At 64.2% G+C, this 54,472-nt stretch carries 57 protein-coding genes, 1 pseudogene and 1 riboswitch (1 of these 59 cut by a window edge); of the genes and pseudogenes, 26 read left to right on the top strand and 32 right to left on the bottom strand.

Features of this window, described 5'->3' with window-relative positions; translation table 11 throughout:
• Positions 1-19: the end of a LysR family transcriptional regulator gene (locus AC3WL2_RS10995; RefSeq protein WP_102682532.1), read on the top strand. It extends 869 nt beyond the left edge of the window; 19 of the gene's 888 nt are visible here — the last part of the coding sequence; the start codon falls outside the window, past its left edge; its stop codon occupies positions 17-19.
• Between the two features lie 37 nt (positions 20-56).
• Here the strand turns inward: AC3WL2_RS10995 and AC3WL2_RS10990 are convergent, their stop codons facing one another.
• The gene (locus AC3WL2_RS10990) at positions 57-512 is read right to left on the bottom strand and encodes a flavodoxin (RefSeq protein WP_102682533.1); all 456 of its coding nucleotides are present in this window, start codon (positions 510-512) and stop codon (positions 57-59) included.
• A 184-nt stretch (positions 513-696) separates the two neighbouring features.
• On the opposite strand from AC3WL2_RS10990, the gene AC3WL2_RS10985 reads away from it, so the two are divergent.
• The 5 genes from AC3WL2_RS10985 to AC3WL2_RS10965 all read left to right on the top strand — a co-directional run bounded on the left by AC3WL2_RS10985 (position 697) and on the right by AC3WL2_RS10965 (position 3,451).
• Positions 697-1,320: a hypothetical protein gene (locus tag AC3WL2_RS10985; protein ID WP_102682534.1), complete on the top strand. Its 624-nt coding sequence runs from the start codon at positions 697-699 to the stop codon at positions 1,318-1,320.
• Between the two features lie 147 nt (positions 1,321-1,467).
• The gene (locus tag AC3WL2_RS10980) at positions 1,468-2,040 is read left to right on the top strand and encodes a putative antibiotic biosynthesis monooxygenase (RefSeq protein WP_102682535.1); all 573 of its coding nucleotides are present in this window, start codon (positions 1,468-1,470) and stop codon (positions 2,038-2,040) included.
• Positions 2,041-2,116: 76 nt separating this feature from the next.
• Positions 2,117-2,809 carry a dihydromonapterin reductase gene (gene folM / locus AC3WL2_RS10975; RefSeq protein ID WP_102682536.1) on the top strand — a complete coding sequence of 231 codons (693 nt, stop codon included), beginning with the start codon at positions 2,117-2,119 and terminating at the stop codon, positions 2,807-2,809.
• Between the two features lie 11 nt (positions 2,810-2,820).
• Positions 2,821-3,117, top strand: a complete 297-nt coding sequence (locus AC3WL2_RS10970; RefSeq protein ID WP_102682537.1) for a DUF1244 domain-containing protein — start codon at positions 2,821-2,823, stop codon at positions 3,115-3,117.
• Positions 3,110-3,451 (top strand): HopJ type III effector protein, encoded by a 342-nt coding sequence (locus AC3WL2_RS10965; RefSeq protein ID WP_102682538.1) that lies wholly within the window; start codon positions 3,110-3,112, stop codon positions 3,449-3,451. The genes AC3WL2_RS10970 and AC3WL2_RS10965 overlap by 8 nt, the downstream gene beginning before the upstream one ends.
• 38 nt (positions 3,452-3,489) lie before the next feature.
• On the opposite strand, the gene AC3WL2_RS10960 is transcribed toward AC3WL2_RS10965, so the two are convergent.
• The 4 genes from AC3WL2_RS10960 to AC3WL2_RS10945 all read right to left on the bottom strand — a co-directional run bounded on the left by AC3WL2_RS10960 (position 3,490) and on the right by AC3WL2_RS10945 (position 7,643).
• The gene (locus tag AC3WL2_RS10960; RefSeq protein ID WP_102682539.1) at positions 3,490-4,398 is read right to left on the bottom strand and encodes an alpha/beta hydrolase family protein; all 909 of its coding nucleotides are present in this window, start codon (positions 4,396-4,398) and stop codon (positions 3,490-3,492) included.
• Positions 4,399-4,588: 190 nt separating this feature from the next.
• The gene (locus AC3WL2_RS10955) at positions 4,589-5,275 is read right to left on the bottom strand and encodes a GNAT family N-acetyltransferase (RefSeq protein ID WP_102682540.1); all 687 of its coding nucleotides are present in this window, start codon (positions 5,273-5,275) and stop codon (positions 4,589-4,591) included.
• A gap of 167 nt (positions 5,276-5,442) precedes the next feature.
• Entirely contained in the window at positions 5,443-6,642 is a 1,200-nt protein-coding gene (gene fabV / locus AC3WL2_RS10950; RefSeq protein ID WP_102682541.1) for an enoyl-ACP reductase FabV, read from the bottom strand.
• 149 nt (positions 6,643-6,791) lie between these two features.
• The gene (locus AC3WL2_RS10945; RefSeq protein WP_102682542.1) at positions 6,792-7,643 is read right to left on the bottom strand and encodes a LysR substrate-binding domain-containing protein; all 852 of its coding nucleotides are present in this window, start codon (positions 7,641-7,643) and stop codon (positions 6,792-6,794) included.
• Between the two features lie 134 nt (positions 7,644-7,777).
• Here AC3WL2_RS10945 and AC3WL2_RS10940 point away from each other — a divergent pair, with 134 nt between their 5' ends.
• From AC3WL2_RS10940 to AC3WL2_RS10925, 4 genes are read left to right on the top strand one after another with little or no spacing between them, the layout of a single operon-like run.
• Complete coding sequence (locus tag AC3WL2_RS10940; protein WP_102682543.1) at positions 7,778-8,827, top strand: agmatine deiminase family protein; 1,050 nt, start codon at positions 7,778-7,780, stop codon at positions 8,825-8,827.
• A complete protein-coding gene (aguB, locus tag AC3WL2_RS10935) occupies positions 8,824-9,720 on the top strand; it encodes an N-carbamoylputrescine amidase (protein WP_102682544.1) in 897 nt (298 codons plus the stop codon). Before AC3WL2_RS10940 ends, aguB begins: the two co-directional genes overlap by 4 nt.
• Positions 9,721-9,723: 3 nt before the next feature.
• Positions 9,724-10,818, top strand: coding sequence for an extracellular solute-binding protein (locus tag AC3WL2_RS10930; protein ID WP_102682545.1), 1,095 nt, complete (start codon positions 9,724-9,726; stop codon positions 10,816-10,818).
• A 4-nt stretch (positions 10,819-10,822) separates the two neighbouring features.
• On the top strand, positions 10,823-11,947 hold the full coding sequence (locus AC3WL2_RS10925) for an agmatine deiminase family protein (protein ID WP_102682546.1): 1,125 nt from the start codon (positions 10,823-10,825) through the stop codon (positions 11,945-11,947).
• Positions 11,948-11,995: 48 nt separating this feature from the next.
• Here the strand turns inward: AC3WL2_RS10925 and AC3WL2_RS10920 are convergent, their stop codons facing one another.
• From AC3WL2_RS10920 to AC3WL2_RS10875, 10 genes are all read right to left on the bottom strand, one after another.
• Complete coding sequence (locus AC3WL2_RS10920; RefSeq protein WP_102682547.1) at positions 11,996-12,715, bottom strand: YiaD family glycine zipper/OmpA-like lipoprotein; 720 nt, start codon at positions 12,713-12,715, stop codon at positions 11,996-11,998.
• 95 nt (positions 12,716-12,810) lie between these two features.
• Entirely contained in the window at positions 12,811-13,455 is a 645-nt protein-coding gene (locus AC3WL2_RS10915) for an MBL fold metallo-hydrolase (protein WP_102682548.1), read from the bottom strand.
• Positions 13,456-13,467: 12 nt separating this feature from the next.
• Positions 13,468-13,815, bottom strand: coding sequence for a type II toxin-antitoxin system ChpB family toxin (locus AC3WL2_RS10910; protein ID WP_023631283.1), 348 nt, complete (start codon positions 13,813-13,815; stop codon positions 13,468-13,470).
• The gene (locus AC3WL2_RS10905; RefSeq protein ID WP_102682549.1) at positions 13,812-14,090 is read right to left on the bottom strand and encodes an AbrB/MazE/SpoVT family DNA-binding domain-containing protein; all 279 of its coding nucleotides are present in this window, start codon (positions 14,088-14,090) and stop codon (positions 13,812-13,814) included. The genes AC3WL2_RS10910 and AC3WL2_RS10905 overlap by 4 nt, the downstream gene beginning before the upstream one ends.
• A 156-nt stretch (positions 14,091-14,246) precedes the next feature.
• A complete protein-coding gene (locus AC3WL2_RS10900) occupies positions 14,247-14,939 on the bottom strand; it encodes a sensor histidine kinase (RefSeq protein WP_102682550.1) in 693 nt (230 codons plus the stop codon).
• Positions 14,936-16,543, bottom strand: a complete 1,608-nt coding sequence (locus AC3WL2_RS10895; RefSeq protein WP_102682551.1) for a tetratricopeptide repeat-containing response regulator — start codon at positions 16,541-16,543, stop codon at positions 14,936-14,938. The genes AC3WL2_RS10900 and AC3WL2_RS10895 overlap by 4 nt, the downstream gene beginning before the upstream one ends.
• Positions 16,544-16,852: 309 nt before the next feature.
• Entirely contained in the window at positions 16,853-19,570 is a 2,718-nt protein-coding gene (locus AC3WL2_RS10890; RefSeq protein ID WP_102682552.1) for a winged helix-turn-helix domain-containing protein, read from the bottom strand.
• A gap of 220 nt (positions 19,571-19,790) precedes the next feature.
• Positions 19,791-21,155: a DUF1329 domain-containing protein gene (locus tag AC3WL2_RS10885; RefSeq protein ID WP_102682553.1), complete on the bottom strand. Its 1,365-nt coding sequence runs from the start codon at positions 21,153-21,155 to the stop codon at positions 19,791-19,793.
• A 25-nt stretch (positions 21,156-21,180) separates the two neighbouring features.
• The gene (locus AC3WL2_RS10880; RefSeq protein ID WP_102682554.1) at positions 21,181-23,118 is read right to left on the bottom strand and encodes a DUF1302 domain-containing protein; all 1,938 of its coding nucleotides are present in this window, start codon (positions 23,116-23,118) and stop codon (positions 21,181-21,183) included.
• Between the two features lie 331 nt (positions 23,119-23,449).
• On the bottom strand, positions 23,450-25,132 hold the full coding sequence (locus AC3WL2_RS10875) for a fatty acid--CoA ligase (protein WP_102682555.1): 1,683 nt from the start codon (positions 25,130-25,132) through the stop codon (positions 23,450-23,452).
• A gap of 191 nt (positions 25,133-25,323) precedes the next feature.
• Here AC3WL2_RS10875 and AC3WL2_RS10870 point away from each other — a divergent pair, with 191 nt between their 5' ends.
• From AC3WL2_RS10870 to AC3WL2_RS10860, 3 genes are all read left to right on the top strand, one after another.
• On the top strand, positions 25,324-26,289 hold the full coding sequence (locus tag AC3WL2_RS10870; protein ID WP_102682556.1) for a 2-hydroxyacid dehydrogenase: 966 nt from the start codon (positions 25,324-25,326) through the stop codon (positions 26,287-26,289).
• A 44-nt stretch (positions 26,290-26,333) separates the two neighbouring features.
• Positions 26,334-27,332, top strand: a complete 999-nt coding sequence (locus AC3WL2_RS10865) for a methyltransferase (RefSeq protein WP_102682557.1) — start codon at positions 26,334-26,336, stop codon at positions 27,330-27,332.
• A gap of 38 nt (positions 27,333-27,370) precedes the next feature.
• A riboswitch (yybP-ykoY riboswitch) is annotated at positions 27,371-27,492 on the top strand.
• 90 nt (positions 27,493-27,582) lie between these two features.
• Entirely contained in the window at positions 27,583-28,167 is a 585-nt protein-coding gene (locus tag AC3WL2_RS10860) for a TMEM165/GDT1 family protein (protein WP_173862423.1), read from the top strand.
• Positions 28,168-28,254: 87 nt separating this feature from the next.
• Here AC3WL2_RS10860 and AC3WL2_RS10855 read toward each other — a convergent pair whose 3' ends face one another.
• Positions 28,255-29,070 carry a M48 family metallopeptidase gene (locus tag AC3WL2_RS10855; protein WP_102682559.1) on the bottom strand — a complete coding sequence of 272 codons (816 nt, stop codon included), beginning with the start codon at positions 29,068-29,070 and terminating at the stop codon, positions 28,255-28,257.
• 152 nt (positions 29,071-29,222) lie between these two features.
• On the opposite strand from AC3WL2_RS10855, the pseudogene AC3WL2_RS10850 reads away from it, so the two are divergent.
• Positions 29,223-30,509, top strand: a pseudogene (locus AC3WL2_RS10850) (methyl-accepting chemotaxis protein); the annotation flags it as partial.
• A 12-nt stretch (positions 30,510-30,521) separates the two neighbouring features.
• Positions 30,522-31,364 carry a methyl-accepting chemotaxis protein gene (locus AC3WL2_RS10845; RefSeq protein ID WP_371919247.1) on the top strand — a complete coding sequence of 281 codons (843 nt, stop codon included), beginning with the start codon at positions 30,522-30,524 and terminating at the stop codon, positions 31,362-31,364.
• A gap of 92 nt (positions 31,365-31,456) precedes the next feature.
• On the opposite strand, the gene AC3WL2_RS10840 is transcribed toward AC3WL2_RS10845, so the two are convergent.
• From AC3WL2_RS10840 to AC3WL2_RS10830, 3 genes are read right to left on the bottom strand one after another with little or no spacing between them, the layout of a single operon-like run.
• Positions 31,457-32,077: an SOS response-associated peptidase gene (locus AC3WL2_RS10840; RefSeq protein WP_102682561.1), complete on the bottom strand. Its 621-nt coding sequence runs from the start codon at positions 32,075-32,077 to the stop codon at positions 31,457-31,459.
• A gap of 15 nt (positions 32,078-32,092) precedes the next feature.
• The gene (locus AC3WL2_RS10835; RefSeq protein WP_023630964.1) at positions 32,093-32,353 is read right to left on the bottom strand and encodes a putative signal transducing protein; all 261 of its coding nucleotides are present in this window, start codon (positions 32,351-32,353) and stop codon (positions 32,093-32,095) included.
• Positions 32,353-32,535, bottom strand: coding sequence for a CPXCG motif-containing cysteine-rich protein (locus AC3WL2_RS10830; protein ID WP_102682562.1), 183 nt, complete (start codon positions 32,533-32,535; stop codon positions 32,353-32,355). Before AC3WL2_RS10830 ends, AC3WL2_RS10835 begins: the two co-directional genes overlap by 1 nt.
• A 125-nt stretch (positions 32,536-32,660) precedes the next feature.
• On the opposite strand from AC3WL2_RS10830, the gene AC3WL2_RS10825 reads away from it, so the two are divergent.
• Entirely contained in the window at positions 32,661-33,827 is a 1,167-nt protein-coding gene (locus AC3WL2_RS10825) for a 1-acyl-sn-glycerol-3-phosphate acyltransferase (protein WP_102682563.1), read from the top strand.
• A 111-nt stretch (positions 33,828-33,938) separates the two neighbouring features.
• Here the strand turns inward: AC3WL2_RS10825 and AC3WL2_RS10820 are convergent, their stop codons facing one another.
• The gene (locus AC3WL2_RS10820; RefSeq protein ID WP_102682564.1) at positions 33,939-34,199 is read right to left on the bottom strand and encodes a hypothetical protein; all 261 of its coding nucleotides are present in this window, start codon (positions 34,197-34,199) and stop codon (positions 33,939-33,941) included.
• Between the two features lie 314 nt (positions 34,200-34,513).
• Between AC3WL2_RS10820 and AC3WL2_RS10815 the strand changes: the two genes are divergently transcribed.
• A complete protein-coding gene (locus AC3WL2_RS10815) occupies positions 34,514-34,720 on the top strand; it encodes a hypothetical protein (protein ID WP_046857121.1) in 207 nt (68 codons plus the stop codon).
• A gap of 240 nt (positions 34,721-34,960) precedes the next feature.
• On the opposite strand, the gene AC3WL2_RS10810 is transcribed toward AC3WL2_RS10815, so the two are convergent.
• Positions 34,961-35,545, bottom strand: coding sequence for a YajG family lipoprotein (locus AC3WL2_RS10810; RefSeq protein WP_023630961.1), 585 nt, complete (start codon positions 35,543-35,545; stop codon positions 34,961-34,963).
• Between the two features lie 143 nt (positions 35,546-35,688).
• Between AC3WL2_RS10810 and AC3WL2_RS10805 the strand changes: the two genes are divergently transcribed.
• Together AC3WL2_RS10805 and mqo are read left to right on the top strand one after the other, a co-directional pair.
• Complete coding sequence (locus tag AC3WL2_RS10805; protein WP_102685298.1) at positions 35,689-35,922, top strand: hypothetical protein; 234 nt, start codon at positions 35,689-35,691, stop codon at positions 35,920-35,922.
• A gap of 605 nt (positions 35,923-36,527) precedes the next feature.
• Entirely contained in the window at positions 36,528-38,033 is a 1,506-nt protein-coding gene (gene mqo, locus AC3WL2_RS10800; protein ID WP_102685299.1) for a malate dehydrogenase (quinone), read from the top strand.
• Between the two features lie 76 nt (positions 38,034-38,109).
• On the opposite strand, the gene AC3WL2_RS10795 is transcribed toward mqo, so the two are convergent.
• From AC3WL2_RS10795 to AC3WL2_RS10780, 4 genes are all read right to left on the bottom strand, one after another.
• Entirely contained in the window at positions 38,110-38,400 is a 291-nt protein-coding gene (locus tag AC3WL2_RS10795; RefSeq protein WP_102685300.1) for a PA4642 family protein, read from the bottom strand.
• Positions 38,401-38,470: 70 nt separating this feature from the next.
• Positions 38,471-38,941, bottom strand: coding sequence for a hypothetical protein (locus AC3WL2_RS10790; protein ID WP_102685301.1), 471 nt, complete (start codon positions 38,939-38,941; stop codon positions 38,471-38,473).
• Positions 38,942-39,041: 100 nt separating this feature from the next.
• Positions 39,042-39,515, bottom strand: coding sequence for a WbuC family cupin fold metalloprotein (locus AC3WL2_RS10785; RefSeq protein ID WP_102685302.1), 474 nt, complete (start codon positions 39,513-39,515; stop codon positions 39,042-39,044).
• Positions 39,516-39,517: 2 nt separating this feature from the next.
• Positions 39,518-40,075 (bottom strand): hypoxanthine-guanine phosphoribosyltransferase, encoded by a 558-nt coding sequence (locus tag AC3WL2_RS10780; protein ID WP_023630749.1) that lies wholly within the window; start codon positions 40,073-40,075, stop codon positions 39,518-39,520.
• A gap of 165 nt (positions 40,076-40,240) precedes the next feature.
• Between AC3WL2_RS10780 and upp the strand changes: the two genes are divergently transcribed.
• Together upp and AC3WL2_RS10770 are read left to right on the top strand one after the other, a co-directional pair.
• Complete coding sequence (upp, locus tag AC3WL2_RS10775) at positions 40,241-40,879, top strand: uracil phosphoribosyltransferase (RefSeq protein ID WP_023630748.1); 639 nt, start codon at positions 40,241-40,243, stop codon at positions 40,877-40,879.
• A 2-nt stretch (positions 40,880-40,881) separates the two neighbouring features.
• Complete coding sequence (locus tag AC3WL2_RS10770) at positions 40,882-42,156, top strand: uracil-xanthine permease family protein (RefSeq protein WP_038707351.1); 1,275 nt, start codon at positions 40,882-40,884, stop codon at positions 42,154-42,156.
• A gap of 112 nt (positions 42,157-42,268) precedes the next feature.
• Here the strand turns inward: AC3WL2_RS10770 and hemH are convergent, their stop codons facing one another.
• Entirely contained in the window at positions 42,269-43,282 is a 1,014-nt protein-coding gene (gene hemH / locus AC3WL2_RS10765) for a ferrochelatase (protein WP_102685303.1), read from the bottom strand.
• Positions 43,283-43,295: 13 nt separating this feature from the next.
• Entirely contained in the window at positions 43,296-44,201 is a 906-nt protein-coding gene (locus tag AC3WL2_RS10760) for a TIGR01777 family oxidoreductase (protein WP_102685304.1), read from the bottom strand.
• A gap of 185 nt (positions 44,202-44,386) precedes the next feature.
• On the opposite strand from AC3WL2_RS10760, the gene AC3WL2_RS10755 reads away from it, so the two are divergent.
• The 5 genes from AC3WL2_RS10755 to AC3WL2_RS10735 all read left to right on the top strand — a co-directional run bounded on the left by AC3WL2_RS10755 (position 44,387) and on the right by AC3WL2_RS10735 (position 49,444).
• Positions 44,387-45,373 carry an NAD(P)/FAD-dependent oxidoreductase gene (locus AC3WL2_RS10755; protein ID WP_102685305.1) on the top strand — a complete coding sequence of 329 codons (987 nt, stop codon included), beginning with the start codon at positions 44,387-44,389 and terminating at the stop codon, positions 45,371-45,373.
• Between the two features lie 105 nt (positions 45,374-45,478).
• Complete coding sequence (locus tag AC3WL2_RS10750; RefSeq protein ID WP_102685306.1) at positions 45,479-46,444, top strand: YbgA family protein; 966 nt, start codon at positions 45,479-45,481, stop codon at positions 46,442-46,444.
• Positions 46,434-47,303, top strand: a complete 870-nt coding sequence (locus tag AC3WL2_RS10745; RefSeq protein WP_102685307.1) for a MerR family transcriptional regulator — start codon at positions 46,434-46,436, stop codon at positions 47,301-47,303. The genes AC3WL2_RS10750 and AC3WL2_RS10745 overlap by 11 nt, the downstream gene beginning before the upstream one ends.
• 20 nt (positions 47,304-47,323) lie before the next feature.
• Complete coding sequence (phrB, locus tag AC3WL2_RS10740; protein WP_102685308.1) at positions 47,324-48,760, top strand: deoxyribodipyrimidine photo-lyase; 1,437 nt, start codon at positions 47,324-47,326, stop codon at positions 48,758-48,760.
• Between the two features lie 3 nt (positions 48,761-48,763).
• Positions 48,764-49,444, top strand: coding sequence for an SDR family NAD(P)-dependent oxidoreductase (locus AC3WL2_RS10735; RefSeq protein WP_102685309.1), 681 nt, complete (start codon positions 48,764-48,766; stop codon positions 49,442-49,444).
• Between the two features lie 41 nt (positions 49,445-49,485).
• Here the strand turns inward: AC3WL2_RS10735 and murI are convergent, their stop codons facing one another.
• Genes murI through hemA form a run of 5 tightly spaced genes read right to left on the bottom strand, consistent with a single transcriptional unit; the run spans position 49,486 to position 54,213 of the window.
• Positions 49,486-50,283 carry a glutamate racemase gene (gene murI, locus AC3WL2_RS10730; protein ID WP_102685310.1) on the bottom strand — a complete coding sequence of 266 codons (798 nt, stop codon included), beginning with the start codon at positions 50,281-50,283 and terminating at the stop codon, positions 49,486-49,488.
• Complete coding sequence (locus tag AC3WL2_RS10725; protein ID WP_102685311.1) at positions 50,276-51,031, bottom strand: molybdopterin-synthase adenylyltransferase MoeB; 756 nt, start codon at positions 51,029-51,031, stop codon at positions 50,276-50,278. Before AC3WL2_RS10725 ends, murI begins: the two co-directional genes overlap by 8 nt.
• Positions 51,025-51,855 (bottom strand): peptide chain release factor N(5)-glutamine methyltransferase, encoded by an 831-nt coding sequence (gene prmC / locus AC3WL2_RS10720; protein ID WP_102685312.1) that lies wholly within the window; start codon positions 51,853-51,855, stop codon positions 51,025-51,027. Before prmC ends, AC3WL2_RS10725 begins: the two co-directional genes overlap by 7 nt.
• A 1-nt stretch (position 51,856) precedes the next feature.
• Entirely contained in the window at positions 51,857-52,939 is a 1,083-nt protein-coding gene (gene prfA / locus AC3WL2_RS10715) for a peptide chain release factor 1 (protein WP_102685313.1), read from the bottom strand.
• Positions 52,936-54,213 carry a glutamyl-tRNA reductase gene (gene hemA / locus AC3WL2_RS10710; RefSeq protein WP_102685314.1) on the bottom strand — a complete coding sequence of 426 codons (1,278 nt, stop codon included), beginning with the start codon at positions 54,211-54,213 and terminating at the stop codon, positions 52,936-52,938. The genes prfA and hemA overlap by 4 nt, the downstream gene beginning before the upstream one ends.
• Positions 54,214-54,472 lie beyond the last annotated feature (259 nt).

The following is a 54,472-nucleotide window of genomic DNA, read 5'->3' as shown; positions in this document are numbered from 1 at the left end:
GGATTCAGCCATGCATTGAGGCGACCGGCCCTATCGCGGGACCGGCCCAGGCAAAATCAGCCTTTCAGCACAGCCGCAAATTCCGCCAGCCACGGCTCGGCATCGGTCTCCGGTGTCACGGTCTCACTGGCATCGAGTCGCAGCATCGGCAGCACTTCGTTCACCCCCAGCTCGGCGAACAGCTCGCGCATCTGCTCGCCACCGCCGCAGTAGGTGTCGCCGTAGCTCGAATCGCCCAGGCCGATCACCGCTCCCGGCAGGCCGCGCCAGGCCGCCGGCAGCACGTCGCGGATCGCGCTGTACAACGGCATCAAGCTGTCGGGCAGCTCGCCCATGCCGGTGGTCGAGGTCACCGCCAGCAATGCGTCGGGGCCAAAGCCCTCGATGTCCTGCAGGGTGGCGCGTGCCGCGTGCCAGGCTTCAAGACCGGCTGCCTTGAGCAGCGACTCGGCGTGGCGGGCGACTTCGTCGGCGGTGCCGTACACCGAACCGGAAATAATGGCGACTTTCATCGGGTGAGGATTCCGAAACTGAGTGAAAACGTAGGATACTAGCACTCGACAGTGGCAAAAGGCCGCCTCCGGCTAAAGTCACAGGCTTCAGGATTTTCCGACGAATGACCGGAACGAAGCGGATTGAGCACTGTCCACCGCCGTGAAGAAATCGCCGTTACCGATCGCCCCTTCGAGTCAGACCATGCAAGCAGACGCCCTACTCTCCCAGGACGAACTGGATTTCATCCAGGACATGCAGCATTCGCCCCAACTGAACCTGGCCGACCCCATGTCGAGCCTGCTGGTCAATGGCGACCGTCGTCTCAAGGACCTGCTCACCCGCCTGGTGGCCAACGAGCAGGTGACGCTGCAGGCCAGCTTCAACAACCAGCAGTTGAGCTTCCCCCTGCAACTGGTCGAGGATGAATTCCACGCCCTGCACCTGCAACTCGGCTCGCCGGACATCTACGAGGATGGCCCCAGGCTGCGGCCCTGGCGCCTGTCGCTGCAGCCTCCGATCGCGTTGCTGGATGATCATGGCCAGGCCAGTGACCTGTGGGTACGCGACATTTCCTTCAAGGGTGTGCTGCTGGAAGTGCGCGATGGTGCTCAAGCCCCTGCGCAATTCAACCTGCGCTTCGCCGCCGAGGACATCCCGCCGATCGGCCTGCACGGCGCGCTGCGCCGGCGCATCGGCCCGCGCCTCGCCGCCTACGACCTGACCCACACGCCGGCCGAAGAGATCGAGCGCCTGCGCGAGTACATCCTCCAGGCCCACCGCAAGGCTCACCCCGAACTGCACGCCCAGGCTCCCTGCACCGCCTGAAGACCGTCCAGCCCCTGAAACTGACTGGTCATGATTGATCGGCGATAATCCGTGCCCGATTCTTGCAAGCCCGCCTGCGCCGCCCATCACCCCGGGCCGCAAGCCAGGGGCCGGCTACCCGCCAGCCCCGTCGCCAGGAGATACACGATGTCTACTCCACCCGTCACCTTGATGGTGTCGCGCCGCGCCGCCTGCGGCCGCTACCAGGACCTGCTGGCCTGGCTGCACGAAGGCGAGCAATTGGCCACCGACTTTCCCGGCTACCTGGGCTCGGGCATCCTCGCCCCGCCGAGCGAGGGCGACGAATTCCAGATCATCTTCCGCTTCGCCTGCGAACAGACCATGCACGCCTGGGAGCATTCCGCATCGCGCAGGGCCTGGCTGGAGCGCGGCAACGGCCTGTTCGAACGCCCCAAAGAGAGGCGCGTGAGCGGTATCGACGACTGGTTCGGCACCAATACCGTGCAAAAACCACCGCGCTGGAAGCAGGCAACGGCCATCTGGCTGGCATTCTTTCCGGTTTCGCTACTGTTCAACCTGCTGTTCGGCCACTGGCTGGCGCCACTCGACCTGTTGCCTAGAGTGCTGCTCAGTACCCTGGCCCTGACGCCATTGATGGTGTACCTGTTCATCCCCCTGTCCACCCGGCTGCTGGCCGGCTGGCTCAACACCACGCCACGCGCCGCCACCGAACGTTCCCAGGGGCTGCGCAGCCGCTGAGGCACGGGCTCGCAAGGCCGCGCAGTTCGGGTATGCTGGGGCATCACGCACGGACAGACGAACAGACCGCCCGAACATGAACAGCCCAATCCTCATCACCGGCGCCAGCCAGCGCGTCGGCCTGGCCCTGGCCCTGGAGCTGGCCCAGGCCGGCCATACGGTGGTCAGCGCCAGCCGTACCTTGCAGGGGCAGGCTGCCCACCCGAACATCCAGCAGTTCCAGGCCGACCTGACCCGCGGCGAAGACCGCCAGGCCCTGATCGACCACCTGCACGGCCACTACGACGGCCTGCGCGCGATCATCCACAACGCCTCGCTGTGGCTCGACGATGGCCTGGACAACCTCGATACCATGTTCCGCCTGCACGTCGAGGCGCCCTACCACCTCAACCTCGCCCTCGGCGAGCTGCTGAACAAGGTGGACAAGGCCGACATCATCCACATCTGCGACGAAACTTCCTCGCGCGGCAGCAAGAGCCACATCGGCTATGCCGCGACCAAGGCCGCGCTGCAGAACATGGTGCTGTCGTTCGCCGAAAAGTACGCGCCGAAGGTACGGGTCAACGGTATCCTGCCCGGCCTGCTGATCCTCAAGGAAGGCGGCGACGAACAGTACCGCCAGCAGACCCTGAAGAAAGCCCTGCTCGAATTCGAGCCCGGCGCCCGCCCACTGATCGACGCCGTGCTGTTCCTGCTGCAAAGCCAGTACAGCACCGGCAGCCAGGTGGTCATCAATGGTGGCCGCCATCTGAAGAACCGCATGACCTGAAGAGACCGCCCATGACCCCGCAACAACAGCTCGAACTCGAAGCCGCCGCGTTCCGGCGCCTGGTCGACCACCTGCAGAAACGTACCGACGTGCAGAACATCGACCTGATGAACCTCTCCGGCTTCTGCCGCAACTGCCTGTCCAAGTGGCTCAAGGCCGCCGCCGATGATCGCCAGATCGAGCTGAGCCTGGACGATGCCCGTGAGCAGGTGTACGGCATGCCCTATGCCGAATGGAAAGCCCAATACCAGAACGAAGCCAGCGCCGAGCAGAAAGCGGCGTTCGAACAAGGAAAACCGCGTGACTGACCTGAATAGCCTGCGCAGCAGCCTCGCCAGCGGCGAACACGTTTTTGCCGACACCCTGGCCTTCATCGCCGCGAACTACAGCTACCAGCCCCAGGCCTTCGACAATGGCGACGTGCACAACGCCGCCGGGCAGAACGAAGGCTCGTGCAAGACCCTGGGCCTGGCGCTGCTCGAAGGGTTGAGCGACCAGGAGGCGCTGCTGGCCTTCGGTGAGCATTACCGTAGCGTGGTCGCCACGCCCGAGGGCAGCGACCATGGCAATATCCGGGCGCTGATCAAGCATGGGCTGGCCGGGGTGAAGTTCACCACCCAGCCACTTGCGCGCCTGGGCTGATAGCAGATGGGGCCGCTGTGCGGCCCCAACCGGACACATCAACTGATGAGCCGGCCTGGTGTTCCAGCCTCAAGGCGCCCCTTCTGCAACCACTCCAGCGCAATCGGCCACAGGCTTTCACGAAACCGATCGTGAAAGAACGCGAAGTGCCCGATCTCCCCGACCGAGATATCCACAGGCGCCACCCGCAGATGCCGCCGCTCGCCCGTTCGCAGGTACCCCAACAATCGTTCAGTGGCCGCCACCGTGCCGAACGGATCGTCAGTCAGGCTGATGGCCAGGGTCGCCGCCTGTACCTGGGCAAATGGCATCGCCGACAGCAGACGCCCACTGGGCCGCTGCTCGTAACGCGGCGTACGGGCAACCCAATCGCGCACCACGCCGGCCGGGGTGTCTTCCAGCCAGCCCAGGCGCTTGCCGGGGAAATAGCCGAACATCCGGGTCAACAGCGGCATCACCACGTGCCATTTGCCGAACAGCTGCCAACGCTGCTCCGGCGCATAGTCGCGCCAATAGGCGAACTGCGCGCCCACCAGCAGCGCATGGCGCACCTGCCCCGCCGACGGCGCCAGCCCGAGCGCCCAGCCGCCGAAGCTGTGGCCGACCACATGCATCGGCTGGCCCGGATGCTCGGCGGCGGCCAGTTGCAACATTGCTTCAAAGTCCAACCGGCCCCAGTCGCTCCAGGACGCCTGGAAACCGCGCAGCGTGGCCGGGCGTGACTCGCCGATGCCGCGATAATCGTAGGTGAGCACGTCAAAGCCCTGGGCGAACAGGTAGTCGGCGAAACGCGAGTAGTAGCGGCAACGCACCGAGGTGGCGGCGTTGATGATCACCAGTGGACGCAGGGGGTCGGGTTCGGCGTGGCGCCAGCGAAATCCGCCGAGGCCATAGCCGTCGGCGGCGACATGACGAAAGGCACAGGCGGGTTGGGTAAGGCTGCTCATGGCGCACTCCCTGCGGCGTCTCGCCATGCTGGCGGACGGGCTGTTGTCGTGCGCCAACGCTAGCAAAAAAATGCCCGAACAGCTCAAGCTCCTTGTAGGAGCGGCTTCAGCCGCGATCACCAGCGAAGCTGGTGCCATACACCACGTTGGCTTCATCGCGGCTGAAGCCGCTCCTACAGGTCCTGTGCCCTCAGGTAGTGGGCAGCGCCCGCGCCACGCCCGGCTTGCGCAGCACCGCCAGGCGCGAACCGTGGTAGCGGGTTTCGCGGAACAGCTTCCAGCGACCGAACAGGCCATACACATGCATCACCCGGCCCTGCTCGTGGTAGCCCATGCGCAGGTGCAGTTTCATTGCTGGCACGTTGTGGGTCTCCACCACGTCCACCACCTTGTGGCAGCCCTTCTCGCGCATGGTGTTCCACAGCTCGACCTGGGCCGTCACCGACAGCTCGCTGCCAAAGTACGGCCGGGTCATCTCGCCGCCGAACTCGAAGAACTCGCCGGGTTTCACCGGGAAGGTGCAACCGTAGTAATGCTTGTCGTGGTAATCCACCACGCTGGCCCAGATGAATGCTACGGCATCGCCCTGCTCATCCAGGTACATGTGCCCGGTATGGCCCTCGGCAGCCAGCTCGCGCATGGTCTCGACACGGTCGCCGAAATGCCGGGCGAAGGCATCGGCATTGGCCGTGGTGATCTGCACCAGAGTGACCGGCGCATGCGCCTTGAGGCTGTGCGGCGGCACAGGGCTGATCAGGTCGCGCTCCATCCACAGCAGTTCCCAATGGAAAAACACGTAGCGCTCGAAAAAAGTCTTGAAGGTGCGCTTGAGGCCCTTCCGGCGGATGCGTTCTTGTAGTTTTTGCAGTACGCCCATTGCTCCCTCCTCGGCGCCGGCGAAATTGCCAGGCCAATAGCTGGGGTATAGATCAGGCGGAGGGTGGCCATGGCAAAGGGCCAGCGAGGGATTTGTTTCAGAATATTAACAAGTCGTCGGCGGGAACCGCGCAACCGCCATCAACGGCTGCGCGGTCAAGGACTTGCTTACAGCTCGATGCAGTCGAACCGTACGTCGGTGGCTACGTCTTCGTCGTAGTTGACGTCAGCGCGCTCGAAACCGAACAGGTTGAGGAACTGTTTCTTGTAACCGGCGTAGTCGGTCAGCTCGAACAGGTTCTCGGTGGTCACCTTCGGCCACATGGCACGGCAGGCGTCCTGCACATCATCACGCAGCTCCCAGTCGTCCAGACGCAGTCGGCCTTCGTCGTCCAGTGCAGCCGGCGCACCGTCCGCACGGTACATGCGGTCACGGAACATGCGGTCCAGCTGGTGCTGGGTACCTTCGTGGATACCCTTCTCCTGCATGATCTTAAAGACCATCGACAAGTACAGCGGCATCACCGGGATGGCCGAGCTGGCCTGGGTAACCACGGACTTGAGCACGGCCACGTTGGCACTGCCACCAACTTTGCCGGCCAGGCGCTGGGCGGTTTCGTCCAGGTCCTGCTTGGCCTTGCCCAGCGCGCCGTCCCAGTAGATCGGCCAGGTGATGTCGGAGCCGATGTAGCTGAAGGCCACGGTGCGGGCCTGCGGTGCCAGCACGCCAGCGGCATTCAGGGCGTCGATCCACAGTTCCCAGTCCTGGCCACCCATCACGGTGACGGTATCGGCGATTTCCTGCTCGGTGGCCGGCTCGATGCTGGCCTCGATGATGGTGTCCTTGTTGGTGTCGATGGCGGTCGACTTGTACGGCTGGCCGATCGGCTTCAGGGCCGAGCGGATCACTTCACCGGTCTGCGGCAGCTTGCGCACCGGCGAGGCCAGGGAGTAGATGACCAGGTCGACCTGGCCGCCCATTTCGTTCTTGATCAGGTCGATGACCTTGGCACGGGCTTCGTCGGAGAAGGCATCACCGTTGATCGACTTGCTGTACAGGCCTTCGGCCTTGGCGAACTTGTCGAAGGCGGCGGCGTTGTACCAACCAGCGGTGCCGGCCTTGGTCTCGGTGCCCGGCTTTTCGAAGAACACGCCGAGGGTGTCGGCCTTGAAGCCGAACGCCGCAGTGATGCGCGCGGCCAGGCCGTAGCCGCTGGAGGCACCGATCACCAGGACTTTCTTCGGACCATCCTCGCGCACGCCCAGCTTGCGGGTGGCTTCGATCTGGTCACGGACGTTGAGCTCGCAGCCCTTGGGGTGAGTCGTGGTGCAGATGAAACCGCGAACCTTGGGATGAATGATGGCCAATGTCTGTACCTCGTCAGGTTTAGGCTGGGGCAGCGCCCGGATCGGGGTGCTGCCGTTTGATCTAGAGGGTGAGACTACCCTCGCAAGTCATCCGACACATATTACGGGGTGATCGGAGCAATGAAAAATCGCAGCGGCTCTGACAAACGCTATGCCTGCACCAGCGCCGCCTTCAACCACCCCAGGAACTGCCTCGCCAACGGATCCTCCTGGCTTTCCCAATGCACCAGGCAGCTCCACACCGGCCCGCGCACGCGCTGTACCGACAAGGGCCGCAGTCGCCCCTCGTCCACCAGCCGCCGCGCCAGCAACTGGCTGACCAGGGCAATCCCCAGCCCCTCACCCGCCGCATCCAGCAACAAGCCAGGGTCGGAGAAGTTCAGCCCCTTGCCTTGCTGCCCCACGTCCTCACCGCCCTCCAATTGCCAATGGCTCCAGTCCATCTCCCGCTCGCCATGCAGGGTGGTCCGCCCCTGCTCGGGCAGGTCCGGGTGGCATGCCGGGTACAGCTGATCCGGGTGCAGCACGGTGAAGCTGCATTCGGCCTGGGCGCCGATATCGTCGCGGATCGCCAGGTCGATAGTCTCACTGGCCATGTCCGGCACCTCGAAGCTGGTGAACAGCCACAGGTCCACTTCCGGGCAGCGCTGGTGGAAGTCCGCAAGGCGCGGCAACAGCCAGTGGCGGGCGAACGCCGGGGTGGTGTTGACCACCAGTTGGTTGGGCTTGCGGTACTGCTCCAGGCGGCGAATGCCCACCGCCAGTTGCTGCAACAAGGCCTGAGTGGTGCTGAGCAGATCGTGCCCGGCGTCGGTCAGGCTGACGCTACGGCCACTGCGGTGGAACAACGGCTGTTCCAGGTAGCCCTCCAAGCTGCGGATCTGCTGGCTGATTGCCGACTGGGTGAGGTTCAGGGCCTCGGCGGCCTTGTGGAAGCTGCCTAGACGGGCGGCGGCTTCGAAGCCGCGCAGGGCGTTTAGCGGGGGCCAATGCTTGAGCATGCTGATAAGCCTGACTGATCAGAAATACGCTAAATCTATCGTTTGTCGCCCCGGATTCCCAGCCATAACATGGACGACAACACCCGCGACGGCGGGCTTCGTTGATAACAATCCCTAATAGATCGGAGTTCACTATGACCCTGTCCCTCGACAGCGGCTGGCGCATGCCCGCCGAATGGGCCCGCCACGCCGCCACCTGGATGATCTGGCCGCACAATCAACCGCTGTGGGAGTCGGGCTGGGGCGTGACCCTGGCCGACGTGCAGCGCGACTACGCCCGGGTGGCCGCCGCCATCGCCCGCTTCGAGCCGGTGAAAATGGTGGTCGATCCGTCGGCCATGAACATCGCCCGCGAACTGTGCGGCGCCGGTATCGAACTGATCGAGCTGGCCGTGGACGACAGCTGGTGCCGCGACAGCGGCCCGACCTTCCTGATCCACCCGCAACAGGGCATGGCGGGCTTGAGCTGGCGCTTCAACGCCTGGGGCGGCAAATCCGAGCACGGCAAGGACCGCAGCCTGGCCCGGCGCATCCTTGACCACCTCGGCCTGGAAGGCCTGAGCACCCCGCTGTGCAACGAAGGCGGCGCCATCCATGTCGACGGCGAAGGCACCCTGATCACCACCGAATCGGTGCTGCTCAACCCCAATCGCAACCCGGGCCTGAGCAAGACGGATTTCGAGGATTGCTTCGCCCGCCTGTTGGGCATCCGCAAGACCATCTGGCTGCCGGGCGACCCGCAGTATGTGACCGGCGACATGACTGACGGCCATGTCGATGGCGTGTGCGCCTTCGCCCGCCCCGGCGTGCTGCTGGTCGACGCCACCCACGACCAGGGCTCGGTGTATGCCGAAGTGGCCCGCGAGAACCGTCGTGCGCTGGAACTGGCCACGGACGCCCAGGGCCGTTCGTTTGAACTGCTCGACTTGTTCGAGGCCACGGCGGCCGTGGACAGCGAAGCCGAAGTGTTCTGCGCCTCCTACACCAACTTCTACCTGGCCAACGGCGCGGTGATCATGCCGGCCTATGGCATCGACGCCGACCAGGCGGCCGCGCAGCAACTGGCCCAGGCCTTCCCCGGTCGCGAAGTGGTACCGGTGCGCATCGACCATATCGCCCACGGCGGTGGCGGCATCCATTGCATCACCCAGCAGCAGCCTGACTGGCAGGGAGCGCGCTCATGAGCACGCTGCGCATCGCCACCACGCAAATGGCCTGCAGCTGGGACCTGCCGGCCAACCTCGACCACGCCGAACAACTGGTGCGCCAGGCCGCTGCCCAGGGTGCCCAGGTGATCCTGTTGCAGGAGCTGTTCGCCACCCCGTACTTCTGCATCGAGCAGTGCCACAGCCACCAGGCCCTGGCCCAGGACTACCACGACAGCCCGCTGCTCAAGCGCTTCGCCGCGCTGGCCAAGGAACTGGGCGTGGTCCTGCCACTTAGCTGGTACGAACGAGCCGGCAACGCCTTCTTCAACTCGCTGACCGTGGCCGATGCCGACGGCCGCCTGCTGGGCGTGTATCGCAAGACCCACATCCCCAACGCCATCGGCTACCAGGAAAAGGAATACTTCAGCCCCGGCGACACCGGTTTCAAGGTCTGGGACACCGCCTTCGGTCGCCTGGGCATCGGCATCTGCTGGGACCAGTGGTTCCCCGAGACCGCCCGTTGCCTGGCGCTGATGGGCGCCGAAGTGCTGCTGTTCCCCACCGCCATCGGCTCGGAGCCTGGCGCCGCCGAACTGGATTCACGCGACCATTGGCAGATGGCCATGCGTGGCCATGCCGCCGCCAACCTGCTGCCAGTGGTGGCCGCCAACCGCGTCGGTCATGAAGTGGCGCGCAGCGACGACAGCCTGAGCATGCGCTTCTACGGCTCGTCGTTCATCTGCGACCACAAGGGCGCGATGCTGCAAGAGGCCGACCGTGACAGCAGCGGCGTTTGGCTGCACGACCTGGACCTGGCGCGCATGCGCGAAGACCGCCTGAGCTGGGGCATCTACCGCGACCGCCGCCCCGCCATGTATGCGCCGCTGCTGACCCTTGACGGCCGTACCCCACAGACCGCGAGGGCCTGAACCATGCCAAGCCGTCCATCGAAACTGCTCGCCATCGCCGCGCTGGTGGCCTGCGCCGGTATTGCCCAGGCCGAGCAGGACGCCCTGCGCCTGTACAACTGGGCCGACTACTTTGCCGAGGACACCCTCAAGCGTTTTACCGCCGAAACCGGCATCCCGGTGATCTACGACGTCATGGACGGCAGCGAGGTGCTCGAGGCCAAGCTGATGTCCGGGCGCAGCGGCTACGACCTGGTCTTCCCTGGCGACACCGTGGCCGAACGGCTGATGCGCGCCGGCAGCCTGCAGCCACTGGATCGCAAGCAACTGACTGCGCTCGACGATATCGAGCCCGGCCTGCGCCAGTTGCACGACCGCTACCCCAAGGCCAGCCAGGCCACCGTGCCCTACACCTGGGGCACCATCGGCCTGACCATGGACGCGAAGAAGATCCGCGAGCGCCTGCCCGACGCCCCGCTCGACAGCCTCGCCCTGCTGTTCAAGCCGGAGCTGGCGGCCAAGTTCGCCGACTGCGGCATCTCGATGATCGACTCGCCCGACGAAGTGCTGGCCGTGGTGCTTCACTACCTGGGCCGCGAGCCGCGCAGCGCCAAACGTGAAGACCTGGCCGCCGCCAGCGAGCTGCTCAAGGGCATCCGCCCGTACGTGCGCAAGCTGCAGTCGCAACCGGTCACCGAGCTGGTCAATGGCAACACCTGCCTGTCGCTGGGCTACAGCGGCGACGTGATCCAGGCCCAGCGCACCGCCGAAGCCGCGGGCAAGGCCATCGACTTCCAGTACCGCGTGCCTCGCGAAGGCACCACGGTGTGGATGGACACCATGGCCATCCCCGCCGATGCCAAGCACCCGGAGTACGCCTATCGTTTCATCAACTTCGTCATGCGCCCGGAGAACATGGCCGCGATCAGCAACTTCACCGGCTACCCCACCGCCAGTGCCAAGGCCCGGTCGCAGGTGGACGCGCGCCTGCGTGACAACCCGGACATCTACCTCAGCGATGCCACCTTCACCCGCTTGATCCCGGGCAAGGACATCCCCCAGGCCGACATGCGTGCGCGCATGCGTGTCTGGACCCGTTTCAAGACCGCACAGGACTGACCCCATGCCCACCCGCCGCACTTTCCTCCAACACATGAGCGTCGTCGCCGGCCTCGGTGCTGCCGCCAGCTTCGGCCTGCCCTTCGGCAGCGGCAGCGCCCGCGCCAGCGAAGCAGGCCGCTGGTTCATGCCCGACGAGGGTGAGCCGCACCAGCGCGCCTACATCGCCTTCGGCGCCCAGGACGCCATCTGGGAAGACTTCACCGAAGACGTCCAGGCCGCCCTCGGGCGCATCGCCCGCGCCATCGCTGCCTACCAGCCGGTGACAGTGTTCTGTCGCGCCAGCGAACGCGACATTGCCGAGGAGGAATGCGGCAGCCACAACATTACCTATGTCGAGACCGAGCTGGACGACATCTGGATGCGCGATATCGGCGCCAACTTCGTGGTTGATGACGATGGCGCCCTGGGCGCCGTGGACTTCAATTTCAATGGCTGGGGCGGCAAGCAGCAACACCGCCATGACGCCAAGCTCGCGGCCCGCGTCGCCAAGCTGACTGGCGCCCGATACCAGCAGAGCGAGCTGGTGGGCGAAGGCGGCGGTATCGAAGTGGACGGCCATGGCACCGGGATCATGACCGAGAGCAGCTGGATCAACGGTAATCGCAACCCCGGCTGGAGCAAAGCCCAGGTCGAGGCGGAGCTGAAGGAGCGGTTGGGGCTGCGCAAGATCATCTGGCTGCCGGGCATCAAGGGCAAGGACATCACTGACGCCCACGTGGACTTCTATGCCCGCTTTGCCGCGCCCGGCGTGGTGGTGGCAAACCTGGACAACGATCCGGACTCCTACGACCACGAGGTGACACTCAAGCACCTCGAGATCCTGCGCAACGCCACCGATGCCGACGGGCGCAAGCTACAGGTGCATACGCTGTCGCCGCCCTTGAAACCAAGGCGCAGCAAGTTCAACGAGGACAATCCTGATTTCGCGGCGGGGTATATCAATTACTTCGTGATCAACGGTGCGGTGATCGCCCCGCAGTTCGGGGACCGCAGTGCCGATGAGCAGGCGCGGGCCTTGCTGGTGGAGCTGTACCCAGGGCGCAAGGTGGTGCAATTGGACATCGACGCCATTGCGGCGGGAGGGGGCGGGATTCACTGCGTGACCAACCAGTGCCCGGCGCTTTAGCGCGATTGCCGGGGCTGGCGCGCCGCCCCGGCATCGTCAAGCTGGCGCTTATGGATACTGCTGCACGGTGCCTTGCTGGTCATACTGCTGGCCCGGGATCGGCTTCAGGTTGACCTCGACCCGACGGTTCTGCGCACGGCCATTGGCGTCGGCGTTGCTGGCGATCGGCTGGTCCGGGCCCATGCCACGCACGCTGACCCGCGACGGGTCCACCCCCTGCGAGGTCAGGTAGGTGCTGACCGACTGGGCGCGGCGCTGCGACAGGTCCATGTTGTGCTGGCGGCTGCCGGTGCTGTCGGTGAAGCCCACCACTTCGATGGTGTTCTGGTTGAACTGCTTGAACGAGTTGGCCAGGTTGTTCAGCGGCGAGTAGAAGCTTGGGGCAATGTTCGCCGAATCGGTGGCGAAGGTAATGTTGCCCGGCATGATCAGTTTGATCTGATCACCCTGGCGCTGTACTTCGACGCCGGTATTGGCCATCTGCGCCCGCAGCTCGGCTTCCTGCTTGTCGGCGTAGTAGCCGTAACCGGCAGCGGCGGCACCGACCGCGGCGGCGCCGATCAACGCCCCCTTGCCACGGTTGTTGTGGTCGATGGCGGCACCGGCGATGGCGCCGGCCAGCGCGCCCAGGCCACCATACTTGGCGGTCTTGCTCATCCCTGTGGAGCCCTGCGCCTGGCCCTGGCTGTCATACGGGTTGGGGCTGGCACAACCAGACATCAGCGCGGCGGCGGTAGCGACGATAATCAGACGACGCATGGTGAACATGGACAAGCTCCTACTGAAATTCAAAAGTGCAGCGGATCGACTACGGATCTATGCCAGCCTTGGATTGCAGCGCAGCGGAAAAATTCCATGAAACCTCAGGCGCGCACGAAGGGGTTCTCGCGCATCTCGTCGCCGAGGCGGGTGTCCGGGCCATGGCCGGTCACCACGATGGCGTCCTCATCCAGGCGGTACAGCCGTTCCTTGATGGAACGAACGATAGCCCGCTGATCGCCTCCCCACAAATCGGTGCGCCCGACACCACGGCGGAACAAGGTATCGCCGGCGATCAGCAACTTGTGCTCGGCGAACCAGAAACTCATCGAACCCGGCGTGTGCCCGGGGGTGTGCAACGCCACGCCGCAGCCGCATGCCAGCGCCTCGTCGTCGCTAAGCCAGCGGTCCGGCGACGGTACCGGCGTATAGGGCACGCCGAACATCTGACACTGCATTTCCAGGTTTTCCCACAGCGGCTGGTCGGCCTTGTGCAGGTGCAGCGTGGCGCCGGTCAGCTCCTTGAGCCTGCCCGAGGCGAGGAAATGGTCGAAGTGCGCATGGGTGTGGATGATGCTCACCAGGGTCAGGCCATGATGCTGCAGGCGGGCGAGGATCTTCTGCTCGTCCCCGCCTGGGTCGACGACGATGGCGTGCTTGCTGACCAGGTCACCGATCAAGGTGCAGTTGCACTGCAAGGGGCCAACGGGGAAGGTTTCGCGGATGAGGGTTACCACAGGATTTGCCATGAAAACGACCCATTACTCGAACAGTGTTTGAACGCGCGCCAACGCATCCAGGATTACCGCCTCAGGCACAGACTCGATGCGCTTGGCTTGCCTTGCCTCCAGATCAACGACCCGGATCTGATTGCAGAGCAATACGCCTTGCGTCTGGGTACCGGCGCCGCTAAGCGTAACCGCGAATCCCGCATGTCGGGCAAAATCCCCGCCCTGCGATATCGGCGCGATCACTGCAAGCCCGGAAATGTTGAACGTGCTCGGGGTAAGGACCAGTGCTGGTCGTGCCGCACCCTGCTGCTCTCGACCAACGGTAGGGTCCAGGTTGACCCTGACGATGTCTCCCCTCGCGAACTTGGCGCGCCTCACACTTCACGCCCGGTCGGACGCATCATGTTCCAGGCAGCCATGTCCTCCGGCTCCGGAGCATTCAGATCGCACTGCGCCATCAACTCTTCAAGCGTGTACTTGGGCTTCGATCTGACAGGCTTGAGCACCATGCTCTCGCCAGCCGTATCCAGACTCAGGGTTGATCCCACTTCAAGACGCATCTGCTTGAGGACGGTGGAGGGAATTCGAATAGCGGCGCTGTTTCCCCACTGCTGAATCTTGATCTGCATAAGTATCTCCCACGGTAGATACATAGTAGAAACCCTCCCGGCGATAGCAAGTGAAATGTAGAAACCAAGTATCTACATTGCCACTCGTCCAGCGCAGAAAAAAGACCACCTGCAGCGAGAAGGAAATGCCTCACTTTATCTTGGGAAACGAGCCCATGCAGGCAACAATTTCTACCGTCTTCAGGGCAGATACAACCGGAACAACCCGCCCCCCAGCGTCCCGCCATTGGCGATCTCGATCCGCCCGCGCACGCCATTGCGCTCGTGCAACGCGGCAATCCGCGCCGCGAAATACAGCCCCAATCCGGTACTGCCACTCTGCGAATCGATGCCCTGCACGTAGTCATGCTGGCGTTCGAGCATGCGCTGTGGATAACCGGCGCCGTCGTCGTTGACGCTGATCACCAGCTGCTCGCGCTCTTCCTCGATGCTGATCAACAAGGCGTGGCCAGCATAGCGGATGGCGTTGGTGAGGACATTGGCCACCACCGAGGCGACCAGTTCACGGTCGAAGAAACCCAACGGGCTTTCGGTCTCGATACGCCAGGTAGCGAGGATGTCGCGGTGCTTGATCACGTCTTCCTGGGCCGCCAGCTGGGCCTCGATGAAGTCGTCCAGCTCATGATAGTCCGGGCAGATGGGCAACTGGTTGACGCCCAGCTTGTACAGCCCCAGCAACTGCACGAGCATGCCGTTCAAGTGGCTGAGTTCGTGCTCCACCACGCCCTGCTCGGTACCGCCGCGCAGCTCTTCGGGCAGGCGCGCCAGCCATTGACTGTGGGCGTGGGTCAGCGCCGAGAGGGAGTTTTTCAGGTCGTGCACGGTGGAGGCGATCACCGTGGAAAAATCCAGCCCCTGGTTGTCCTGGTTCATGCGCCAAAGACCCGGATGTGCAGTTTGCGGTAACGGTCATAGCGGCTGTCGCTGGCGGGAATCCCGGCCACGCTGGTGAGGCAGTCGCGGCACTCCTGCATCAACCCCGGCGGTGGCGTCTCGCCGCCGATGCGCAGCAGCGCCTGGGCGGTGTTCAGGGCGATACTGATGTTCTTCGGCTGCAGCGACAGCGCCTTGCGGAACATGCCCAGCGCCTCGTTGAGCTGGCCACCCTGGTAGCTGCGCACGCCCTGGCGGTTGAGGTCCACGGCTTCGGTCACCGCCCCCAGCACCAGCGGGTCGTCGGTGAGTTTGGCGACGCTCTGCATGACCTTGGGATCGTCCCCGTAGGTTTCCACGCAGCCCTTGAGGATAGAGGTGCCCGCCGCGTCCTGACCAAGTTGCTGCAACTGCCTGGCCACCGTCAGCGCCGCCTCGACGGAGAAGAACTGATCCATTTTTTCCAGGCGCAGCATGGCCTGCTCGGTGAGTTTGGCGGCGGTATCCGGGTCACCGGCCTGCTGCAAGCTGGCAGCCTTCATCAAGCGGGCGCGCACCTGCAGGCCCTGGTCCTCGACGTTCTCCTTGGCCACCTCGCTGAGCACGGTGTTGATTTCCACCCGAGTACGCGCATCGAGACCGTTGCCGGTGTTCTTGCTCATCAGTGCCTGGACCAGGCCGAGATTGCTTTCGGCGTCCTTGTAGCGCGAGCTCTGCCCTTGGTTGACCGCATGCCGATAGGCCTTGGACGCGCTTTCGAAGTCGGCGTTGTCCAGCGCCAGCTTGCCCAGCGCGGCCTGGCGGCGCACCGCGAGCGGCGACAGGCGCACAGCCTCTTCGAGCATGTGCTGGGCGCGCTTGGTTTCGCCTTGGGCCACCAGCACGTCGGCCATGCCATCGTACAGGTTGGGCATGATCGGGAAGGCCTTGAGGGCCTGCTCGTAGACGCCCTGGGCCTGGGCGTTCTGGCCACGCTTGTGCAACAGGCTGCCGAGCGCCGCGTAGGCCCAGGGCTGTGGGCGGCTGGCCAGGATGTTCTTGAGGAACTTCTCCAGTTCGTCGAAACGATTGAGGTCGCGCAGGGCATCGGCGCGATAGCGCAGGCACAACGGGGCGAACCGCGGGTCTTTCTTGCACAACTCGGCGCAGGCGGCGAGCACCTCGGCCGGGCGGCCGCGATCCAGGGCCTGGAGGATGGGCTTGAGCAAGGTCTTGCGCTGGGTCAGCTTCTCGAGACGCTGAGCCAGGCCCACGCGGTTGAAGGGCTTGGTCAGGTAGGCGTCGGGTTCGTGCTCGATGGCGCTGAGCACGATGGACTGGCTACTTTCAGCGGTGACCATGATGAACACGCATTCATGGCTGATGAGCTTGTCGAGAATCAGGTCCTCGAGCACCTGCTGGCCATTCTTCTTGCCATCACCCAGGTGGAAATCCTGAAGGATAAAGTCGTAGCGTTTCTGCCCGCACATGCGCAGTGCCTGTTCGCCACTGTCGGCGGTGTCCACGTCGCGTACACCCAGCTCGCGAAGCATCGAGCGGGTCGAGGTGCGGAAGTCGGTAAAGTCGTCGACGATCAGAAAGCTTTTTTGCCCGTACTGCAGCATCAACACGACCTGTATTGGAAGAAGTGGGAAGTGGCGCATGGCGATGCGTATCGCCGAAAAGTGTATCGGCAGCGGATCGGAAAAGTTGAGCCCGGAACAGCGATAGCCTTGTGCCACTATCTTAACGGCCGCCACTGCCGCAAACCACTAGTGTCCTGTCTCGGAAATACGTTCTCTTTTGGCGAGTGGCTTGGGTGTTCGGCCAAGGCGCCGCGACGAGTCATAGCAGGGCTATGGCGAGGAGTGGCAACCCGGGCCGAGCGCCCAAGACGCCGCCAAAAGTGAACAGCTTATTTCCGAGACAGGACGCTAGACCAGCAACCCGAGGGACTTGGCCCTGGCCACCGCCTGGGTACGCCGCTCCACGCCCAGCTTGCTGTTGATATGACTGGCGTGGGTCTTGACCGTATGCAGGGAAATGAACAGCCGCTCGCTGATCTGCTGGTTCGAGCAGCCCTGGGCGATAAGCTCCAGGACGGCGAACTCGCGGCCGCTCAGGGCCTCGGTGGTACAGGTCCCGGCGACGAGGGTTTCCGGCAGGTGCGTCAGCAGATCACGCTGCACGGGGCAGGCGGCACGGCCGGCCAACTGCTCACGCAGCCATTGCGGCTGCTCCTCGATCAAGCGCTGGAATGCCTGCAAGGCACCTCCTTGCGCAGCCTCCAGTGCCTGTACAAGCAGCTTGGCCGCCTCGGGCTCGCGCCCCTGGGCGAACAGCAGCGCGATCAACTGGCATTGCGCGCTGACCACCAGCGTCATGCCTGCGCTGGCCTGCCCGCGCTCTATCAGCCTGCGCAGCCTCGCTTCAGCCTCGTCAACACGGGCCAGCACCCGCTCCAGCAACGCTTGCTGCAACTCGATGTGCAGCGGCAACAAGGGGTGGAACTCCGGCGCCGCGGCAGGCTGCTCGCCTCCGTAGGTCTGCCCCAGGCGCAACAGCCAGGACTCGGCCAAGTCCGTACGGCCCTGGGCAAGCCAGAGCTCGCACTTCACCAGTGTAATCATGGCCAGGTAGAAGATCGGCGGCACATCCCAGATATGCATCAACCGCTCGGCCTCGGCCAGCTCGGAAAATGCCTCGGCGAACCGCCCTTCGCGCCCATCGAGCGAAGCAATCACGCAATGTCCGATCAGGACACTGATGTCGCGACAACTCCGTGCCTCGCTGAGCCCGGCGCGCAAACGCGCACGGCCTGGCGCGCAGTGCAGGCGGGCAGCCAACAGGTACCCCTCGTACAAGGTGAGGCGGGCGCGCACTGCGTACAGGCGCTGGCCCGACAGGCCCTGCAACCGTTGCAACCCCTCGCGCACTTCATCCAGTGCCCGCAGTACTTCGCCTCTAGCGTGCAGCACCCGCGCCCGGTCGTAATGGGCCAAAGCCTCGAACAGCGGATTGCCGACCCGTTGCGCCAGCTCGAGCGCCTCTCGGTTCCAGCCCCGCGCCCGCCAGAAATCGCCATCGGCAATGGCCAGGTTCGACAAGGTCGACAGGCAGACCAGCCGCTGCCCATAACGTTTGCTCGGCAGGCTCTGCAGCGCCTCGCCACAATAGGCGAGGGTTCGCTCGCGATCACCACGGCCGCGAGCGATGACCCCGCTCAAGGCCAGCCACTGGGCCAGCATCGACTTCTGCGCCGTGGCCGAAGGCGCGGGCAGGAAACGGCTCAGGTAGGCCGCGAGTTCCTCGGCGGCGTCCAACTGGCAGGCAAGCCCCAGGGCCCAGCTGTACAGGACTATCAGCCTGGGCGTGCTGATCAGCAGGCTGTCGGGCAAATCCATTTTCCAGCGCAGCAGCATGCCGACATTCTGTTCGGCGAGCAGTTGCTCCTCAGACAGGCTTTGTACCAGGTCCGCCGCGACATCCAGGTGACCGGCCCGCAGGGCCTGCTCCACCGCCTCGTCCAGCAGGCCCTGTCCTTCGAACCAGCGGCAGGCGCGCAAGTGCAACCCCGCCTGGGGGCCACTGGCCTGCCGGCTGCGCAACAGGTCGGAAAACAGATGGTGGTAGCGGAACCACAGCCCATGCTCATCCAGCGGTACCAGGAACACCTGGTGGGCCTGCAGGTAGCGCAGGATCTCGGCACTGTCGTGCCGCTCGCGCAGGGCATCGCACAGCTCAGCACAGAAACGCTCCTGGCAGGCGGTGTCGTAGAGAAACGCCTGCACGGGCGCCGGCAGGATTTCAATCACTTCCTCGAGCAGGTAATCGCGAATCAAACCCTCGCCGCCATGCAGTGCCTGGGGCAAGGCGTTGTCATCGCCGGATTCGCTGGCCGCCAGCTGCCAGAAGCGCAGCCCGGCCACCCAGCCGTCGCTGCGCTGGATCAGGTTGTCCAGGGCCTGGCCGCGCAGACCGGTGGGTTGACGACCCATCACCGCCAGCGCCTCATCGGCGGTCAGGCGCAAGTCCTGCTCGTTGAGTTCGACCAGCTGGCGCGACAGGCGCAAGCGTGCCAGGTGCCAGTCGGGCCGTTGACGGCTGGTAACCAGCAGGAGCAACCCGGCAGGCAGGTGATTGAGGAAGAACTGCAAGCATCGATCGAGCACCGGGCCCTGGGCCAGATGGTAGTCATCCAGCACCAGCAACAGGGGGGTGTCCGGCTGCAGGTAGAGCGCGAGCTCATCGAGCAGCCCATCGAGCCATTCCTCGAAGGCGAACGGCTGGTGACGCTGGCGCATCTTCAACAGACCCATGGCCTGCCCGCCGAGCGCCGGGCAGAACTGCTGCAGCCCTTCGAGCAGGCGCTCGAGAAAGCGGCCCGGGTCGGCATCGCGCTGGCTCAACCCTAGCCAGAGGCTGCGCCAATGGCTGGGCAGTTCCTGACAGAACTCGATGGCGAGGGAACTCTTGCCGAACCCCGCAGGCGCGTTCACCAACAGCAGGCGCCCCGACAGGCCCGTTTGCAGGCGCTGGCACAGGCGTGCCCGAGGCACGTGCGCCTCCGGCAGCGGTGGCCGGAAGAAACGCCCGTCCAACAGGCCCAAGGCCTGGCTGGCGACTCCATGCGTACGGGACAAGTCTGTCATGGCCGGCTCGTTCTGATTGGAATATGGCGGCGGTATGGTTTGTTGCGAGACTAGCGGCAAACGCTGCTTATTTGAAGATGATGCGCGCGCTTTGCGCGATAAAGACTACGACAAAAAGAAACAACACTGATAGACAGCAGTAAATCTCCCTCGCGGAAACAGAAACGCCCCGGCAAGCCGGGGCGTTCTGGGAGATCAAACGGAGGTTGCACTTAATGGCTCAACGGACACCTGACTGACGCAGGGCAGCCGGCTGGAACTCGGCCTTGCTGGCGCTGAAGCCGAAGTTGTAGGCACTTTTCTCTTCGTTCTTCATACCCAGCGCCAGGTAGCGACCCGATTGCAGGTCGTAGATGGCTTCCAGGGTGTACCACGGCACCTGCACGTTGTAGTACGGCTGGGCGTGGGCTTCGGAAACACGCCACAACTGGTTGCGGCCGTCATACTGGTCGATCACTGCGGCCTGCCAGGTGTCCTCGTCGATATAGAAGTCACGCTTGGCATAGATATGGCGCTGACCTGGCTTGAGCGTGGCAACCACGTGCCAGACGCGACGCAGCTCATAGCGCGACAGGTCCTGGTTGATATGCCCGGCCTTGATGATGTCGGCATACTTGAGCTTCGGATCGTCCAGCTTGTAGGCGTTGGAGGCGATATACATCTCCTTCTTGCCTTCGAGCTTCCAGTCGTAACGGTCTGGCGCGCCGTTGTACATGTCCAGGTTGTCGGAGGTGCGCAGGCCGTCGGCTGCGGTACCCGGACCGTCGTACGACACTTGCGGCGCCTGGCGCACACGGCGCTGGCCGGCGTTGTAGATCCACGCCTTGCGCGGCTCCTTGACCTGGTCGAGGGTTTCGTGGACCAGCAGCACGGTCCCGGCCAGACGTGCCGGAGCGGTCACTTCCTGCTTGAAGTAGAACAGGATGTTGCCGGGGTTGGCCGGATCGTAGTCCTTCATCTTGTCGCGGAAGACGAACTGGTCCTGGAAGTACACCAAGCTGTAGGAGCCGTTCTGCTGCGGGGTGGCCTGGGTGACCAGGCGAGTCACGCTGCCGCCACGGTAGCGGGTGATGTGGTTCCAGATCACCTCCAGGCCATCCTTGGGAATCGGGAACGGCACGGCTGTCTTGAAGTTCTCCAGGCCGTTGCCACCGGCGACCAGGGTGGTCTTGGTGGCGTTTTCCTTGATCGCGGCGAAGACATCGTCCGGCACCGTGGAGCCGCGGTGGGTCTTGTACACCGGAATCTTGTAGCTATCCGGGTAGCGCTTGAACATCGCCACCTGGCCAGGCGAAAGCTTGGCCTTGTACTGGTCGACGTTCTGCGCGGTGATGGTGAACAGCGGTTTTTCGCTGGCGTAAGGGTCGGAGAGGAAGCCCTTGGCGTCGGCACTGCCGGCACTCTTGGACAGCGGCTCCCACGGGCCGATGGAACCATCGGCGTTACCGGACTTCTCGGCCCCCATCGGGGTCAGCGACGCGCCCAGCTTGGCGGCCTCGTCAGCGGAAACCGCAGCCATGACGCTGGTTGCCAGCAGGGACATGCCCAGTACACCGGCTTGCAGCAGACGTGTGGTCATTTTCATTCTTTGTCGTCCTGGATCAATGTTCTTAGAAGTTCACGCCGAAGCTGAGAGCGACGAAGTCGCGGTCATCCACGGTGGTGTACTTGCCATCGAAGAAGTTGGTGTACGACAGGCTCGCCGTGTAGGTGTTCTGGTACTCGGCGTCCAGGCCCAGGCTGACGGCCTTGCGCCCTTCCTCGAAGTTGCCGCCAGGGCCCGGGGAGTAGCCGTCGACGTCGTGGGACCAGGCAACGCTCGGGCGCAGGTTCACGCCGGCGAAGACGTTGTTGTAGTCCCAGATGGCACGAACGCGATAACCCCAGGAATCGGAGGTGGTGAAGCCGTCGTTCTCGCAGTAGCGCGACAGGTTGTTCTGCTCGACACCCGCCAGCGTGGTGGCGTTGAGGCTCTGGCAGCGACCGTTGGGCAGCGGGCCTGGACCATAGACTGGGTCGCGGCCATAGCGGGCCTTGGAGGTGCTTTCCAGACCACCGACGTGAGTCCAGCCGACCTCGCCGACCATGGTCAGACGCTCGGCGCCCATGACTTGGTCGAAGAAGTGGGTGAACGTGGTTTGCAGCTGGGTGATTTCCTTGCGGCGATAACCTGGCTGGTCGGCGTTCGGCGTGCCCTTGAGGACGGATGCGTTGGGGTCCAGCGGCGTCAGCCCTGAATAGAGAATGTCGGTGGTGTTCAACTGTACCGGTGCATTCGGCCGGTAGCTGATCTCACCGCTCCAGGCCGTGCCGGTGGGCAAGGTGGTGGAGAAGCTCAGGCCGTAGAGGCGGATGTCTTCCGGGTACTCGACGTAGTAGCTGGAGTTACCCGCCACGTACAACGGCATCAGGGCCTGGAGCAGGGCCGGGTTGGTGGCGGCGGCCCCCGGAACGCCTGCCCTGACCAGTGCCCCAGCCAGGTTGGCCGGGTTGTAGAAGCCGGCGGCGGCGCCGCGACCGCTGAAGATGGGTGCCCGGCTGTGGTAGTTCATGAAGTAGCCACCGAACTCGGTGTTCAGAGGCTCGTACATGTAGCGCAGGGCCACACCGAACTGGCCGCTGTCACGGGCATCACGGTCGGGGCCGCGGCGCACGATCACGCCTTCGTCCGGCGAGCCCCAGGACACGCCCTGCCCGGTCAATGCGTTCATGGCAGGCCCGGCAAACGGGCCGATCTGCGCGGCCAGGCTCCTTGACACGTTGGCCTGCTTGGCCAGCACCGCCAGGTTGTTGTTGCAACCGTCGGCGATCACGTCAGGCTGGGAGAAGAAGGTACCGCAGTTGTCGACGACGGTCTGGTCCCACTCGATCTGGTAGAAGCCTTCGGCGGTGAGGTTGTCGGTCACGCTCTGCGACACGTAGAACATGTTGACGGGGATCAGGCCTTCCTTGATCTCCGCGCCAGGACGGCGGAACGCCGACACGTCGATGGGGTTGATGGCGTTGATACCGCCACCGATGAAGGTACTCTCACCCCAGCTCACCACCTGCTTGCCCAAGCGTACGTTGCCCGGCAGATCGCCGATGCTGTAGTTGTGGTAGACGAAGGCGTCGAGCAGTTCCGCACCCGAGGACTTGGCGCCCTCCTTGCGGTTCGAATCGCTGATGTCCTTGAACTGGCGGTTTTCATCCTTGAGCTCGAAGTCGTACCAGTACTTGCCACGCACGAACACGCCCGTGTCGCCGTACTTGAGCTCCAGGTCGTGGATGCCCTTGAAGATCTTCGAGAAGGTCTCGCCTTTCTTGAAGTTCAGGTGGCCATCGTCGGAGGTCTGCGACAGCCCCCTGCCGCCGTTGTTGGCCCCGATGAGGTTCTTGTTGGGATTGGCCGTCGACCAGCTGGCGCCAACGGAGAGCGACGAGTCGAACTGGCCTTCGATTTCACCGATGTTGAAGCTGACCGCGAAAGCAGGACTTGCGAGCGTGGAAGCGAGGCTGACGGCCAGGGGCAGTTTCGCCCGGCGCCAGAACGGGTTTGCAGATGTCATCGACGCTACTCCATGTACTTTTTTGTTATGGCAGTGAGTCCTTTCAGAAACGGCTCGAGCGCCTGGTGAAGCAGGCTCCTGCCCGTGACGCCGCGCGTTGCCGTGCGGCGCCCTCCCCCATTCCTGAAAATCCCCTGACCCGACTATAGCCAGCGGTCACAGGTGCTTGATCCCTCTAAAGTGTGATTTGCGCGTCTTGCTTGCAGCCCATCCCGATCGGCCGGCCTGCGCGCTGGCAGTGCTCAAGCATGGCTCAATTCTATCGTTTGACAAGGCGTCATCCTGTCTAGCTTGCGGGGTCGCGCTTGAGAAAGCGAGACCCGAGCCCGGGTTACAGGGTGGAAAGGAAAGCGCTGTTACTGGCCTGCCACTGGCTGATGTCGACGCGGATGCGCTTCTTGTCGAGCTTGCCGACGCTAGTCTTGGGAATTTCAGTAACAAGGGCGATCTGGCTGGGAATCGCCCACTTGTTGATGTGTCCCTGCTCCACGAAAGGCTTGAGATGTTCCTTGAGCGCACGCGCCTCGATGCTCTGCCCCTCGCGCACCACCAGCAGCGCAAACGGGCGCTCCCCCCACTGCGGGTCAGGCACGCCCACAACAGCCACTTCTCGTACTGCAGGGTGGCGACTGATCAGGTCTTCCAGGTCGAGCGAAGAAATCCACTCGCCACCGGTCTTGATCACGTCCTTGATGCGGTCGCGAATATCGATGAAACCCATGCCATCGAGCGTGGCGACATCGCCGGTGTGCAGCCAGCCACCCTGCCAGAGTTCCTCGCCCTTCTCCGGCTCGCGGAAATAGCCCATGGTCAACCAGGGCGCGCGCAGCACCAGTTCGCCCTGGGTTTCGCCATCGGCAGGCAGGAAATTGCCATTGCCATCGACGATGGCGGCCTCGACCAATGGCACCGGCACCCCGGCCTTGATCCGGTAGCTGGTACGCTCATCCTCGCTTCCGGCCTGCAGCTCGTCGTTCAGGTGCGCGGCACTGATCAGCGGGCAGGTTTCGGACATGCCGTAGGCGGCGGTGAGCTGGATACCCCGGGCCAGTGCAGCCTGATACAGCGCGCGGTTGAGCGCGCTGCCGCCGATGATGATCTTCCAGCCACCGAAATCCTGGCCGGCTGCCGACGGGCAGTTGAGCAGCATCTGCAGGATGGTCGGCACGCAGTGGGAGAAGGTCACCTTCTCCTCACGCCACAGCCTGATCAGCATGTCCGGCTCATAGCGCCCCGGGTAGACCTGCTTGATGCCCATCATGGTCGCCGCGTAGGGGATGCCCCAGGCGTGCACATGGAACATCGGCGTGATCGGCATGTAGACATCGTTGCTGCTCAGCAGCCTCACGCTGTCCAGGCTGCCGAGTACCGCAGTTTCGGCCAGCGTGTGCAGCACCAGCTGCCGATGGGTGAAATACACCCCCTTGGGGTTACCCGTGGTGCCGGTGGTATAGAAGGTGGTGGCCACCGAGTTTTCATCGAAATCGGGGAAGTCATAGTGCGGGCTGGCCGCGGCCAGCAACTGCTCGTACTCGCCTTGCAAGCCCGGCAGGTCGGCAGACTTGTCCGGCCCATCGGTCAGCAACACGGTACCTTGCACCGTGGTCAGTTGCCCGGCGATGGCCTGGTAGAGGCCGAGGAAATCACTGTTGACCAGCACGAACCGGTCTTCGGCGTGGTTCATGGTGTAGAGGATCTGCTCCGGCGACAGGCGCACGTTGATGGTGTGCACCACGGCGCCGATCATCGGGATGGCGAACATGCATTCCAGATAGCGGTGGCTGTCCCAGTCCATCACCGCCACGGTGTCGCCGGCCCTCACCCCAGCCTCGGTCAGCACGTTGGCGAGGCGGGCGATGCGCTCGTTCAGTTGCGGGTAGGTGAGACGGAGCTGGTCGCGGTAGACGATCTCGCGGGTCTTTTCGTAGCGGCTGCCGGACATCAGCAGGCGCTTGATCAGCAGTGGGTACTGGTAGGCGCCCTCGGCGGGCTTGATGATGCGCGTCTGCAACATGGGTATCCCTTTTTCTTCAAAGCGGGCAGGACAGTTCAGGCAACAACTGTAGTTCGGTGACGCATCGGTCAAATCAGCCGAAGGAATGATTTATGTCCTGCAGGTATGAGCGCAGGCGCGACCGTTGACGAGCGGCGCCGCCGGGCCGGACACTGCGCCAAGCCCATCCTGCCCTGCCACCGGAGCCCCTGATGTCCAGCCCACGTCGCGCCGTGTTTCTCGATCACCAGTCACTGGACCTGGGTGACCTCGACCTTGCGCCCTTGCGTGCCCAGTTCGACATGTTGCAACTGCATGCCACGACCCACCCGGAGCAGGTCGCCGAACGCCTGCAAGGTGCCGTGGCCGTCATCAGCAACAAAGTGATGCTCGATGCCGCCACGCTGGCCACCAACCCGCAACTCAAACTGATCCTGGTGGCCGCCACCGGCACCAACAATGTCGACCTGGCTGCCGCCCGTGCCCAGGGCGTCACCGTGAGCAACTGCCAGGGCTACGGCACGCCGTCGGTGGCCCAGCACACCCTGGCCCTGCTGCTGGCCCTGGCCACGCGCCTGTGCGACTACGACCAGGCGGTGAAGGCCGGGCAATGGGCCAAGGCCAGCCAGTTCTGCCTGCTGGACTTCCCCATCGTCGAGCTGGAGGGCAAGACCCTTGGCCTGCTTGGCCACGGCGAACTGGGCGGCGCGGTGGCGCGCCTGGCCGAGGCCTTCGGCATGCGCGTGCTGAGCGGGCAGATCCCCGGCCGCCCGCCCCGGGCCGACCGCCTGCCACTGCATGAGCTGCTGCCGCAGGTCGATGCCCTGACCCTGCACTGCCCGCTCAACGAGCAGACCCGGCACATGATCGGTGCCCGCGAGCTGGCGCTGCTCAAGCCCGGCGCACTGGTGGTCAACACCGCCCGCGGCGGGTTGATCGACGAGCAGGCCCTGGCCGACGCGCTGCGCGGCGGCCACCTGGGTGGCGCAGCTACCGATGTGCTGAGCGTCGAACCGCCGGTCAACGGCAACCCACTGCTGGCGGCGGACATCCCCCGCCTGATCATCACCCCGCACAGCGCCTGGGGCGCGGTAGAGTCGCGCCAGCGCATCGTCGGCCAGCTGGCCGAGAACGCCCAGGCCTACTTCGCCGGTCAGCCGCGACGCGTGGTCGGCTGACCCGCCTCTGGTACACTGCGCCACTTTTTCAGGAGGCGTCGTCCATGGACCCGCGCAGTGAAGTGTTGCTCCGCCAGGCAGAGCTGTTCCAAGGCCCACTGCTGGTCGCTGGCGCCCAGGCCGATGGCCTGCTCGGCCAGTTGCCCGGGGCCCACGGCTGGACCTGGCATGCCGGCGACCAGGCCGTGCTCGAGAGCCGCTTCTCCGGGCGCAGCCATTACGGTGTCGAGGTGCCCAAGGTAGCCTTCGACGCCGCCGTGCTGTTCCTGCCCAAGTCTCGCGAGCTGGCGGCCTACCTGCTCAACGCCCTGGCCTCGCGCCTTGCCGGTCGCACGCTGTACCTGGTGGGGGAGAAACGCGGCGGCGTCGAAGGCGCGGCCAAGCAATTGCAGGCCTTCGGCCGGCCGCGCAAGCTCGACAGCGCCCGCCACTGCCAGCTATGGCAGGTGACCGTGGACAACGCGCCCGAGGCCAAGCCGCTGGAAAGCCTGGCTGAACGCTTCGACCTGCCGCTTGAAGATGGCCCGCTGCAGGTGATCAGCCTCCCCGGCGTGTTCAGCCACGGGCGTCTGGACAAGGGCACCGCGCTGCTCCTGGAGCACCTCGACGGCCTGCCGATCGGCCATGTCCTGGACTTCGGCTGTGGGGCCGGGGTGCTCGGCGCCACGATCAAGCGTCGCTATCCGCAGAGCCAGGTCACCTTGCTCGATGTCGACGCCTTCGCGGTCGCGGCCAGTCGCCTGACCCTCGCCGCCAATGGCCTGGAAGGCGAGGTGATCAGCGGTGACGGGATCGATGCCGCTCCCCGCGGCCTGGACGTTATCCTGAGCAATCCGCCGTTCCATACCGGTGTACACACCGACTATCACGCCTCGGAGAACCTGCTGAAAAAATCCAGGGAACATCTGCGAAAAAGCGGGGAAATCCGTTTGGTAGCCAACAGCTTCCTGCGTTACCAGCCGCTCATCGAAGGCGCCCTGGGCAACTGTGAGATCCGTGCCGAAGCACAAGGTTTTCGCATCTACCGCGCAACACATGGATAAAAACAGGGCTTGCCGAAAGCGATTCGCCTAGGCAGAATCCGCTCCGTCCTAGGGGAGTAGTCTCCCGCGAGCACCCTGCTCGCCCGGTACGCGTCAACACACTTGGCCCACAGGCCATGGCGCGTGCGACCCACGATCTGCGCAGACAGGTCCAGGGTTTGACAAGACCTATGACACGCACACCTTACCCGGGGCGGGGAGGTCGTACGTGTCATAGCCGTGTCGACCCGCCCCCGTAGGAATCCTGATGCTGGAATCATTGCTCGTCCCTACCGCGATCGTCGCGCTTGCCGAAATCGGCGACAAGACGCAATTGCTCGCGCTCATCCTTGCCGCCCGCTTCCGCAAGCCCTGGCCGATCATTGCCGGGATCGTCGCCGCGACGCTGGCCAACCATGCCGCCGCTGGCGCGGTCGGTGCCTGGGTCAGCAGCTTCTTCACCGAGTCGGTACTGCACTGGATCCTCGCCGCGAGCTTCACCGCCACCGCGCTGTGGACCCTGGTACCGGACAAGATGGACGATGAAGAAACCAGCAATGCACGACGGTTCGGGCCATTCGTGACCACGCTGATCGCGTTCTTCCTGGCGGAAATCGGCGACAAGACCCAAGTGGCCACGGTGATGCTGGCCGCCCAGTATCCGCACCTGATCATGGTGATCATCGGCACCACCCTGGGCATGCTGATCGCCAACGTGCCGGTGGTGCTGGCGGGCAACTTCGCGGCGGAGAAACTGCCGCTGACGCTGATCCGTCGCCTGGCGGCGACCGCGTTCGTGGTGCTGGCCATCGTCGCGGTGTATTCGGCGATGAAGACCAGTGGCTGGATAGGGTGAAGCAGCGGCAAGTGGCAAGCTACAAGCGGCAAGAAAGAGCAGGTGCATCCTTACTTGCCGCTTGAAGCTTGTAGCTTGCAGCTGCTTTTACTTCTTGGCCGCCTGATACAGCGGCATCACCTTCGGAATCGCCGCCTGCAACGAGGCGATACGGCTGCTCGAAGCCGGGTGGGTGCTCATGAACTCTGGCGGCGCGCCTTCGGACGCCTTGCTCATCTTGTTCCACAGGGTAATCGCGGCGTTCGGGTCATAGCCGGCACGGGCCGACAGTTCCAGGCCGATCAGGTCGGCTTCGTTCTCGTTGGCACGGCTGTTGGGCAGGGTCATGGCGTAGTTCACCACGGTGTCGGCCATGGCCATGCTGTCCTGGCCCAGACCGAAGATCGCGCCGGCCCCCTGGCGGGCCATCTCCACGCCGTAGGCCTTGGACATCGCTTCACGGCTGTGCTCGCGCAGGGCATGAGCGATTTCATGGCCCACCACCGCGGCGATCTCGGCATCGGTCAGCTGCAGCTGATCGATCAGCCCGGTATAGACGATGATCTTGCCGCCCGGGCCGCAGTTGGCATTGAGCTCGTCGCTCTTGATCACGTTGACTTCCCAGTTCCACTGCGCGGCATCCGGCCGGAACTGCGGTGCCTGGGCGATCAGGCGCTTGGCGATGACCTGCACGCGCTTGGCATCATTGCTGCCCTTGTCCAGCACGCCCTTGCTCGACGCCTCGCCGAGGGTCTGCTGGTAGGACTGGGCGTACATCTTGTTGACCTCATCGGTCGAAAGCATGCTGAACATGTATTGCTGGCGTTGCACGCCCACGGCACCACCACTGGTGGTATTGACCGCCTGACAGCCGCCAAGCAGGACGCCGACCGTCAGCATGCTGACAACGAATGACTTACGCATGAAAACACTCCCTTTTTACGTGCCGCGTATCCTAGGCCCAGACGCCCGCCCCTGCCAGAGCCGCGGGTAAGATTTCTGACAAGGTCCTCATGCTTTGGTATTAGCCCGCCGATAACACTCGGTAACAACCTCCTTGCGCGCGGAGCTTTGCCATGAAGTTCAAGTCGATCCAGTTTTCCGTGGCCGCCCTGGCCGGTGCCATCGTGCTGAGCATTGTCGCGGCCCTGGTGCTGTACGCAGTCTACTCCGGGCAACGCACCCAGGCGCTGGTGCAACAGCGCACCCAGCAACAGTTCGAGAACGTCATCGAGCAGCGCCTCACCGCCCTGGCACGCACCCAGGTCAGCGAAATCCAGCGCGGCCTCGAAGCCCCGCTGTCGATCGCCCGCAGCCTGGCCACCGGCAACGCCATGCTCGGCATGCAGGCAAGCGACGGACAACCGCTGATGCGGGTCGACCGCGAGCACCTGATCAACCAGCTCAAGCGCACCGTGGAGGTCAACCCAAGCGTGCTCGGCGCTTACCTTGGCTGGGAGCCCAACGCCCTCGACCATGCCGATGCCCGCTACGTCGGCAGTAGCCTGGTGGGTATCGACAGCGCCAACGGCCGCTTCCTGCCCTGGTGGTTCCGCAATGGTGATGGCAGCCTTGGCCAGGACAAGCTGGCCGATGTCGACGACCGCACAGTGCTCGCCACCGGCGTGCGCGCCAGCGAGTACTACCTGTGCCCCAAGGAGTCGAAGAAGGCCTGCGTGATCGACCCCGCGCCTTATAAAGTGGGCGACAAGATGGTCATGCTGGCGTCGTTCGTCGAACCGATCATGGTCGATGGCCAGTTCCAGGGCATGGCCGGCGCCGACCTGTCGGTGAACTTCATCCAGGACCTGCTCAATGCCGCCGATCGCCAGCTGTACGACGGCGCCGGGGAGCTGGCGCTGGTTTCCAGCAACGGCCGCCTGGTGGCCTATACCCGTGACCCGGCGAAATTCGGCGAGAAGGCCAGCGATGTGCTGGACAGCGACGAAGCCGGCACCCTCAAGAGCCTGAACGGCGAAACCCTGCACTACGAAGTGGACGCCGGCAAGGATCGCATCGAGCTGTACCTGCCGTTCAAGGTCGCCAACACCGATGCGCGCTGGACACTGCTGCTGGAACTGCCGCTGAGCGCCGTGATGGCCGAAGTCAACCAACTGCAGCAGGACCTGGCCGAACAGCGTCGTACCGATATCACCGGCATGACCCTCGTCGGCCTCGGCATCGCCGCCCTTGGCCTGCTGGTGATCTGGCTGCTGGCCCTGGGCATCGCCCGCCCGCTCAGGCAGATGGTGGCGATGCTCGACGACATCGCCCAGGGCGAAGGCGACCTGACCCGCCGCCTGCACAGCGACCGGGCCGACGAACTGGGCGCCATCGCCAAGGGCTTCAATACGTTCCTGGCCAAACTGCAGGCCATGATCAGTCAAGTCGTGGGCTCGGTGCAGAAGGTCAGCGACTCCTCCGAGCACACCGCCGACATCGCCATCCGTACCAACCAGGGCGTGCACAAGCAGATGGCCGAGATCGACCAGGTAGCCACCGCCGTGCATGAAATGACCGCGACCGCCCAGGATGTGGCGCGCAACGCCACGCAGGCGGCCCAGGCTGCCAGCGCGGCCGACCGCGCGGCCAACCAGGGCCTGGAAATCGTGCGCGACACCTCCAGCGCCATCAGCGCCCTGGCCAGCGAGATCGGTCGCGCAGTCACCGTAGTCCAGGACCTGGCCCGCGACAGCGAAAACATCAATGCCATTCTCGTGGCCATCCGCGCCATTGCCGAGCAGACCAACCTGCTGGCGCTCAACGCCGCCATCGAGGCCGCTCGCGCCGGCGAGCAGGGCCGTGGCTTCGCCGTGGTCGCCGACGAAGTGCGCAACCTGGCGCAGAAGACCCAGCAGGCGACCGAAGAAATTCAGCAGATGATCCAGCAGTTGCAGCAGGGCACCCGCGAGGTGGTCAAGGTGATGGAGGACAGCCAGGGCAAGACCGACGACAGCGTGCTGCAGGCCAGCCGCGCCGCCGAGGCGCTGGAAAGCATCACCCAGGCGGTGTCGGTAATCAACGACATGAACACCCAGATCGCCAGTGCCGCCGAGGAGCAGAGTGCCGTGGCCGAGGACATCAACCGCAATGTGATCAACATCGGCCAGGTGGCTGGCGAAGTGGCGGGCGGTGCCGACGAGTCGAGCCAGGCCAGCGCCGAGCTGACCAAGCTGGCGGAGCAGCAGCGCCGCCTGATCAATCAATTCAGGGTCTGAGCTTCAAGCCGCAAGTGTATAGCGACAAGTCAAAGCCGAGCACGAACCGCTTTGACTTGCCGCTTGCAACTCACAGCTTGCAGCTTACGCCGTCAGGCGGGGGTCAGGCATTCCGGCGCATCGAGCTTCGGATCGTTGACGAAATACGCCAGCGCCCGCTCACGCAGCGCCGTCGGCGGCTTGGCCAGCAACTCGTGCAGCTTCGCCATCGGCGTGTCGGGATCCAGCCACAGCGCCTGCTCGGCCTCGTCCAGAATCAGCGGCCGACGCTGGTTCATCGCCGCTTGCGTCACCACCGCACAACTCAACCACTCTTGTTCCTGCACCGGGTAGACCTCCCACACCGCGGCGAAGAACAATGACGCGCCCTCTCCCGGCGTTACCCAGTACGGGCGCTTGCGCGCCGTGCCGCGCCATTCGTAGAAGCCGTTGGCGGGCATCAGGCAACGCCGCTGGCGCAGGGGCTCGCGGAACATCGGCTGCTCGGCGAGGGTTTCGGCACGGGCCTGGGCTGGTGTACGGGAAAGGTCGGTGAGCCAGGCCGGGGTCAGCCCCCAGCGAGCGCTGGCCAGCTGCAACTGGCCGTCGACCTGGCGTTGAATCAGGACCGAGGCGCCGGGCGCGATGTTCCATTGGGCCTTCTGGCCCGGGGGAAAGCCCGGCAGGCCGGCGAAGCTCTGGGACCAGCGAAACAGGGCGTAGCGTCCACACATGGGCGAAATCAAAACCTAGCAGATCAGGGTTCCGGGATAACTCTCCGGTTCGTCGCCGGCAAGCGGCTGGGCGGCATTGTACTCATCGATCAGCTGCCGTGCGTACCCGGCCTGCTCGTCGGGCACCGCCAGGCCGAGCAAGCCGTGCATCGGCAACTCGCCCACGGCGCCCATCAGGTCGCGCCCGACCAGGTGCACCTCGATGCCTTCGCTGGCCAGCATGCCCACCAGCACCTGGGCCTCCAGCAGGCTTTCCGGTTCATAGATTCGTCGCATCAGTCGTTCTCGCCAAAGACATCCAGCATCCACTCCTCACCATGGACCTGCAGCACGAAGCGAATGGGCTTGCAGCACACCTGGCAGTCCTCGATGTATTGCTGGTCACCGCCGGACAAGTCCACCGTGGTTTCGACTTCCTCGCCACAATAAGGGCAATCGTAGATCGCAGTTTCCAGCATCGCGGCCTCCGGAGTGACTTGTGCGTATAATTGCCGGTCTGTTTACAGGGCCTGTGTGCGTCCGAGCCGTTTTTCGGAGCCCGCCCCTACCTAATTACCCTAGCCGTTTCCAACAAGAGAGCATGATGGGCGAATTCGATGCCATCCGACCGTACGACGACGCTGAGGTCCCTGCCGTGCTGGCACGCCTGCTCAGCGACCCGGCATTCCTCGATATCCTCACCCACTTCCGCTTTCCGCGCGCGGCGGGTGCCTTCGGCTGGCTGCTCAAACCACTGATCGCCCGGCGCCTGCGCAAGGAATTTGCCGGCGTGACCTGCGTGTCCACGCTGCAGGACAAGGTCGAGTACTACGTCGACCGCACCATCGACCGCGCTACCGACGGCGTCACCTACAGCGGCGTCGAACAGCTCAAGTCCGGTACCGCCTACCTGTTCCTGGCCAACCACCGCGACATCGTGATGGACCCGGCCTTCGTCAACTACGCGGTGTACCACGCCGGCCTGCCGACACCGCGCATCGCCATCGGCGACAACCTGCTGCAAAAGCCGTTCGTCAGCGACATGATGCGCCTGAACAAGAGTTTCATCGTGCACCGTTCGATCAGCGGCCGCCGCGAGAAACTGGCCGCCTATCAACTGCTCTCGGCCTACATCAACCACTCGATCCGCAACGATGGCGCGTCGATCTGGATCGCCCAGGCCGAAGGCCGCGCCAAGGACGGTGACGACCGCACCGATTCGGCGATCCTGAAAATGTTCCACATGAGCCGCAAGGACGAACCGTTCGGCGCGGTGATCCAGAGCCTGAACCTGATCCCCGTGTCGATCAGCTACGAGTACGACCCCTGCGACCAGGCCAAGGCCCGCGAGCTGTACATCCGCGCCACCACCGGCACCTACAAGAAGGCACCCGGCGAGGACGACAACAGCATCGCCCAGGGCATCACCGGCTACAAAGGGCGGGTTCACATCAACTTCGCCCCCCCGGTCACCGAGTACCACGAGGACACCAAGCAGCTGGCGCAGGCCATCGACCGGCAGATCCTCGGCGGCTACCGGCTGTTCCCGGTGCATTACCTGGCCTATGCGATGTGGGCAGAGAAGGATGCGGCACTCGAAGTGCCGAGCGCGGAGAAGCTGTTCCCGGCCGATGAACTGGCCAAGGCCAAGGAAGAGTGGCAGCGCCGCCTGGACGCCTGCCCGGTCGAGCAGCAGCCGTACCTGGTGCAGCAGTACGCGACACCCGTGCGCAATCAGTACCAGGTGAGGCTGCAGCCCACTTCAGCCTGATAACGCACCTGTAGGAGCGGCTTTAGCCGCGAACACCCGCTTTGCGGGTGCCAGGCACCGCGTTGCCTGGATCGCGGCTTTAGCCGCTCCTACAGGGTAGGCATCGGCGATTCAGATCCAGGTGCTGAACCAGGACAGCAGCAACGCCATCGCCAGGCAGCAGAAACCGAGGATGTAGTAATAGCGCGGCACACGTTGCTCGAGTACGTCCACCGCACCTTCATTCATCGCCAGGCTTTCCCTCGCAAGCGCCTCGCGGCGTCGGGCGCCGTGCAGCAGCAGCCCGCCGGGGCAGGTGATCAGCAACGCCAGCAGATTGATCAGCTTGGCCGGATGAGCGGCCAGGAAGCCCCAGAGCACTTGCAACGACATTACGCGACCTCGGTATCACGTGTGGCAAAGCCCGGCATTCTACCCAAGCCGACTTCAACCACCGCCACTTTGCGACCAGCTGTCATCCAGGCTCTGTACGAAATGTATCTGCACTCGCCCATACTGCGTTGAAACGGGGCTCGGAATGCTCATGTACTCTAGTACAGTCGGGCGCGACCCCGGCCGTTCCTCTCCCCGTTTCGCCTTGTCTGGCCTTCGCGCAGACACATTTCGTACAGACCCTAATTTCATTTGTCACACGCTCGTCATCAACACAGGCCACCCTGTCGGCCTTCAACTGACCGGAGCTTGTCATGCTGCACGCCGAAAACCAGGACCGCCTCTACCTCGTGGCCCAGAGCGACGAACAACAGGCGCTGATCGACGGCTTCGCGATCAACGTCCAGGACCGTCAGTGGCTGGTGTATTGCGCCCTGGGCGGGCATGCCCACGACGACCTGCCGGAGATCGACCCGCACACTGGCATCAGCCTGCTGGACTTTCACGTCCAGGCCGCCTGACCGGCCCTAGTGTGGTGTTTTGCAAATACGACCAATAACTCGCGAGTGATTTTTGCGCTCAGGCAAGGCGTCGCGACGAGTCGTAGCCCAGCTACGGCGAGGAGCGACAACGCCGCATGAGCGCAAAAAGCACCGCGAGTTATGGTCGTTATTTGTGAAACACCACACTAGATACAGCCATGAAAAAGCCCGCTGCCTGTTTCGCAGGCAGCGGGCTTTTTCATGGCTATATCGACGTACTTACTCGCCCAGCACCTGACCGACGGTCGGGTCCTTGAACAGGCGGGTCAGGGCATCGCTGAGCACGTCACTCACCAGCTTGGTGTTGGTTTCCTGGTTCGGCGCCATGCCGAAGCGCTGGTCCAGCGACGCACCGTAACGGCCGCTGTAGCGACGGTTGGCATTCGACACGTCAGCGCGGAAGGTGGCACCGATGGTCGCCTCGGTCACGTACATCTTGTCCTTGGGCGACTGGTACTTGAGCTCGGCCAGGGTCACGGTCAACTGCGGGGCATTGCCGGCATTCGGCGTCGGGGTGAAGCCCAGCAGGCGCACCGCCGCCTCGGCCTGGGCCTGCAGCTTGGGCACCACGTCATTGCCATTGACGGTGATGGTGCTGGTCTCGGGGTACATGCCACCACGGGTGCCGAGCGACTGCGAGGCGCGCCCGTCGACAACCCTGACCACCACCGGCTGGCCGTGGCCGACCGGAGCCAATTGCTGGGTGAGCTTGGGTTGCGGGCTGAGTTGCTGCGGGCTGTGGGCACAACCGGCCAGGCTCAGGCTGGCCACCGCGAACAAACCGACCAACAGACGTTGCAACATGCGCATTTCTCCAGAAAAAGCGGCAAAGGCCCACAGTATACCTAGCGCGCCACACGCCAGCCATCGCCCGGCCCGCTTGTCACAATCGTTTCATGCCCCTGCGTTTATCCTTGCGCCAGCCCTCACTCACAGGACGCCACGTCATGGCCTCGCTCTGGACCCTGCTCTTCCACCGCCCGCGCCACGCCACCTACGCCCGCCTCGACAGCGATGGCACCTGCCTGGCCTTCAAGCACTGCGCCACACCGCCGGGCAACGGCACCTGGGTGCCGGTCAGCGAAGCGCGACTGGCCTGGCTGGGCCACCCGCTACCGGCCAGCGCCCGGGTTTGCGACGGTGCAACGCGCCGTTGGCAGCAACGCACCCTCGCAGCCTGACAAACGCTGCAATAAAAACCCAACAAGTACGCCCTTTCCGCCCGCGACATCGTTATAATCTCCCCCCGATTATAAGGACGTCTCCTGATCGGGCCCCGCATTCGCCGCTTCAACCCGGCACCCTCGACGCTTCGCCCACAGAGAGCCTTCCACTCAGGTCTTGCATTGGCTGTCGTGCCTGCTGTTTCCGGCCGTCCGCTGCGCATGAACCTGCGGGTTGCCATCGCGCAGTCCACTTTTGAGGTTCACGACTCCAAAAGAGCGTGAAAAAACGGTTTTTCACAACTTCACGAGAGTGTGGCGAGCAAATGAACAGTCTGGCATGTGCAAGAGCGGCAGATGTGTACCGAACAGCCCTGAACAGACGGCAAAAGCGCTCATCCCTGATGAACGCCTGAGACCGGTCCATAACGCACGACGGACCACTTGACCATAAGTCGAATTGCCGCACCCGTGGCAATGGGCGTTCAATAGCCGAACACCCAAGACTGATTGGCGGTGTCCGCGGAAGTTGCAAGAACTGCGAAGAGTCGGACATGGCGATCCTGGTCAACCCAGGGATCCTATGCTGTCAATTAGGTGCTGTAGATTGTGGAGACGCGTTAATGGCGCAGAACGAATCGGTTGATGTGGTACTGGTAGGCGCGGGCATCATGAGTGCCACCCTGGCCGTACTGCTCAAGGAGCTCGACCCGACCCTGAAGCTCGAGGTCGTCGAGGCGATGGACTCCGGAGCCGCGGAGAGTTCCAACCCCTGGAACAACGCCGGTACCGGCCATGCCGGCCTGTGCGAGCTCAATTACACCCCGCAGGCCGCCGATGGCAGCATCGACATCAAGAAGGCCGTGCACATCAACACCCAGTTCGAGGTTTCGCGCCAGTTCTGGGCCTACCTGAGCCGCAAAGGCAACTTCGGCTCGCCGCGCGCCTTCATCAACCCGGTGCCGCACCTGAGCTACGTCGAAGGAGACAAGGGCGTCTCGTTCCTCAAGAAGCGTTTCGAGTTGCTCAAGCAGCACCACGCCTTCGCCGAGATGGAATACACCGAAGACAAGGCCGTGATGAAGGACTGGATGCCGCTGATGATGCCAGGCCGCCCGGCCGACCAGCACATCGCCGCCACCCGCGTGATGAAGGGCACCGACGTCAACTTCGGCGCCCTCACCAACAAGCTCCTCAAGCTGCTTGGCGACTCGCCGGATGCCCAGGTCAAGTACAGCAAGAAGGTCGTCGGCCTGCGCCGCAACGGCAGCGGCTGGACCGTGAGCATCAAGGACGTCAACAGCGGCGGCAGCCGTGAAGTGGACGCCCGCTTCGTCTTCCTCGGTGCCGGTGGCGCCGCCCTGCCCCTGCTGCAGGTGTCCGGCATCCCCGAAAGCAAGGGCTTCGGCGGCTTCCCGGTCAGCGGCCAGTGGCTGCGTTGCGACAACCCGGAAATCGTCAAGCAGCACCAGGCCAAGGTCTACAGCCAGGCGGCGGTCGGCGCCCCGCCGATGTCGGTGCCGCACCTGGACACCCGCGTGGTCGACGGCAAGAAATCGCTGCTGTTCGGGCCATACGCCGGCTTCACCACCAAGTTCCTCAAGCACGGCTCGTTCATGGACCTGCCGTTGTCGGTGCGCATGGGCAACATCGGCCCGATGCTAGCCGTGGCCCGTGACAACATGGACCTGACCAAGTACCTGGTCAGCGAAGTGATGCAATCCATGGAGCAGCGCCTGGAATCGCTGCGCCGCTTCTATCCGGAGGCGAAAGCCGAGGACTGGCGCCTGGAGGTGGCCGGCCAGCGCGTGCAGATCATCAAGAAGGATCCGAAGAAAGGCGGCATCCTGCAGTTCGGCACCGAGCTGGTCTCGGCCGAGGACGGCAGCCTGGCCGCGCTGCTTGGCGCATCGCCGGGCGCCTCGGTGACGGTGTCGATCATGCTCGAGCTGATCGAGCGCTGCTTCCCCGAGCAGGCCAAGGGCGCCTGGGCGGCCAAGCTCAAGGAAATCTTCCCCGCCCGTGAGAAGACCCTAGCCACCGACGCGGCCCTGTACCACAAGATCAGCGCTGAAAACGATGTGGCGCTGGAGCTGGTGGAAAACAGCCCGGCCAAGCATTACGCCTGATCCGGCTGAAACAAAAAAACGCCCTTCGGGGCGTTTTTTTGTGCCTGGGCCGAGCCCGCAAAGCGGGCCAGCCAGATCAGCCGCGGGCGTTGTCGATGATCTCGATGTACTCCGGCGCATTGCGCTGGTCGGCGATGGCCTCGACGAAAGTCTTGCCATGTTCGTCCTTGCCATCCAGGTCGTAGCCGGCCGCCACGAAGAAACCGACGTAACGTTCGAAGTCGTCGACGCGCAAGCCGCGGTATCCCTTGATCAGCTTGTGATGCGAAGGCGAAGTCAGGCCATCGGCCGGCTCGAACTGCAGGAACGTCTTGATGTACTCGTCGCTGATCTCGTCACCAATCACTTGTTTCTTGTCTTTACGCATCGCCGACTCCAACTGGACCATCACGGACATTTTCGAAGGCCGGCAGTTTACCCCCCGGCGACGGCGAGCCTCAACGCGTACGTACGGTGCCGGTGTGCAGATCGGCCCAGATATGGCCGTTGGCATAGGTGAGGAACTGAACGTAGAGCGTCTCGTTACGCAGCAGGTCCATGACCACACGGTAGTTGGCCAGCGGGTAGTTGAGCGTCAGGGTGCGGGTCTTGTCGTCGTACACCGGTTTCTTCAGGCTCTTGCCGCCCTCGCCGTCGAAATTGAGCAGGACCTGGCCGATGGTCGAGCCCTTGCTCAGCGGCTTGCCCTTCAGGCGCACCTGCAAGGAAGAGGTGATCGGGATCGGCTGCTGGTCGGACTGGCGCTGGGTACCGACCACCACGCTGTAGTCGGTGACCTGCAGCAGTTGCTGGCTGGCCGGTGCTTCCTGGCGCAGGGAGAGGTCGTCGGGCGGGAGGAACTGGCTGTGCAGCGGCGCGGCGGCAAGCGGCAGGCTCACCGCCAGCAGGAGGGGGACGATCGCACGCATGTGGGGCTCCTTGGCATGAGCAGGCACTCTACGCACAGGCCCTGGCGCGGGGCAAGCCCGGTCCCGAGGTGAGGGAGCGGGCTCAAGATGGGGGGCAAGCTCAATCGAACTGCGCGCGCATCCAGGCGTGGTAATCGCCGACGCCCGCGTCGCCGTCGCGAGGCGCCCACTCAGCCAGCTCACCCTCGCCTACCGGACGATACGGGCCCGCCTTGCATTCGAACATGATGCTGTCATCTTCCAGCACCACCAGGCCATGGAAAACGCCCGGGACCAGGTCGACGCCCAGGCACTCCCCTCCCGCCTCGAGCACACGCTTGCCAATCACAGCGCCCTGGTCATCGAAAATCAGCAAGCCCAGACGCCCCTTCAGCACAATCAGCGTCTCGGCCTTGTCGTCGCTCAAATGACGATGGGGCTGGATATAGGTACGCGGCTGCAGGCCAACGGCCATGCGGTGGCAAGGCTCCTCCATCGCATGAAAGTTGTGGTTCTGCCGACCACGTGGGTTGGAGATGGCTTGATGCGCCAACCCGACGAACAACGACTGATCGAGGAACGCAGGCTGGCGCATGCTCACATCCCCTTGACGGCGAAGAGGCCGTTGGCGTTGCGCCAGTAGCCCTTGTAATCCATGCCGTAGCCGAAGACGTAGCGATCGACGCACGACAAGCCGGTGTAGGTGGCCTTCAGGTCCGGGCTGGCCTTGCGGTCGTGGTCCTTGTCGATCAGCACTGCGGTGTGCACGGCGCGGGCGCCGGCGTGCTTGCAGAACTCGATGATGGCGCTGAGGGTGTGCCCTTCGTCGAGGATATCGTCGACGATCAGCACGTCACGATCGATGAACGACACTTCCGGCTTGGCCTTCCAGAACAGCTCGCCACCGCTGGTGGTGTTGCGGTAACGGGTGGCGTGCAGGTACGAGGCCTCCAACGGGAACTGCAGGTGGGTCAGCAGCTTGCCAGAGAAGATCAGGCCACCGTTCATCACGCAGAAGACCACCGGGTTCTTGTCGTGCAGGTCCTTGCAGATCTGTTTGCCGACCTCGGCGATGGCGGCCTCGACCTCGGCTTCGTTGTACAGGCAATCAGCCTCGCGCATCACTTGACGGATATGCTCGAGATCGGCGGACATGGCGCTCTCCAGGGGGTGCGTTTTGGAAAAGCGGGCAAAGGTACGCATCCGCTCGTCCCAGATCAAGCCTTTATGGACTAACGTGCACAATGACTGCACGACATCAAGGACTGAATAGATTAATCTAGCGCGGTTTTTTTGCCCGCCTCCCGGAGCCCTCCCCCTATGCCTACTCGTGAGATCCGCCATCCGCTGATCCGCCACAAGCTCGGCCTGATGCGCCGTGCCGATATCAGCACCAAGAATTTTCGCGAACTCGCCCAGGAAGTCGGTGCACTGCTGACCTATGAAGCCACCCAGGACCTGCCGCTCGAAACCTACGAGATCGACGGCTGGTGCGGCAAGGTGCAAGTCGAGAAAATCGCCGGCAAGAAGATCACCGTAGTGCCGATCCTGCGCGCCGGCATCGGCATGCTCGACGGCGTGCTCAGCCTGATCCCCGGCGCCAAGGTCAGCGCCGTGGGCGTGGCCCGCAACGAAGAAACCCTCGAAGCCCATACCTACCTCGAGAAGCTCGCGCCGGATATCAACCAGCGCCTGGCCCTGATCATCGACCCGATGCTGGCCACCGGCAACTCGATGGTCGCCACCATCGACCTGCTGAAAAAAGCCGGCTGCAAGGAAATCCGCGCCATGGTCCTGGTCGCGGCGCCCGAAGGCATCGAAGTGGTGGAAAAAGCCCACCCGGACGTGCAGATCTATACTGCCTCGATCGACCAGCGCCTCAACGAGCACGGCTACATCGTGCCGGGCCTGGGTGATGCCGGCGACAAGATCTTCGGCACCAAGCAGAAGGACGCCTGACCATGCAGGACGGCTTCAACGACCCGCTCTGGCGCCAGGTCGTTTCGGGCGCGCAGATGCTCTTCGTGGCATTCGGCGCGCTGGTGCTGATGCCGCTGATCACCGGCCTCGACCCCAATGTGGCGCTGTTCACCGCCGGCATCGGCACCCTGCTGTTCCAGCTGGTCACGGGCCGTCAGGTTCCGGTGTTCCTGGCCTCGAGCTTCGCTTTCATCACCCCGATCATCCTCGCCAAGGGCCAGTTCGGCCTGGCCGAGACCATGGGCGGCGTCATGGCGGCAGGCTTCGTGTACACCTTCATGGGCCTGATGGTGAAGATCAAGGGCACCGGTTTCATCGACCGCATGCTGCCGCCGGTGGTCATCGGCCCGGTGATCATTTCCATCGGCCTGGCCATGGCGCCGATTGCCGCCAACATGGCGATGGGCAAGGGTGGTGACGGCGCTGCGCTGATGCCGTACAAGACCGCCATGCTGATCTCCATGCCGGCACTGCTGACCACGCTGATCGTGGCCGTGTTCGGCAAAGGCATATTCCGCCTGGTACCGATCATCTCCGGCGTGCTGGTGGGCTTCGCTCTGTCATTCGCCTTCGGCGTGGTCGACACTGCCAAGATCGCCGCGGCCCCATGGCTGGAACTGCCCAACTTCACCGCGCCAGCCTTCAACTGGCAGGCCATTCTGTTCATCGTGCCCGTGGCCCTGGCCCCGGCGATCGAACACATCGGCGGGGTGATTGCGGTGGGCAGCGTGACCGGCCGCGACTACCTGAAAAAACCCGGCCTGCACCGCACGCTGCTGGGTGACGGCCTGGCCACCACGGCAGCCGGCCTGTTCGGCGGCCCGCCCAACACCACCTACGCCGAAGTGACCGGCGCGGTGATGCTGACCAAGAACTACAACCCGAAGATCATGACCTGGGCGGCGGTATTCGCCATCACCCTGGCCTTCATCGGCAAATTCGGCGCATTGCTGCAGAGCATTCCGGTGCCGGTGATGGGCGGCATTCTCTGCCTGTTGTTCGGCTCGATCGCCGCGGTGGGCATGAACACCATGATCCGCCACAAGATCGACCTGGCCGAAGCCCGCAACCTGGTGATCGTCTCGGTGACCCTGGTATTCGGTATCGGCGGCGTGCTGATCGGCAGCGGTGACGGCCCGGACGACTGGGGCCTGAAGGGCATCGCCCTGTGCGCCGTGGTGGCCATTGCCCTGAACCTGATCCTGCCGGGCAATGATGGCTGGAAGAACAAGAAGCTGGATGATCAGTTGCCTTGAATGACGAAGTAGCTGCACCTATGTGAAAGCGGGCTTGTCCCGCGATGGCGTCAGCCCAGGCCATCGCCATCGCGGGGCAAGCCCGCTCCCACGCAGCACCACGAACTCACGCTCAGGCCTTCTCGCACATCCCCGCCAGCACCCTCACCCACTCCGGGTGATCGTTCAGGCACGGCACCAGCACCAGTTCCTTGCCGCCGGCCTCGATGAACTGCTCACTGCCGCGCATACCGATCTCTTCCAGCGTCTCGATGCAGTCGGCAACAAAAGCCGGGCACATCACCAGCAACTTCTTCACCCCCGCCTTGCCCAGTTCATCCAGCCGCGTTTCGGTGTAGGGCTCGATCCACTTGGCCCGGCCCAGGCGCGATTGGAACGATACTGACCACTTGCCGTCCGGAATGCCCATCTTCGTCGCGAAGGCCCTGGCCGTGGCCAGGCACTGGCCGCGATAACACACCGCGCGCATCTCGGCGCTGGCGTCCTTGCAGCAGTCGGCAGCCTGGAAGTCGTGATTGCCGGTGGGGTCGAGCTTTTTCAGGTGTCGCTCAGGCAAACCATGGAAGCTCAGCAACAGGTGATCGTAGTCCTGCTCGAGGTACGGGCGGGCGCTGGCGACCAATGCCTCGATATAGTCGGGATGCTCGTAGAACGGCTGGAGCACGCGGGTCTGCAGGGGCAGCCGGCGCTCGGCGATGGTCTGCTTCGCCAGTTCCACCACCGTGGTCACGGTACTGTCGGCGAACTGTGGATAAAGCGGTGCCAACGTCACCTTGCGCACACCTTGCGCAGCCAGGCGCTCGAGCACGCCAGGCAGTGCCGGCTCGCCATAGCGCATGGCGATCTCCACCGGGCCATGGGGCCAATGCTCGACCATCGCCTTGCGCAGGCGGCGGGTCAGTACCACCAGGGGCGAGCCTTCGTCCCACCAGATCGACCCATAGGCATGGGCAGACTGCTCCGGCCGCTTGATCAGGATCAGCGACACCAGCAACCGCCGCACCGGCCAGGGCAGATCGATCACGTACGGGTCCATCAGGAACTGGTTGAGGTAGCGGCGCACGTCGGCCACCGAGGTGGAAGCCGGCGAACCGAGGTTGACCAGCAGCAGGGCATGATCGGTCATGCAGCGTCCTATGTCAGAGGCGGCTGGACAGGTTGTCCAACGCCGATTGCAGATCGTTGAAACGGAACGTGAAACCCGCCGCCAGCAGACGCACAGGGCGGGCGCGCTGGCCACCGAGCAGCAGCGTCGACATCTCGCCGAGCCCGGCCTTGAGCAGCAGCGCCGGCATCGGCATCCATGCCGGACGATGCAAGGTGCGCCCCAGGCGCTTGGCGAACTCGCGGTTGCGTACCGGCTCCGGCGCGCAGGCATTATAGGGACCGCTGGCTTCCTTTTGCTGCATGAGAAAATCAATCAAGGCGATTTGATCGTCGATATGCACCCAAGGCATCCACTGCCGACCATCCCCCAATGGCCCGCCAAGGCCCAGTTTGTAGGGCAGGCGCAGGCGCGACAAAAAGCCGCCATCGGCAGCCAGCACCAGGCCGGTGCGCACCAGCACGACGCGGATACCCAATGCCTGCGCACGCAGGGCAGTCTCCTCCCAGGCGATGCACAGCTGGCTGGCGAAGTCCTCCTTCACCGGGGCCGAGCTCTCCGTGAGCTCGCGCTCGCCGCCGTCGCCGTACCAGCCCACCGCAGAGCCCGAGATCAGCACCGACGGGCGCTGTTCGCGGCGCTCCAGCCAGGCCAGCAGCTGCTCGGTGAGCGCCACCCGGCTGGCCCAGAGCAGGGTGCGGCGCGCCGCAGTCCAGGGACGATCGGCGATGGGCGCGCCGGCCAGGTTGATGACCGCATCCACTGGGTCGTCGGCGGCGATATCGTCCAGCCGCGCGACGCCACGCACTCCAGTGCCACAGATTTTCGCCACCTGTTCCGGCCGGCGGCTCCAGACCGTCAGCCGATGGCCCTCGGCCTGCCACCGTTGGCAAAGGTGTTGGCCGATAAGGCCGGTACCGCCGGTCAGCAATATATGCATGGCTGTGTCCTCACAGTTGGCGGCCGTGGTCTATTTTTAAGATCAAGGCACTTTTTTGACCGATCGCTCTCGGATAAACATAGGCCACCTGCCTATCGAGCGGAATAACCTTATACAAACATTGTGCATTGTACAGGTTTGCCTGGCAGCGTACGCTGCGTAAAGCTAGGTTCGAAGAGGCCATCATGACAGTACCCATCGCCATCATCGGAGCCGGTATCGCCGGCCTGTCCGCAGCCCAGGCCCTGCAGAAGGCCGGGCAGACCGTCCACCTGTTCGACAAGGGCCATGGCAGCGGAGGCCGCATGGCCAGCAAGCGCAGCGAGGCCGGGGCCCTCGACCTGGGCGCGCAGTACTTCACGGCACGTGACCGGCGCTTCGTCGAACAGGTCCAGCACTGGGTCGCCTCAGGCTGGGCCGAGCAGTGGAAACCGCAGTTGTACAACTACCGCGATGGCGAACTGACGCCCTCCCCCGACGAACAGGTACGCTGGGTCGGCGTGCCGCGCATGAGCGCCATCACCCGTGGCCTGCTCAAGGATGTCACGGTCAATTTCGGCTGCCGCATCGCCGAAGTGTTCCGTGGCAAGCAGTACTGGCACCTGCAGGACACCGAAGGCTGCAGCCATGGGCCGTTCAGCCGCGTGGTGATCGCCGTGCCGGCCCCTCAGGCCACACCGCTGCTGGCGGCCGCGCCGAAACTCGCGGCGGTTGCCGCCGGTGTACAGATGGAGCCGACCTGGGCCATCGCCCTGGGCTTCGAGACACCACTCGACACCCCGATGCAGGGCTGCTTCGTCCAGGACAACCCGCTCGACTGGCTGGCGCGCAACCGCAGCAAGCCAGGCCGTGACGAGCAACTCGACACCTGGGTGCTGCATGCCACCTCCAGCTGGAGCAGGCAGCATATCGACCTGGCCAAGGAGGAAGTGATCGAGCAACTGCGGGGTGAGTTCGCCGAACTGGTCGGTTGCGTGGTACCCGCGCCAACCTTTGCCCTCGCCCACCGCTGGCTCTACGCCCGCCCCACCAGCAACCATGAGTGGGGCGCGCTGGCCGATGCCGACCTGGGCCTGTACGCCTGTGGCGACTGGTGCCTGTCCGGGCGCGTCGAGGGCGCCTGGCTTAGCGGCCAGGAAGCCGCCAGGCGCTTGTTGGAGCACCTGGAATAGGCGCTCATTAAACTTATACAAAAAATTTGTTTGTATAAGTTTTCATCTGTGCTGAAATTGCCTTGTACAAATTGTGCTGCCTGTACAAGTCATTCGGAGACAGTGATGAACGCTCCCACGCCCAACGGCAAGCCACGCCTGGCCATCAGCGCCTGCCTGACCGGCCTCAACGTGCGCTACAACGCCGGCCACAAGGCCTCCAGCCTGTGTCTTGACCTGCTCGACAAGCACTTTGACTGGGCGCCGCTGTGCCCCGAAGTCGCCATCGGCCTGGGCACCCCGCGCGAACCTATCCGCCTGGTGGGGGACCCTGCACATCCAGCGGTCACCGGCACGCGCAACAGCACCACCGACCTCGCCGGCCCACTGCGCGCCTACGGTGAGCAGATGGCCGGCGAACTGGACGATATCTGCGGCTACATTTTCATGCAAAAGTCACCGTCCTGTGGCCTCGAACGGGTCAAGGTCTATCAGGAAGACGGCCGCCCGCCTCACCATGGCCGCGGTGTCTATGCCGCGGCTTTCTGCGCCCTGCGCCCGGACCTGCCGGTCGAGGAAGAAGGTCGCCTGCACGACCCGGTACTGCGAGAAAACTTCATCGCCCGGGTGTATGCCTACGCCGACTGGCAGCAGCAGCTGCGCCAGGGCATGAGCCGCGGCGCCCTGATGCGCTTCCATGCCCGCTACAAGTACCTGTTGATGGCTCACAACCCCCAGGCGTACCGGACCCTTGGCCGCCTGCTTGGCAACATGCGCCGGGACGACGACCCGTTGCAACTCGGCCTGCAATACTTCAGCCAGTTGATGCAGGCCCTGCGCCGATGCGCCAGCCGCGGCACCCACGGCAATGTGCTGCAGCACCTGAGCGGGTACCTGCGCAACGAACTGGGCCAAAGCGACAAGGCCGAGCTGCAGCAGGTCATCGGCCAGTACCAGAGAGGCGTAGTGCCGCTGGTGGTCCCACTGACCCTGCTCAAGCACCATTTGCGCTGCCATCCCGACCCTTACCTGTTGCAACAGGCCTACCTGCAACCCCACCCGGAAGACCTTGGATTACGCAATGCCATCTGACGAACTGCTGCCCATCGGTGAGGTGGCGCGGCTCACCGGCGTCAATCCGGTCACCCTGCGCGCCTGGGAGCGTCGCTACGGCTTTATCAAGCCCCAGCGCACACCCAAAGGCCACCGCCTCTATCCACAAGACCAGGTACAAAGGGTCCAGGCCGCGCTGCGCTGGCTGGAGCGCGGCGCCGCAATCAGCCAGGTGCGCGAGCTGCTGGACAACACCAAGGCCGCCACGCCAACCCTCCAAGGCGAATGGGGCGAACGCGTCGAGCAATTGATCACGGCGATCGCCCGCCTTGCCCAGCGCCCCCTGGACCAGCTGTTGAACCAGATGATGGCCCTCTACCCTGCCGTGACCGTGTGCGAATACCTGCTCCTGCCCCTGCTGGAGGCCCTCACCCTGCGCTGGCAAACCCATTTCGATGCCCGCCTGGAGCAAGTGTTCTTTCACACCTGGCTGCGCAGCAAGCTGGGGGCGCGGGTCTATCACGACAGCCACTCGCTCACCGGCCCCTGCGTGCTGCTCGCCCGTACCGACGATGCAGCCTTTGACCCGGAGTTCTGGCTCTGCGCCTGGCTGCTGAGCAGCAATGGCCGTCCTTTGGAGATTCTCGAGTGGTCGGTCGAGCCTCGTCAGCTGCGCCAAGCCGTGGAGCGCTTGCAACCTCAAGCACTGCTGCTGCACCTCGGACGCCGCCCCGACCTCGCCGCATTGGGCCGCGTGCTGCAGGAAATCACCGTGAGGAAACTCCTGGGTGGCGGCACGGTCAGTCTCCATGAGGCCGAGCTACGCGCATTGCCGCTTACCGACCTGTACCTGTTCGACAGCCCGCAAGCCGCCTTGCGCAGCCTGCAACTACCCTGACCAACCTTGGGTCGTATTCCATGCAATTGATATGGCTACGCAGTGACCTGCGTGTGGACGATAACACCGCTCTCGCGGCCGCCTGCCAGCGCGGCCCGACCGTGGCCCTGTGGGTCGCCAGTCCTGGCCAGTGGCTGGCCCATGACGACGCACCCTGCAAGGTCGACTTCTGGCTGCGCAACCTGCGGCTGCTGCGCCAGTCACTCGCGGCGCTGAATATTCCGCTGTTGATTCGCCAAGTCGATACCTGGGAAGACGTCCCGCAAGGCGTGCTCGATGTCTGCCGCCAGCACAGCATCGAGGCCGTGCACTGGAACGAGGAATACGGCATCAACGAGACCCGGCGCGACGAAGCGACTAGGAACCTGCTGCAACACGCAGGAATTGGCGCTACCGCCCACCTCGACCAGTTGCTGTTCAGGCCCGGTAGCGTGCTGACCCGCGCAGGCCAGTATTTCCAGGTCTTCAGCCAGTTCAAACGGGTCTGCCTGGAACACCTGCACCGCAGCCTCCCCTCTCTCGTTCCACCTGTACGTCGTCAAGAGGCGCTGCGTATTCACAGCGACGCCATACCCGAGCGTATCGACGGCTTCGAGGCACCTTCCGACGCCCTGCGCCAGCACTGGCCCGCCGGTGAGGATGAAGCACGGCAGCGGTTGCAGCGCTTTGTCGACGAAACCGTCGAGGATTACGCGCAACTGCGCGACTTGCCCGCCAAGGCCGGTACCAGCCAGCTTTCGCCTTACCTGGCCGCAGGTGTGGTCTCGCCACGTCAGTGCCTGCACGCGGCCCTGGGAAGCAACCGGGGTGAATTCGACAGTGGCAGCGTCGGTGTGCAGACCTGGGTCAACGAGCTACTGTGGCGCGAGTTCTACAAACACACCCTGGTGGGTTATCCCCGGGTCTCGCGGCATCGCGCCTTCCGCCCACACACCGAGGCGCTGCCTTGGCGTGATGCACCTGGCGACCTGCAGGCCTGGAAGGAAGGCCGCACCGGCTTCCCTATCATCGATGCCGCCATGCGCCAGTTGCTGGACACCGGCTGGATGCACAACCGGCTGCGCATGATCGTGGCCATGTTCCTCAGCAAGAACCTGCTGATCGACTGGCGACATGGCGAGCGCCACTTCATGCTCCACCTGATAGACGGCGACCTGGCCGCCAACAACGGCGGCTGGCAGTGGAGCGCCTCGACGGGCACCGACGCAGTGCCCTATTTCCGGATATTCAATCCCGTTACCCAGTCACAACGCTTCGACCCGAAAGGGGTGTTCATTCGTCGATGGCTACCGGAATTGAAAGGCAGGGACGACAAGTCGATCCACCAACCGGTGAAATTGAACGATCTATTTGCTACAAATATTTACGCGAGCCCGATAGTCGATCTCGAAAGTAGTCGCCAACGTGCATTGGAAGCCTTCAAAGGCTTGCCAAGCAGGCAGGATCAGAGGGCCTAAAGCATGACACGTCGTTTCTGGATTACAGGTGCCAGCCACGGATTTGGCCTGGCCTTGGTGGAACAGTTGCTCGCGAGTGGGCAGCAGGTTGCCGCCAGTGGCAGGGATAGCCAGGAGCTGGACAACTTGAGCCAGCGCTACGGTGGGCACCTGATGCACCTTGGGGACGACTTGGCGGGCGCCGCCCAGCGCCTATCGAGCCGCTGGAGCGCGCTGGATTGCCTGATCATCAATGCCGGAGCCTGCGATTACCTGCCCGTCGATGTGACGGATGCGCAACTGTTCGAACAGATCGTCAGCAGCAACCTGCGCGCCACCGAACAGTGCCTGGTCGGCGCTTTGCCGCTGCTGGCCAAAGGTGACAAACCCCAGGTGATGGCCGTTCTGAGCCGTTACTCGGCATTGCAGCTGTTCGAGCCTAACCAGCCAGCCAGTGGCAGCAACAGCCTGCCACAGTGGCTTCGTCTGCAGCGTCCCACCCTGAAGGCGCTGGGTATTGACCTGACCGTGGTGGCCCCACAATCGCTGAAAATCCCGGTGACCTCGGCACAGGTCATCCCGGAGTTCTGGACGGCGCAAAGCGCCGCGCAGGAGTTACTGGCACGGCTGGACCAGCGTCAACCCGAGCTGGTGCTCGAGGTTCTCAAGCCAGACGAGTTGTGGCCGCTACCGAAGAACAGCTGACCCATGCAGGAGCCGGCGTGCCCGCTCCCGCAGGTATCCGCTCAAGGCAGGAATCGCTGCACGCTGCTAGGCTGATGCCATAACAGCGGCAAAACCTTCTGCAGGCGTTCCGGCTCACCACTGCTCCAGAATGCAGTCGCTTGCGCGGGCCCCTCGCCGAGCAGCCCGCGTGCCTCCAGCAACCTTTGCAGTTGGCGCGCCACAGCAGCCCCGGTGTCGATGATCGCCACCTGAGCAGGCACCATTTCGGCCAGCATCGGCCGCAGGAAGGGATAGTGGGTACAACCCAGGATCAAAGTGTCACAGCCGGCCGCCAGTAACGGCTTCACATAGCCCAACAGCAATTGGCGCAGTTGCTCGCTGAACAGATCGCCAGCCTCGATACGCTCCACCAGCCCGGGGCAAGGCTGGGTGACCACCCGCACATCATTGGCGAAACGGTCGAGCAAGGCGGCGAACTTGGCGCTCTGCAGGGTACCGGTGGTCGCCAGCACACCGACCACGCCGGAGCGGGTCGCCGCCGCCGCAGGCTTGACTGCTGGCTCCATGCCCACCAGCGGCCAGTCCGGGTACAGCTCGCGCAGGTCAGCCACCGCAGCCACGGTGGCGGTGTTGCACGCCAACACCATGGCCTTGGCGCCCTGCTCGTGGAAAAAACCGGCGATGTGCCGCAGGCGCTGGCGAATGTAGTCCGGCGATTTCTCGCCATACGGCACATGGCCGCTGTCGGCCACGTACAACAAGGACTCGCTGGGCAGCAGGCGCTGAATTTCGGCCAGCACCGACAAGCCGCCGACGCCGGAGTCCATCACGCCCACCGGCGCCGTGCGCTCAGCCATGGCGCGTGGCACACACGGCGCAGGCCGGATCGCGCTTGACCCGCAGCTCGCGCATGCGGGTACTCAAGGCGTCGATCAGCAACAGGCGCCCCACCAGTGGCTCGCCAAAACCGGCCAGCAGCTTCAGGGCCTCAAGCGCCTGCAGGCTACCGACAAGCCCCACCAACGGGCCGATCACCCCGGCCTCGCTGCAGGTCAGTTCGGCCTCACTGCCATGGCCGTACAGGCAGTGGTAGCAAGGGCTGTTGTCGCGCCGCGTGTCGAACACCGACAACTGGCCCTCGAGACGGATCGCCGCACCGCTGACCAATGGCTTGCCGGCAGCGACACAAGCGGCATTCACGGCCTCGCGGGTGCCGAAATTGTCGGAGCAGTCCAGCACCACGTCGACTGCCGCCACTGCGGCGGCCAGCGAATCCTCGTCCAGCGCCTGGCGATAGGCAATCAGGCTGACTTGCGGGTTGATCGCCTGCAGACGCCTGATAGCCGAGTCGACCTTGCTCATGCCGACGCTGTCGCTGTCGTGGATCACCTGGCGCTGCAGGTTGGTCAAGTCGACGGTGTCGAAATCGGCCAGGTGCAGCTCACCGACACCCGCCGCGGCGAGGTACAGCGCAACCGGCGAGCCCAGCCCGCCCAGGCCGATGACCAGGGCCTTGCCGTGCTTCAGGCGCAACTGGCCGTCGATATCCACCTGCGACAACAAGATCTGCCGGCTGTAGCGCAACAGCTCCTGGTCGCTCAGCATGGCAGGCGCCCCAGGCTGATGCGTTCATGGCCACCCAGGTCAACGCGGCTGACCACCTCGGTGAAGCCGCCGATCACCAGCAATTCACGAACCGCGGCGGATTGATCGTAGCCATGTTCGAGCAGCAGCCAGCCACCAGGCAACAGATGCCCTGGCGCCTGGGCGACGATCACGCGCAGATCGTCCAGCCCGTCTTCACCGGCCACCAGTGCGCTGCTGGGTTCGAAACGCACGTCACCGGCCACCAGGTGCGGGTCGGCGGCGCGGATGTAGGGCGGATTGCTGAGGATCAAGTCGAAACGCTCACCGGCGAGGGCGCCGAACCAGTGGCTGGCGCGCACCTGGACATTGCCCAGGCCCAGGCGCTGGCGGTTGCGCTCGGCCAGGGCCACGGCCTCGTCGATACGGTCCACCGCCGTCACCTGCCAACCAGGACACTCGCTGGCCAGGGCCAGGGCGATGGCCCCGGTGCCGGTGCCCAGGTCGAGCACCCGGGCGGGCTTGGGCGAAACCAGCTCCAGGGCGGTCTCCACCAGCAGCTCAGTGTCCGGGCGCGGGATCAGCGTGTGCGGCGCCACTTCCAGGTCCAGCTTCCAGAACCCTTGCTGGCCGAGGATATAGGCCACCGGTTCACCGGCGCGACGGCGCTCGAGGTAGCCGGCGAAGGCGGCTGCCGCCTCGCTGCTGACGATGCGCTCGGGCCAGGTGTGCAGGTAGCTGCGCGATTTGCCCAGGGCCGCGGCCAGGAGCAGCTCGGCGTCCAGCCGTTCGGTCGGCGAGTCGGGCAGCTGCGCGTTGCGCAACAAGCTGGCGATGATGGTCATCTCAGTCCCCCAGGGCAGCCAGCTGATCGGCCTGGTATTCGGCCAGCAACGGTTCGATCACCGCGTCCACGCCACCGGCGAGAACATCGTCGAGCGAGTACAAGGTGAGGTTGATACGGTGGTCGGTGACCCGGCCCTGCGGGTAATTGTAGGTGCGGATGCGCTCGGAGCGGTCGCCCGAGCCGACCAGCAGCTTGCGCTCGCTGGCAATGGCGTTCTGCGCGGCGCTGGTCTGCATGTCATTGAGCTTGGCCGACAACCAGGACATGGCGCGGGCACGGTTCTTGTGCTGCGAACGTTCTTCCTGGCACTCGACCACGATGCCGGTGGGCAAGTGGGTGATGCGGATCGCCGAATCGGTCTTGTTGACGTGCTGGCCGCCGGCACCGGATGCGCGGTAGGTGTCCACGCGCAGGTCGGCCGGGTTGATCTCGATCGCCACCTGCTCGTCGGGCTCGGGCAAAACCGCCACGGTGCAGGCGGAGGTATGGATACGGCCTTGCGACTCGGTTTCCGGCACACGCTGCACGCGGTGCGCGCCGGACTCGAACTTCAGCTTGCCGTAGACGCTGTCCCCTTCGACCCGGGCAATGATCTCCTTGTAGCCACCGTGCTCGCCTTCGTTCTCGGAGAGGATCTCCAGGCGCCAGCCGCGCTTCTCGGCATAGCGCGAGTACATGCGGAACAGGTCGCCGGAGAAAATCGCTGCCTCGTCGCCGCCAGTACCGGCGCGGATTTCCAGAAACACGTTGCGCCCGTCGTTGGGGTCCTTGGGCAGCAGCATGCGCTGCAGCTGCGACTCCAGGCCCACCAACAGCTCCTTGGCTTCACGCACTTCCTCGACCGCCATCTCGCGCAGGTCGGGGTCGGCGTCCTTGAGCAGCGCCTGGGCACCTTCCAGGTCGTCCTGAACCTTGCGCCACTCTTTATAGGCCCCGATGACCGGTTCCACTTCGGCATATTCGCGGGAATAGGCGCGAAAGCGCGTCTGGTCGGAAATGACTTCGGCATCACCGAGCAACGCGGTGAGTTCCTCGAAGCGGTCCTGGAGCGTGTCCAGTTTGTTCAGCAGCGACGCTTTCATTGCGGGGATTTGTCCGTCGAGCCCTCGTCGAGGGCGAAGAGTTCCTGGGCCATGGCCAGCGCATCGACGCGGCCTTCGGCGGAGAGCTTTTTCAGTTGCACGCTGGGAGCATGCAACAGCTTGTTGGTCAGGCCCCGGGCCAGCTGCATGAGCACGTCCTCGGGGTTGCCGCCGTTGGCCAGCAGGCGCTGGGCCTTTTGCAGTTCCTCGTCGCGCAGGCGCTCGCTCTGCTGGCGGTAGGCCTTGAGCACGTCCACCGCCGCCAGCTCGCGCAGGCGCACCATGAAGTCGTCCGCGCCCGCCGATACCAGTTCCTCGGCGGCCTGGGCCGCGCCCTGGCGGCTCTTGAGGTTTTCCGCGACCACTTCATGCAAGTCGTCGACGGTATAGAGGTAGACGTCGTCCAGCTCGCCGACCTGCGGTTCGATGTCTCGCGGCACGGCGATGTCGACCATGAAGATCGGCTTGTGCCGGCGCTGTTTCAGCGCACTTTCCACCGCGCCCTTGCCCAGGATCGGCAACTGGCTGGCGGTGGAACTGATGACGATGTCACTGTTGGCCAGCTCCTGCGGGATGTCCGCCAGCAGCACCGCATGGGCACCGAACTGCTCGGCGAGGATACTGGCGCGCTCCAGGGTACGGTTGGCCACGACGATACGCCGCACGCCCTGCTCGTGCAGGTGGCGGGCGACCAGGGTGATGGTCTCGCCGGCGCCGATCAGCAGCGCCTGGCTGCGGCCCAGGTCGGAGAAGATCTGTTTGGCCAGGCTGACCGCGGCAAATGCCACCGACACCGGGTTCTCGCCAATGGCGGTGTCGGTGCGCACCTGCTTGGCGGCACTGAAGGTGGCCTGGAACAGGCGCCCGAGCAGCGGCCCGACGGTGCCCGCCTCGCGCGCCACGGCGTAGGCCGACTTCATCTGGCCGAGGATCTGCGGCTCGCCGAGCACCAGCGAATCGAGGCCGGAGGCCACCCGCATCATGTGCCGGACCGCGTCGTGCTCCTCGTGGACATAGGCGCTGGCGCGCAGCTCGTCGAGGCTCAGCTGGTGATAGTCGGCCAGCCATTGCAGCACAGCATCGGCGGCAAGGTGGTCCTGTTCTATATAGAGTTCGCTACGGTTGCAGGTCGACAGGATCGCCGCTTCGCGGCTGGCGGTCAGTCGGCACAGCTGCTGCAGGGCATCGACCAGCTGCTCGGGCGTAAACGCCACGCGCTCGCGTACGTCTACCGAGGCAGTCTTATGGTTGATACCAAGGGCAAGAAAGGCCATGCAAGATCGCTGGTTGGGACGTGAAGCCGATAATTGTCCTACTTCGCAGGTTTTAGAACAACCACCGTTCGCTATTGTGCTAATGCGGCATGCCTATCACCCAGCACCGCCACCCATCCCTGCCGTTGCCGTTGCCGTTGCCGTTGCCGTTGCCGTTGCCGATCGAGAGTTTATCCCATAGTCCACTAGCGACAGCTGCGTCAGCCCAGGCGCCGCCCGTAACTTCGCGACTTCAGGAGGCCGAACGCAGGTCTTGCGG

This window comes from Pseudomonas sp. FW305-96, assembly GCF_058783825.1.
The sequence above is the reverse complement of the archived record's forward strand: the minus strand, read 5'-3'. Positions and strand labels throughout refer to the sequence as shown.

Coding starts and splice junctions, on each gene's coding strand:
- AC3WL2_RS10895 (WP_102682551.1), bottom strand. CDS start 16,543: ATGCTGCAGTACGGGCAAAAAAGCTTTCTGATCGTCGACGACTTTACC.
- aguB (WP_102682544.1), top strand. CDS start 8,824: ATGAGCACGCTGCGCATCGCCACCACGCAAATGGCCTGCAGCTGGGAC.
- AC3WL2_RS10900 (WP_102682550.1), bottom strand. CDS start 14,939: ATGAACCAGGACAACCAGGGGCTGGATTTTTCCACGGTGATCGCCTCC.
- AC3WL2_RS10785 (WP_102685302.1), bottom strand. CDS start 39,515: ATGCGCCAGCCTGCGTTCCTCGATCAGTCGTTGTTCGTCGGGTTGGCG.
- AC3WL2_RS10830 (WP_102682562.1), bottom strand. CDS start 32,535: ATGCTGGAAACTGCGATCTACGATTGCCCTTATTGTGGCGAGGAAGTC.
- hemH (WP_102685303.1), bottom strand. CDS start 43,282: ATGACCGATCATGCCCTGCTGCTGGTCAACCTCGGTTCGCCGGCTTCC.
- AC3WL2_RS10890 (WP_102682552.1), bottom strand. CDS start 19,570: ATGACAGACTTGTCCCGTACGCATGGAGTCGCCAGCCAGGCCTTGGGC.
- AC3WL2_RS10920 (WP_102682547.1), bottom strand. CDS start 12,715: ATGTTCACCATGCGTCGTCTGATTATCGTCGCTACCGCCGCCGCGCTG.
- mqo (WP_102685299.1), top strand. CDS start 36,528: ATGGCGCAGAACGAATCGGTTGATGTGGTACTGGTAGGCGCGGGCATC.
- hemA (WP_102685314.1), bottom strand. CDS start 54,213: ATGGCCTTTCTTGCCCTTGGTATCAACCATAAGACTGCCTCGGTAGAC.
- AC3WL2_RS10865 (WP_102682557.1), top strand. CDS start 26,334: ATGGACCCGCGCAGTGAAGTGTTGCTCCGCCAGGCAGAGCTGTTCCAA.
- AC3WL2_RS10805 (WP_102685298.1), top strand. CDS start 35,689: ATGGCCTCGCTCTGGACCCTGCTCTTCCACCGCCCGCGCCACGCCACC.
- AC3WL2_RS10970 (WP_102682537.1), top strand. CDS start 2,821: ATGACCCCGCAACAACAGCTCGAACTCGAAGCCGCCGCGTTCCGGCGC.
- AC3WL2_RS10815 (WP_046857121.1), top strand. CDS start 34,514: ATGCTGCACGCCGAAAACCAGGACCGCCTCTACCTCGTGGCCCAGAGC.
- AC3WL2_RS10855 (WP_102682559.1), bottom strand. CDS start 29,070: ATGCGTAAGTCATTCGTTGTCAGCATGCTGACGGTCGGCGTCCTGCTT.
- AC3WL2_RS10885 (WP_102682553.1), bottom strand. CDS start 21,155: ATGAAAATGACCACACGTCTGCTGCAAGCCGGTGTACTGGGCATGTCC.
- AC3WL2_RS10810 (WP_023630961.1), bottom strand. CDS start 35,545: ATGTTGCAACGTCTGTTGGTCGGTTTGTTCGCGGTGGCCAGCCTGAGC.
- AC3WL2_RS10725 (WP_102685311.1), bottom strand. CDS start 51,031: ATGCTGAGCGACCAGGAGCTGTTGCGCTACAGCCGGCAGATCTTGTTG.
- AC3WL2_RS10930 (WP_102682545.1), top strand. CDS start 9,724: ATGCCAAGCCGTCCATCGAAACTGCTCGCCATCGCCGCGCTGGTGGCC.
- AC3WL2_RS10875 (WP_102682555.1), bottom strand. CDS start 25,132: ATGTTGCAGACGCGCATCATCAAGCCCGCCGAGGGCGCCTACCAGTAC.
- AC3WL2_RS10755 (WP_102685305.1), top strand. CDS start 44,387: ATGACAGTACCCATCGCCATCATCGGAGCCGGTATCGCCGGCCTGTCC.
- AC3WL2_RS10760 (WP_102685304.1), bottom strand. CDS start 44,201: ATGCATATATTGCTGACCGGCGGTACCGGCCTTATCGGCCAACACCTT.
- AC3WL2_RS10750 (WP_102685306.1), top strand. CDS start 45,479: ATGAACGCTCCCACGCCCAACGGCAAGCCACGCCTGGCCATCAGCGCC.
- AC3WL2_RS10990 (WP_102682533.1), bottom strand. CDS start 512: ATGAAAGTCGCCATTATTTCCGGTTCGGTGTACGGCACCGCCGACGAA.
- AC3WL2_RS10770 (WP_038707351.1), top strand. CDS start 40,882: ATGCAGGACGGCTTCAACGACCCGCTCTGGCGCCAGGTCGTTTCGGGC.
- AC3WL2_RS10735 (WP_102685309.1), top strand. CDS start 48,764: ATGACACGTCGTTTCTGGATTACAGGTGCCAGCCACGGATTTGGCCTG.
- AC3WL2_RS10985 (WP_102682534.1), top strand. CDS start 697: ATGCAAGCAGACGCCCTACTCTCCCAGGACGAACTGGATTTCATCCAG.
- AC3WL2_RS10845 (WP_371919247.1), top strand. CDS start 30,522: ATGATCAGTCAAGTCGTGGGCTCGGTGCAGAAGGTCAGCGACTCCTCC.
- AC3WL2_RS10870 (WP_102682556.1), top strand. CDS start 25,324: ATGTCCAGCCCACGTCGCGCCGTGTTTCTCGATCACCAGTCACTGGAC.
- AC3WL2_RS10745 (WP_102685307.1), top strand. CDS start 46,434: ATGCCATCTGACGAACTGCTGCCCATCGGTGAGGTGGCGCGGCTCACC.
- AC3WL2_RS10915 (WP_102682548.1), bottom strand. CDS start 13,455: ATGGCAAATCCTGTGGTAACCCTCATCCGCGAAACCTTCCCCGTTGGC.
- prfA (WP_102685313.1), bottom strand. CDS start 52,939: ATGAAAGCGTCGCTGCTGAACAAACTGGACACGCTCCAGGACCGCTTC.
- AC3WL2_RS10840 (WP_102682561.1), bottom strand. CDS start 32,077: ATGTGTGGACGCTACGCCCTGTTTCGCTGGTCCCAGAGCTTCGCCGGC.
- AC3WL2_RS10945 (WP_102682542.1), bottom strand. CDS start 7,643: ATGCTCAAGCATTGGCCCCCGCTAAACGCCCTGCGCGGCTTCGAAGCC.
- murI (WP_102685310.1), bottom strand. CDS start 50,283: ATGGCTGAGCGCACGGCGCCGGTGGGCGTGATGGACTCCGGCGTCGGC.
- AC3WL2_RS10960 (WP_102682539.1), bottom strand. CDS start 4,398: ATGAGCAGCCTTACCCAACCCGCCTGTGCCTTTCGTCATGTCGCCGCC.
- AC3WL2_RS10790 (WP_102685301.1), bottom strand. CDS start 38,941: ATGCGTGCGATCGTCCCCCTCCTGCTGGCGGTGAGCCTGCCGCTTGCC.
- AC3WL2_RS10955 (WP_102682540.1), bottom strand. CDS start 5,275: ATGGGCGTACTGCAAAAACTACAAGAACGCATCCGCCGGAAGGGCCTC.
- AC3WL2_RS10820 (WP_102682564.1), bottom strand. CDS start 34,199: ATGTCGTTGCAAGTGCTCTGGGGCTTCCTGGCCGCTCATCCGGCCAAG.
- AC3WL2_RS10925 (WP_102682546.1), top strand. CDS start 10,823: ATGCCCACCCGCCGCACTTTCCTCCAACACATGAGCGTCGTCGCCGGC.
- prmC (WP_102685312.1), bottom strand. CDS start 51,855: ATGACCATCATCGCCAGCTTGTTGCGCAACGCGCAGCTGCCCGACTCG.
- AC3WL2_RS10795 (WP_102685300.1), bottom strand. CDS start 38,400: ATGCGTAAAGACAAGAAACAAGTGATTGGTGACGAGATCAGCGACGAG.
- AC3WL2_RS10780 (WP_023630749.1), bottom strand. CDS start 40,075: ATGTCCGCCGATCTCGAGCATATCCGTCAAGTGATGCGCGAGGCTGAT.
- AC3WL2_RS10905 (WP_102682549.1), bottom strand. CDS start 14,090: ATGTATCTACCGTGGGAGATACTTATGCAGATCAAGATTCAGCAGTGG.
- upp (WP_023630748.1), top strand. CDS start 40,241: ATGCCTACTCGTGAGATCCGCCATCCGCTGATCCGCCACAAGCTCGGC.
- phrB (WP_102685308.1), top strand. CDS start 47,324: ATGCAATTGATATGGCTACGCAGTGACCTGCGTGTGGACGATAACACC.
- AC3WL2_RS10825 (WP_102682563.1), top strand. CDS start 32,661: ATGGGCGAATTCGATGCCATCCGACCGTACGACGACGCTGAGGTCCCT.
- AC3WL2_RS10980 (WP_102682535.1), top strand. CDS start 1,468: ATGTCTACTCCACCCGTCACCTTGATGGTGTCGCGCCGCGCCGCCTGC.
- AC3WL2_RS10880 (WP_102682554.1), bottom strand. CDS start 23,118: ATGACATCTGCAAACCCGTTCTGGCGCCGGGCGAAACTGCCCCTGGCC.
- AC3WL2_RS10835 (WP_023630964.1), bottom strand. CDS start 32,353: ATGCGACGAATCTATGAACCGGAAAGCCTGCTGGAGGCCCAGGTGCTG.
- folM (WP_102682536.1), top strand. CDS start 2,117: ATGAACAGCCCAATCCTCATCACCGGCGCCAGCCAGCGCGTCGGCCTG.
- AC3WL2_RS10940 (WP_102682543.1), top strand. CDS start 7,778: ATGACCCTGTCCCTCGACAGCGGCTGGCGCATGCCCGCCGAATGGGCC.